Annotated in this window: 53 protein-coding genes and 1 pseudogene (1 of these 54 cut by a window edge); 32 read left to right on the forward strand and 22 right to left on the reverse strand. The window is 70.0% G+C overall.

The genetic code is table 11. The features are described from left to right. Nucleotides 1-108 precede the first annotated feature (108 nt). The 5 genes from mtrA to hpf all read left to right on the forward strand — a co-directional run bounded on the left by mtrA (nt 109) and on the right by hpf (nt 5,739). Nucleotides 109-789 carry an MtrAB system response regulator MtrA gene (gene mtrA, locus BGN98_RS09235; RefSeq protein WP_039414314.1) on the forward strand — a complete coding sequence of 227 codons (681 nt, stop codon included), beginning with the start codon at nt 109-111 and terminating at the stop codon, nt 787-789. Nucleotides 790-799: 10 nt separating this feature from the next. Further along, complete coding sequence (gene mtrB, locus BGN98_RS09240) at nt 800-2,470, forward strand: MtrAB system histidine kinase MtrB (RefSeq protein ID WP_288121026.1); 1,671 nt, start codon at nt 800-802, stop codon at nt 2,468-2,470. Next, nucleotides 2,467-4,161: an LpqB family beta-propeller domain-containing protein gene (locus BGN98_RS09245; RefSeq protein ID WP_288121028.1), complete on the forward strand. Its 1,695-nt coding sequence runs from the start codon at nt 2,467-2,469 to the stop codon at nt 4,159-4,161. Before mtrB ends, BGN98_RS09245 begins: the two co-directional genes overlap by 4 nt. A gap of 96 nt (nt 4,162-4,257) precedes the next feature. Continuing rightward, complete coding sequence (locus BGN98_RS09250) at nt 4,258-4,926, forward strand: ComF family protein (protein ID WP_288121030.1); 669 nt, start codon at nt 4,258-4,260, stop codon at nt 4,924-4,926. Between the two features lie 150 nt (nt 4,927-5,076). Further along, nucleotides 5,077-5,739, forward strand: coding sequence for a ribosome hibernation-promoting factor, HPF/YfiA family (gene hpf / locus BGN98_RS09255; RefSeq protein WP_005048298.1), 663 nt, complete (start codon nt 5,077-5,079; stop codon nt 5,737-5,739). Nucleotides 5,740-5,873: 134 nt separating this feature from the next. Here the strand turns inward: hpf and BGN98_RS09260 are convergent, their stop codons facing one another. Then, entirely contained in the window at nt 5,874-7,205 is a 1,332-nt protein-coding gene (locus tag BGN98_RS09260) for a hypothetical protein (protein ID WP_288121032.1), read from the reverse strand. Between the two features lie 143 nt (nt 7,206-7,348). Here BGN98_RS09260 and secA point away from each other — a divergent pair, with 143 nt between their 5' ends. After that, complete coding sequence (secA, locus tag BGN98_RS09265; RefSeq protein ID WP_288121033.1) at nt 7,349-10,141, forward strand: preprotein translocase subunit SecA; 2,793 nt, start codon at nt 7,349-7,351, stop codon at nt 10,139-10,141. A 70-nt stretch (nt 10,142-10,211) separates the two neighbouring features. Then, a complete protein-coding gene (locus BGN98_RS09270; protein WP_288121035.1) occupies nt 10,212-11,435 on the forward strand; it encodes a pyridoxal phosphate-dependent aminotransferase in 1,224 nt (407 codons plus the stop codon). A gap of 36 nt (nt 11,436-11,471) precedes the next feature. Here BGN98_RS09270 and BGN98_RS09275 read toward each other — a convergent pair whose 3' ends face one another. After that, nucleotides 11,472-11,948 carry an Rv3235 family protein gene (locus BGN98_RS09275; RefSeq protein ID WP_288121037.1) on the reverse strand — a complete coding sequence of 159 codons (477 nt, stop codon included), beginning with the start codon at nt 11,946-11,948 and terminating at the stop codon, nt 11,472-11,474. A 152-nt stretch (nt 11,949-12,100) separates the two neighbouring features. Between BGN98_RS09275 and BGN98_RS09280 the strand changes: the two genes are divergently transcribed. After that, nucleotides 12,101-12,703, forward strand: a complete 603-nt coding sequence (locus tag BGN98_RS09280; protein WP_036285779.1) for a hypothetical protein — start codon at nt 12,101-12,103, stop codon at nt 12,701-12,703. 23 nt (nt 12,704-12,726) lie between these two features. Here the strand turns inward: BGN98_RS09280 and BGN98_RS09285 are convergent, their stop codons facing one another. Beyond that, nucleotides 12,727-13,008 carry a helix-turn-helix domain-containing protein gene (locus BGN98_RS09285; RefSeq protein WP_288121039.1) on the reverse strand — a complete coding sequence of 94 codons (282 nt, stop codon included), beginning with the start codon at nt 13,006-13,008 and terminating at the stop codon, nt 12,727-12,729. A 98-nt stretch (nt 13,009-13,106) separates the two neighbouring features. On the opposite strand from BGN98_RS09285, the gene BGN98_RS09290 reads away from it, so the two are divergent. From BGN98_RS09290 to BGN98_RS09300, 3 genes are read left to right on the forward strand one after another with little or no spacing between them, the layout of a single operon-like run. After that, nucleotides 13,107-13,736, forward strand: a complete 630-nt coding sequence (locus tag BGN98_RS09290; protein WP_288121041.1) for a hypothetical protein — start codon at nt 13,107-13,109, stop codon at nt 13,734-13,736. Further along, nucleotides 13,733-15,022, forward strand: coding sequence for a CpaE/TadZ family protein (locus tag BGN98_RS09295; RefSeq protein ID WP_288121043.1), 1,290 nt, complete (start codon nt 13,733-13,735; stop codon nt 15,020-15,022). The genes BGN98_RS09290 and BGN98_RS09295 overlap by 4 nt, the downstream gene beginning before the upstream one ends. 48 nt (nt 15,023-15,070) lie before the next feature. Further along, a complete protein-coding gene (locus BGN98_RS09300; protein WP_036285785.1) occupies nt 15,071-16,564 on the forward strand; it encodes a sensor histidine kinase in 1,494 nt (497 codons plus the stop codon). Between the two features lie 61 nt (nt 16,565-16,625). On the opposite strand, the gene BGN98_RS09305 is transcribed toward BGN98_RS09300, so the two are convergent. Then, nucleotides 16,626-16,874 (reverse strand): WhiB family transcriptional regulator, encoded by a 249-nt coding sequence (locus BGN98_RS09305; RefSeq protein WP_005048317.1) that lies wholly within the window; start codon nt 16,872-16,874, stop codon nt 16,626-16,628. 213 nt (nt 16,875-17,087) lie between these two features. Here BGN98_RS09305 and BGN98_RS09310 point away from each other — a divergent pair, with 213 nt between their 5' ends. Beyond that, on the forward strand, nt 17,088-17,480 hold the full coding sequence (locus BGN98_RS09310; RefSeq protein ID WP_061683365.1) for a hypothetical protein: 393 nt from the start codon (nt 17,088-17,090) through the stop codon (nt 17,478-17,480). A 15-nt stretch (nt 17,481-17,495) separates the two neighbouring features. Here the strand turns inward: BGN98_RS09310 and bcp are convergent, their stop codons facing one another. From bcp to aroA, 3 genes are read right to left on the reverse strand one after another with little or no spacing between them, the layout of a single operon-like run. Beyond that, the gene (bcp, locus tag BGN98_RS09315) at nt 17,496-17,963 is read right to left on the reverse strand and encodes a thioredoxin-dependent thiol peroxidase (protein ID WP_061683364.1); all 468 of its coding nucleotides are present in this window, start codon (nt 17,961-17,963) and stop codon (nt 17,496-17,498) included. Nucleotides 17,964-17,978: 15 nt separating this feature from the next. Further along, on the reverse strand, nt 17,979-19,019 hold the full coding sequence (gene rsgA, locus BGN98_RS09320) for a ribosome small subunit-dependent GTPase A (protein ID WP_061683363.1): 1,041 nt from the start codon (nt 19,017-19,019) through the stop codon (nt 17,979-17,981). 22 nt (nt 19,020-19,041) lie between these two features. Further along, entirely contained in the window at nt 19,042-20,376 is a 1,335-nt protein-coding gene (gene aroA / locus BGN98_RS09325; RefSeq protein WP_061683362.1) for a 3-phosphoshikimate 1-carboxyvinyltransferase, read from the reverse strand. Nucleotides 20,377-20,471: 95 nt separating this feature from the next. On the opposite strand from aroA, the gene BGN98_RS09330 reads away from it, so the two are divergent. Together BGN98_RS09330 and BGN98_RS09335 are read left to right on the forward strand one after the other, a co-directional pair. Further along, on the forward strand, nt 20,472-21,200 hold the full coding sequence (locus BGN98_RS09330; protein ID WP_061683361.1) for a sigma-70 family RNA polymerase sigma factor: 729 nt from the start codon (nt 20,472-20,474) through the stop codon (nt 21,198-21,200). Further along, nucleotides 21,197-21,442: a zf-HC2 domain-containing protein gene (locus BGN98_RS09335; protein WP_036317410.1), complete on the forward strand. Its 246-nt coding sequence runs from the start codon at nt 21,197-21,199 to the stop codon at nt 21,440-21,442. Before BGN98_RS09330 ends, BGN98_RS09335 begins: the two co-directional genes overlap by 4 nt. Before the next feature lie 201 nt (nt 21,443-21,643). Here the strand turns inward: BGN98_RS09335 and BGN98_RS09340 are convergent. Then, nucleotides 21,644-22,393, reverse strand: a pseudogene (locus BGN98_RS09340) (diacylglycerol kinase family protein); the annotation flags it as partial. Nucleotides 22,394-22,521: 128 nt separating this feature from the next. Between BGN98_RS09340 and BGN98_RS09345 the strand changes: the two are divergent. The 4 genes from BGN98_RS09345 to BGN98_RS09355 are packed head-to-tail and all read left to right on the forward strand — an operon-like array spanning nt 22,522 to nt 24,686. Continuing rightward, a complete protein-coding gene (locus tag BGN98_RS09345) occupies nt 22,522-23,067 on the forward strand; it encodes a DUF3060 domain-containing protein (protein WP_288121051.1) in 546 nt (181 codons plus the stop codon). Nucleotides 23,068-23,083: 16 nt separating this feature from the next. Continuing rightward, nucleotides 23,084-23,599: a response regulator transcription factor gene (locus tag BGN98_RS09350; protein ID WP_353681706.1), complete on the forward strand. Its 516-nt coding sequence runs from the start codon at nt 23,084-23,086 to the stop codon at nt 23,597-23,599. Beyond that, on the forward strand, nt 23,575-23,802 hold the full coding sequence (locus BGN98_RS14765; protein WP_353681707.1) for a winged helix-turn-helix domain-containing protein: 228 nt from the start codon (nt 23,575-23,577) through the stop codon (nt 23,800-23,802). The genes BGN98_RS09350 and BGN98_RS14765 overlap by 25 nt, the downstream gene beginning before the upstream one ends. Then, on the forward strand, nt 23,799-24,686 hold the full coding sequence (locus BGN98_RS09355; protein WP_288121053.1) for a sensor histidine kinase: 888 nt from the start codon (nt 23,799-23,801) through the stop codon (nt 24,684-24,686). The genes BGN98_RS14765 and BGN98_RS09355 overlap by 4 nt, the downstream gene beginning before the upstream one ends. Nucleotides 24,687-24,698: 12 nt before the next feature. On the opposite strand, the gene BGN98_RS09360 is transcribed toward BGN98_RS09355, so the two are convergent. Continuing rightward, complete coding sequence (locus BGN98_RS09360; RefSeq protein ID WP_288121114.1) at nt 24,699-28,409, reverse strand: multifunctional oxoglutarate decarboxylase/oxoglutarate dehydrogenase thiamine pyrophosphate-binding subunit/dihydrolipoyllysine-residue succinyltransferase subunit; 3,711 nt, start codon at nt 28,407-28,409, stop codon at nt 24,699-24,701. A 122-nt stretch (nt 28,410-28,531) separates the two neighbouring features. Here BGN98_RS09360 and guaB1 point away from each other — a divergent pair, with 122 nt between their 5' ends. Further along, nucleotides 28,532-29,989 (forward strand): GMP reductase, encoded by a 1,458-nt coding sequence (guaB1, locus tag BGN98_RS09365; protein ID WP_288121055.1) that lies wholly within the window; start codon nt 28,532-28,534, stop codon nt 29,987-29,989. Nucleotides 29,990-30,081: 92 nt separating this feature from the next. Here guaB1 and BGN98_RS09370 read toward each other — a convergent pair whose 3' ends face one another. After that, nucleotides 30,082-31,056 (reverse strand): hypothetical protein, encoded by a 975-nt coding sequence (locus BGN98_RS09370; RefSeq protein WP_288121056.1) that lies wholly within the window; start codon nt 31,054-31,056, stop codon nt 30,082-30,084. 308 nt (nt 31,057-31,364) lie between these two features. Between BGN98_RS09370 and BGN98_RS09375 the strand changes: the two genes are divergently transcribed. Next, on the forward strand, nt 31,365-32,720 hold the full coding sequence (locus BGN98_RS09375; RefSeq protein ID WP_288121058.1) for a hemolysin family protein: 1,356 nt from the start codon (nt 31,365-31,367) through the stop codon (nt 32,718-32,720). Then, complete coding sequence (locus BGN98_RS09380) at nt 32,717-33,772, forward strand: hemolysin family protein (protein WP_061683357.1); 1,056 nt, start codon at nt 32,717-32,719, stop codon at nt 33,770-33,772. Before BGN98_RS09375 ends, BGN98_RS09380 begins: the two co-directional genes overlap by 4 nt. Nucleotides 33,773-33,824: 52 nt before the next feature. On the opposite strand, the gene BGN98_RS09385 is transcribed toward BGN98_RS09380, so the two are convergent. Further along, a complete protein-coding gene (locus tag BGN98_RS09385) occupies nt 33,825-34,910 on the reverse strand; it encodes an NADH:flavin oxidoreductase/NADH oxidase (RefSeq protein ID WP_288121060.1) in 1,086 nt (361 codons plus the stop codon). Between the two features lie 97 nt (nt 34,911-35,007). On the opposite strand from BGN98_RS09385, the gene BGN98_RS09390 reads away from it, so the two are divergent. From BGN98_RS09390 to BGN98_RS09405, 4 genes are all read left to right on the forward strand, one after another. Next, nucleotides 35,008-35,838 (forward strand): ADP-dependent NAD(P)H-hydrate dehydratase, encoded by an 831-nt coding sequence (locus tag BGN98_RS09390; RefSeq protein ID WP_288121062.1) that lies wholly within the window; start codon nt 35,008-35,010, stop codon nt 35,836-35,838. 23 nt (nt 35,839-35,861) lie between these two features. Beyond that, nucleotides 35,862-37,109 carry a glycosyltransferase 87 family protein gene (locus BGN98_RS09395; protein WP_288121064.1) on the forward strand — a complete coding sequence of 416 codons (1,248 nt, stop codon included), beginning with the start codon at nt 35,862-35,864 and terminating at the stop codon, nt 37,107-37,109. 43 nt (nt 37,110-37,152) lie between these two features. Continuing rightward, a complete protein-coding gene (locus BGN98_RS09400; protein ID WP_288121066.1) occupies nt 37,153-37,485 on the forward strand; it encodes a thiamine-binding protein in 333 nt (110 codons plus the stop codon). 72 nt (nt 37,486-37,557) lie between these two features. Then, nucleotides 37,558-38,751, forward strand: a complete 1,194-nt coding sequence (locus tag BGN98_RS09405) for an MFS transporter (protein WP_288121116.1) — start codon at nt 37,558-37,560, stop codon at nt 38,749-38,751. Between the two features lie 8 nt (nt 38,752-38,759). Here BGN98_RS09405 and metX read toward each other — a convergent pair whose 3' ends face one another. After that, nucleotides 38,760-39,962: a homoserine O-acetyltransferase MetX gene (metX, locus tag BGN98_RS09410; RefSeq protein ID WP_036285807.1), complete on the reverse strand. Its 1,203-nt coding sequence runs from the start codon at nt 39,960-39,962 to the stop codon at nt 38,760-38,762. A 173-nt stretch (nt 39,963-40,135) separates the two neighbouring features. Continuing rightward, the gene (locus BGN98_RS09415) at nt 40,136-41,458 is read right to left on the reverse strand and encodes a bifunctional o-acetylhomoserine/o-acetylserine sulfhydrylase (RefSeq protein ID WP_036285912.1); all 1,323 of its coding nucleotides are present in this window, start codon (nt 41,456-41,458) and stop codon (nt 40,136-40,138) included. 162 nt (nt 41,459-41,620) lie between these two features. On the opposite strand from BGN98_RS09415, the gene BGN98_RS09420 reads away from it, so the two are divergent. Continuing rightward, the gene (locus tag BGN98_RS09420; protein WP_288121070.1) at nt 41,621-42,424 is read left to right on the forward strand and encodes an SDR family oxidoreductase; all 804 of its coding nucleotides are present in this window, start codon (nt 41,621-41,623) and stop codon (nt 42,422-42,424) included. 23 nt (nt 42,425-42,447) lie between these two features. Here BGN98_RS09420 and BGN98_RS09425 read toward each other — a convergent pair whose 3' ends face one another. Beyond that, nucleotides 42,448-43,950: an MFS transporter gene (locus BGN98_RS09425; protein WP_288121072.1), complete on the reverse strand. Its 1,503-nt coding sequence runs from the start codon at nt 43,948-43,950 to the stop codon at nt 42,448-42,450. Nucleotides 43,951-44,010: 60 nt separating this feature from the next. Between BGN98_RS09425 and BGN98_RS09430 the strand changes: the two genes are divergently transcribed. The 3 genes from BGN98_RS09430 to BGN98_RS09440 are packed head-to-tail and all read left to right on the forward strand — an operon-like array spanning nt 44,011 to nt 45,835. Further along, nucleotides 44,011-44,511: a phosphoribosyltransferase gene (locus BGN98_RS09430; RefSeq protein ID WP_016463342.1), complete on the forward strand. Its 501-nt coding sequence runs from the start codon at nt 44,011-44,013 to the stop codon at nt 44,509-44,511. Then, nucleotides 44,511-45,200: a uracil-DNA glycosylase gene (locus BGN98_RS09435; protein ID WP_288121075.1), complete on the forward strand. Its 690-nt coding sequence runs from the start codon at nt 44,511-44,513 to the stop codon at nt 45,198-45,200. Before BGN98_RS09430 ends, BGN98_RS09435 begins: the two co-directional genes overlap by 1 nt. Nucleotides 45,201-45,205: 5 nt before the next feature. Then, nucleotides 45,206-45,835, forward strand: coding sequence for a GNAT family N-acetyltransferase (locus BGN98_RS09440; RefSeq protein ID WP_036320838.1), 630 nt, complete (start codon nt 45,206-45,208; stop codon nt 45,833-45,835). Here BGN98_RS09440 and BGN98_RS09445 read toward each other — a convergent pair. The 8 genes from BGN98_RS09445 to BGN98_RS09480 all read right to left on the reverse strand — a co-directional run bounded on the left by BGN98_RS09445 (nt 45,824) and on the right by BGN98_RS09480 (nt 53,329). Then, nucleotides 45,824-46,126 (reverse strand): protealysin inhibitor emfourin, encoded by a 303-nt coding sequence (locus tag BGN98_RS09445; protein ID WP_288121118.1) that lies wholly within the window; start codon nt 46,124-46,126, stop codon nt 45,824-45,826. The two genes, BGN98_RS09440 and BGN98_RS09445, sit on opposite strands and share 12 nt — an antisense overlap. Nucleotides 46,127-46,154: 28 nt before the next feature. Continuing rightward, the gene (locus BGN98_RS09450; RefSeq protein ID WP_288121077.1) at nt 46,155-47,255 is read right to left on the reverse strand and encodes a M4 family metallopeptidase; all 1,101 of its coding nucleotides are present in this window, start codon (nt 47,253-47,255) and stop codon (nt 46,155-46,157) included. Between the two features lie 63 nt (nt 47,256-47,318). Further along, nucleotides 47,319-48,122 (reverse strand): ABC transporter ATP-binding protein, encoded by an 804-nt coding sequence (locus BGN98_RS09455; protein WP_288121079.1) that lies wholly within the window; start codon nt 48,120-48,122, stop codon nt 47,319-47,321. Next, entirely contained in the window at nt 48,119-48,907 is a 789-nt protein-coding gene (locus BGN98_RS09460; RefSeq protein WP_288121081.1) for an ATP-binding cassette domain-containing protein, read from the reverse strand. Before BGN98_RS09460 ends, BGN98_RS09455 begins: the two co-directional genes overlap by 4 nt. Further along, nucleotides 48,904-49,782 (reverse strand): ABC transporter permease, encoded by an 879-nt coding sequence (locus BGN98_RS09465; RefSeq protein ID WP_288121083.1) that lies wholly within the window; start codon nt 49,780-49,782, stop codon nt 48,904-48,906. Before BGN98_RS09465 ends, BGN98_RS09460 begins: the two co-directional genes overlap by 4 nt. Next, on the reverse strand, nt 49,779-50,729 hold the full coding sequence (locus BGN98_RS09470) for an ABC transporter permease (RefSeq protein ID WP_288121085.1): 951 nt from the start codon (nt 50,727-50,729) through the stop codon (nt 49,779-49,781). Before BGN98_RS09470 ends, BGN98_RS09465 begins: the two co-directional genes overlap by 4 nt. Continuing rightward, entirely contained in the window at nt 50,726-52,234 is a 1,509-nt protein-coding gene (locus BGN98_RS09475; protein ID WP_288121087.1) for an ABC transporter substrate-binding protein, read from the reverse strand. The genes BGN98_RS09470 and BGN98_RS09475 overlap by 4 nt, the downstream gene beginning before the upstream one ends. Nucleotides 52,235-52,387: 153 nt before the next feature. Next, on the reverse strand, nt 52,388-53,329 hold the full coding sequence (locus tag BGN98_RS09480) for an alpha/beta fold hydrolase (protein WP_288121089.1): 942 nt from the start codon (nt 53,327-53,329) through the stop codon (nt 52,388-52,390). Nucleotides 53,330-53,392: 63 nt separating this feature from the next. On the opposite strand from BGN98_RS09480, the gene BGN98_RS09485 reads away from it, so the two are divergent. The 3 genes in view from BGN98_RS09485 to BGN98_RS09495 are tightly spaced (at most 35 nt apart) and all read left to right on the forward strand, a layout consistent with a single transcriptional unit that may run on beyond the window. Beyond that, entirely contained in the window at nt 53,393-53,887 is a 495-nt protein-coding gene (locus BGN98_RS09485; protein ID WP_288121091.1) for a carboxymuconolactone decarboxylase family protein, read from the forward strand. After that, nucleotides 53,884-54,594: a tyrosine-protein phosphatase gene (locus BGN98_RS09490; RefSeq protein ID WP_005048393.1), complete on the forward strand. Its 711-nt coding sequence runs from the start codon at nt 53,884-53,886 to the stop codon at nt 54,592-54,594. Before BGN98_RS09485 ends, BGN98_RS09490 begins: the two co-directional genes overlap by 4 nt. A gap of 35 nt (nt 54,595-54,629) precedes the next feature. After that, nucleotides 54,630-55,068, forward strand: partial view of an SIP domain-containing protein gene (locus BGN98_RS09495; RefSeq protein WP_016463335.1) — the 5' portion only. Its footprint extends 53 nt past the window's final position; 439 of the gene's 492 nt are visible here — the first part of the coding sequence; the start codon lies at nt 54,630-54,632; its stop codon lies beyond the right edge, outside the window.

Genomic DNA, 55,068 nt, shown 5'->3' on the forward strand with positions numbered 1-55,068 from the left:
CCGTCGTCCTGCGCGGCACGCGGTCTCAACCCAGACACGTCGGATACTGTGTTGTTGCGCCCTGCCGCGCCGCGGCATCCGGCCCACCCGAAGGACGAATCAGGCCATATGACTTCCCGCATCCTCGTTGTCGACGACGACATCGCGCTCGCCGAGATGATCGGTATCGTGCTGCGCACCGAGGGCTTCGAACCGCTGTTCTGCGCCGACGGCACCGCCGCCGTCGAGATGTGGCGGGAGGAGCGGCCCGACCTCGTGCTCCTGGATCTGATGCTGCCGGGGATGGACGGCATCGAGATCTGCACGCGCATCCGTTCCGAATCGGGCGTTCCGATCATCATGCTCACCGCACGCACCGACACCGCCGACGTCGTTCGCGGGCTCGAGTCCGGCGCGGACGACTACATCGTCAAGCCCTTCAACCCGAAGGAGCTCGTCGCGCGGATCCGCACGCGGCTGCGACCCGCCGCTGAGGCGACGGGCGGTGATCTTCGCATCGGCGACGTCGTCGTCGATGTCGCCGCCCACGAAGTGCGCCGGGGGAGCGAGGTCATCGCGCTCACCCCGCTGGAGTTCGAGCTGCTGGTGGCCCTCGCCTCGAAGCCGCAGCAGGTGTTCTCGCGCGAAATGCTGCTCGAGCAGGTCTGGGGCTATCACTACAAGGCCGATACTCGTCTCGTGAACGTGCACGTGCAGCGGCTGCGCGCGAAGGTCGAGATCGATCCCGACAACCCGCGGATCGTCATGACGGTGCGCGGCGTCGGCTATCGCGCCGGCGCGGTGGTGTGATCGGCCGCTCATGACGCCGCAGACGGCGACCGTGCCGACGCTGACCGGCTGGCGCGATTGGCTCAGCTGGCCGCGCCGTGTGGCATATGCGTGGGCCCGGTCGCTGAGGTTTCGCACGCTCGTCATCACGATCGGTGCGACGGCTCTGGCCATCCTCATCGCGTTCGTCGCGATGGCGCTCGCGATCCAGAACGACCTCTTCGAGTCCCGCGTCCAGCAGGTGCAGGAGGCCGTGCAGCGCGCTACGCAGTCCACCCAGCAGACGCTCAACGCCGCGCAGATCGACGGCGACGGTGCCGCTTTGCAGTCGCTGTGGAACAATGCGACCGATTCGATCGCGCGGCAGGCCGGGACCGACATGATCGCCGCGTTCCGCATCTCGGATGAGCCGTCGACGATCGCGCCGCAGGACTTCCAGCGCGGAGGGCTGACCGCGGGGTTGATCACGCCCGGGCTGCGCGGCGCCGTTCAGGGCGACAGCCAGAAGCGCTGGTGGCAGTCCGTCGGCCTGCCGGCCGCCGACGGCGGCACGGTGCCCGGGATCGTCGTCGGTCAGCAGCTCGAGTTTCCCGAGGTCGGCGCCTACGAGTTCTACTTCGCCTACGACCTCGCCCCGGAGCAGCAGACCCTGCAGTTCGTCCAGATCACCCTGTGGCTCGTGGGCGCCGGGCTCGTGCTGCTGATCGCGGCGATCTCCTCCTTCGTGCTGCGCTCGGTGACCGTTCCGATCGCCGAGGCCGCCGAAACCAGCGCGACCCTCGCCGCCGGCGATCTCGCTGTGCGGCTGCCGGTGCGAGGGGAGGACGAGTTCGCGATCCTCGGCCGCTCGTTCAACGCGATGGCCGACAGCATCGAAGCCCAGATCAAGGAGCTCGCCGAGCTCTCGCTCGTGCAGCAGCGCTTCGTCTCCGACGTCTCCCACGAGCTGCGCACACCACTGACGACCATCCGCCTGGCCAGCGACATGCTCAACGACCAGCGCGACTCCTTCGATCCGACGACCGCCCGCGCCGCGGAGCTGCTGCATGCACAGGTGCAGCGCTTCGAGACGCTCCTGACCGATCTGCTGGAGATCAGCCGCTACGACGCAGGCTCGGTGCAACTGGAGTACGAGCCGACCAGCCTCGCGCATCTCGCCGAGGACGTCATCGCCTCGATGCAGCAGCTGGCCGATCAGCATGGGACGGACGTGCGCCTGGTCGCCCCCGGAGGCTACTCTCCGGTCGACATGGATCCCCGCCGTGTCCGGAGGATCGTGCGCAACCTGCTCGGCAACGCCATCGAGCACGGCGAGGGTCGTCCCATCGTCGTCACCGTGGACAGCAACCAGCGGGCGGTCGCGATCGGCGTCCGTGACTACGGACTCGGCATGAGCGCCGCCGACGCCGAGCGCGTGTTCGACCGCTTCTGGCGCGCCGACCCGTCGCGCAAGCGCACGATCGGCGGCACGGGACTGGGGCTGTCGATCGCGCTCGGTGACGCGAAGCTGCACGGCGGCACCCTGGCCGTCTGGTCGGATCTCGGCCGCGGCACGAACTTCGTGCTGACGCTGCCGCGGCAGGGCCAGCCCATCGACGGCTCGTCACCTGTTCCCCTCGACCCGGGCGAGGACGGCGTCTCGCTCGACGACCTCGGCTTGACACAGCCGATCACCGTGTTCGACAAAGGGGGACGATCATGAGTGTTCGGCGTCTGCGCCGGGCGGGCATCACCGTGCTCGCGGGAGCGCTCATGGTGGTGCTCGCCGCGTGCGCGGGTCTGCCGACCTCCGGACCGGTCAACCCGGGCGTGCGGATCGTGGACGACGGGACCTCCGGCGACATCGCGTTCATCCCGAAGGGGCCGGTGAAGGACGCCACCCCCCAGCAGATCGTGGAGGGGTTCATCGCGGCCGGCACCGGCCCCACCAACAACTGGGAGACGGCGCAGCAGTTCCTCGCTCCCAGCTACAAGGGCACCTGGAAGCCGCAGGCCGGCGTCACGATCTACGCCTCCGGGCAGCGCACCCTGCAGCAGAGCCCATCCGGCGACATCGTGCTGACGGTCTCGCCGGTGGCGACGGTGGATGCCACGGGGGAGATGAGCCCGGCATCCGACAACGGCCCCATTCCCCTGACCTTCAAGCTCGCTCAGCAGGACGACGGGCAGTGGCGGATCACCCAGGCACCCGACGGGATCGTGCTCGACAAGGCCCAGTTCCTGGCCGTGTTCGGGAACTATTCGCTGATGTACTTCGATCCGACGTGGACCTACCTGGTGCCCGACGTGCGGTGGTTCCCTCGGTACTACGCCGCCACCAACATCGCTCAGGGCCTCGTCGACGGTGCGCCCGCGCCCTGGCTGCGCGGGGCGGTGGTGAGCGCGTTCACGGATGGTGCACGGCTCGAGTTGACATCCGTTCCGCGTCAGTCCAACGTCGCGCAGGTGACCCTGCAGGACGGCGCCCGCTCGCTCGACCAGACCGCGCTGAACCGCATGCAGACCCAGCTCGAGGCGAGCCTGGACGTCCCCGGGATCACGAGCGTGGACATGCTGCTTCCCGGGGGCCAGCAGCTGACGGCCCAGCGTGTGGACGTGCGTTCCACCGCGGTGGCGGCCAATCCCTTGGTTCGCACCGATGACGCCTTCGGTTTCGTATCGGGCACGACCATCTCGCCGATCGCGGGGCTCTCCGACGCGCTGATGCAGATCTCGGCGACCGACATCGAGGTCAATGCCGATCGCACCGCCGCCGCTGTCCGCGACGTGTCGGGAGCGGTTCTCGAGGTCCCCGCCGACGGCCCCATCCGCCGCCTCGACACGCGTCCGGATCTCGTCGCTCCCTCCATCGATCCCGCGGGATACGTGTGGTCGGTGCCGTCGGACGCGCCCGGATCGGTGATCGCGTACGCACCGGGCGGCACCGCCGTTCCGATGTCCGGGGGATGGGCGGGCGCCTCCGCGGTCATCGCGCAGCGCGTCTCGCGCGACGGGACGAGGCTCGTCGCCGTGGTGCGCGACGGTGACCGCTACGCCGTATGGGGGGCGGGGATCCAGCGGGACCGCACCGGGGCGCCCACCGCGCTCGCGTCTCCCGTGAAGAAGCTCGCGACGCTGTCGGATGCCGCAACGGATCTCACCTGGCTCGATGCGAGCACCCTCGGCGTGCTCGCCGGCACCGGGCAGGACCAGTACGTCGAGGCGGTGCACGTGGGCGGCTTCCCGGACGCGCCGATCCGTACGCCCGGGGACACCTCGACGCTCTCGGGGCAGACGTCGAACGCGAGCGTGAGTGACACCGACGGCGAGCTCTATGCGCAGCGGGGTGCCAACTGGCAGCAGCTGATGGGGGGCGTCCGGGTACTGGCGGTGCAGCAGGGGATGCCGCGCTGAGGCGGATCCTCCTCCCCGCGTCGCGCTGCGAGAGCGCTCCTCCACAGATGCGCATCGGGGTCCCCGCACGTGACGTGCATTCGACACGGTGGCATCATGCTCGATCCGGCTTGGCTCCGCGCACCCGTCTGGCGCCGCGTGGGCGACGCTGCGGCCGGGGCGCTCTCGCTGGTACTGCCCGTGTGGTGCGCGGGCTGCGATGAGCCAGACGTCGGTCTCTGCGTGCGCTGCCGTGAACTCCTTCTGCCACGGGTGCGCGTACGTTCGCTGCTGCCGGGCCTCGCGGTCTGCTCCGCACTGGATTTCTCCGGCGTGCCGGCGCGCGTTCTGCGCGCGTTCAAAGAGGACGGGCGCACGGGGCTGGCCCGACTGCTCGGCGGCGCCCTGGCCGCGGCCGTGGCGCGCGTCGAAGGCGGCGGCGCCGACGTGGCGATCGTGCCCGTGCCCTCGTCGCGACGTGCGCTTCGCCGGCGCGGATACGAGACCGGCGCCCTGCTGGCGCGGCGGGGCGGTCTGCAGCCGCTGCGGGCGCTGAGCTCGCGCGGCGCAGTCGCCGACCAGCGTGGTCTCGGCCGCGAGGCGCGCGCGCAGAACGTCGCGGGAACCCTCCGGGCGCGCGGTGTCGCGGGGCTGTCCGTCATCGTCGTCGACGACGTGCTGACCACCGGCGCGACGCTGCGCGAAGCCGCGCGAGCCCTGACGGCCGGCGGTGCGCACGTGATCGGGGCAGCGACCGTCGCCGCGACCGCGCGACACGCCCCGTGAGCGCGGATCCATTGCGGATCCTCAGGGGATCGGTCCGTTACTCCCGGGATTGGCGCGTGACAGCGCCGCCGCACCCCGATAGCGTGGGAGAGACCAAGGCGAACTCAGGGTCCGCCCTTGACCGGCCGGACCCGGAACAAGGAGGTCAGGATGGAAACCAGCATCGTCGGCGTGGGTGTGAGCATCTCGGATCGTTTTCGCACCGTCACCGAAGAGAAGTCCGTCCGCATCGGAACGCTGTCCCCCCGAGCGCAGCGTCTCGACGTCAAGGTCACCCACCGGGCGTATCACAACGGAAGCCGCGAAGAAGAGACGGTCGAGCTGACCGTCACCGGCAAGGGCCCGCTGGTGCGTGCGGAGGCCACCGACAGCGACAAGTTCACGGCGCTCGACATGGCGGTCGACAAGCTCGCCGAGCAGCTGCGTCGTGCCAAGGACAAGCGCGTGGACGCCCGAAACCACCCGCGCGGCGCCAAGCTCGACAAGGGCAGCGGTGCGCTGTCGGGCATCGATGTGCAGCCGGCATCCGTGGAGACGCTGCGTGCTGTCGCGACCGGCGAGATCCCGATCGCCGTCGGCGACGAGGGCGAGGACGACTACACCCCGGTCGTGATCCGCACCAAGAACTTCGACGCCGAGTGGATGACGGTCGAAGAAGCCGTCGACCGCATGGAGCTGGTCGGACACGACTTCTTCCTCTTCATCGACGCCCGCACCGACCACCCGAGCGTCGTCTATCGCCGCAAGGGCTGGGACTACGGCGTGATCTCGCTCACCGCCAGTGCCCCGCCGGCCGCGGAGCTCGCGTCCTGACCGACCCGACCGGCCCCCGGAATCGGGGCGAGTGAACAGAATCGGATGCCGCCGCGCGCGGCATCCGATTCTGTTTCTGCGATCCGATTCTGTTTCTCCGATCCGGGTCGGCACGTGCGCCGGACAGGGCGAACTCAGTCGAAGATGCCGTCCAGGATGCTGCCGATCACCAGGCCGCCGAGGATGCCGCCGACCATGTCGCCGCCGCTTCCGCCGCGCCGGCCGCCTCCCCATCCGCCGCCATCGCCCCAGCCGCCGTCATTCGGGCGGGAGGAATCGATGTCGCGCTGCGCGAGCTGCAGCGCCTCCGCTGCCAGCTGTCCGCACCGGCGCGCGTCGGAGAGGGCCTGTTCACGATCGTCCTCGCCGATGGGCTGTGCGCTCAGTGCCGCCAGGTCCAGACGGATCCGCTCTGCTTCGGCCAAACGGGTGCGGGCATCGGCGCCGATCCACCCTCGATGGCCGGAGATGACGCTGCGGGCGACGCCGAGCTGGCGGTCCGCGTCGTCGATCGCGTGCCGCACGTGCGTCTCCGGGGGAGCGGGGTTGGCCAGCCGGGCGCGGGCCTTCGCGACCGCGGCATCCAGGGCGGCGTTCGCCTCGCGCAGACGCGTGAGCTCGCCGAAGGGGTCGGGCAGCCCGCCGGCCGGGGTGAGGGCCATCAGCTCCTTCTCCAGCGTCGCCATCGCCGTCGCCACGGCGGGCAGGTGCGCGAGCTCACGAGCGGCCACGAGGTCGCCGCGCGAATCCTCCACGATGGCGTCAAGCGTGGATTCGGCACGCAACGCCTCCACTTCGAAGGCGTCCACGGCATCCAACAGGGTGGTCGCGCGGCGCACCGCCTCCATCGCCGTCTCCAGCGCGAGGTTCGCCTGCTCCCGCTGACCACTCTCGCGTCGTGCCGTGGAGACATCGGCGCCGTGCGTGGCGAAGGCGAAGAGCTGGGCAGCTTCGGTGGCGTTCTTCTCGATGCGTCGCACGGCGGCAGGCGCGTACCGGGCGTGCACGCGCGCGAGAGTCGCCTCGGCGCGTTCGAGTCGCTGTGTGCCCCGCTCGACGTCGGCGCGGATGCCGGCGATGATCTCCGGAGCGCGGCGGGCGCGCTCGACGGGCTCGGCGAGAGCTTGGAGGCGATCGTCGAGGAGCTCCTGTGCCCAGTCGCACAGCTGGATGATGCGCGCGTTGCGCGTGCGCAGCTCCTCGGGGGTGTCCGGGATGTGGTCGTGGTTGAGCTGGTTCAGCTGGAACGCCTCGCCCATGTGGCTGCGCACCGCGTTCAGCGCCTCGCGGAGGCTCTGGGTGGGCTCGGTGCCCAACTCGATCTCGGCGAAGACGAGTTCGTCCTCCGTAGTGCGCAGGCGCTCGTCGATCTCGACGAGCGCCGCGTCCGCCCGGCGGCCGAGCTCCGCGTCCTCGGCAGCCCGCTGCTCGCGTTCCTGCTTGCGTGCGCCCCAGAATCCGGCCATGTCACGATCCTATGCGCGTGTTTTCGAGGTCTCGCGCAGGTAAGCAAAGTCACAGCCAGGTAACATGGCCCCGTATGCCGTGCCCTCGTGCGCGGTCGAGGCGACGTCGCACGTCGCCCGCACCCGATAGATGGAGATGCTCCGTGGCCAACCCTCTCGAGAAACTGCTCCGCGCCGGCGAAGGACGCATCCTGCGGCGGCTTCAGCAGGTCGTGAAGGCGGTCGGCGCCCTGGAGGAGGACTATGCGCAGCTGACCGACGAGGAGCTGCGCGGCGAGACCGCCGAGCTGCGCGCCCGCCACGAGGCGGGGGAGAGCCTCGACAAGCTGATGCCGGAGGCCTTCGCAGCCGTGCGCGAAGCCGCCAAGCGCACCCTCGGCCAGCGTCCCTACGACGTCCAGATCATGGGTGGTGCGGCGCTGCATCTCGGCAACATCGCGGAGATGAAGACCGGTGAGGGAAAGACGCTCACCGCGACCTTCGCCGTCTACCTCAACGCGATCGCCGGCCAGGGCGTGCACGTCATCACCGTGAACGACTTCCTCGCGTCGTATCAGGCCGAGCTCATGGGTCGCGTCTACCGTGCCCTCGGCATGACCACCGGCACCATCGTCGCCGGACAGACCCCCGAGGTGCGCCGCGAGCAGTACAACGCCGACATCACCTACGGCACGAACAACGAGTTCGGCTTCGACTACCTGCGCGACAACATGGCCTGGCAGAAGCAGGACCTCGTCCAGCGCGGTCACTTCTTCGCGATCGTCGACGAGGTCGACTCGATCCTCATCGATGAGGCGCGCACGCCGCTCATCATCTCGGGCCCGTCCTCGGGCGAGGCCAACCGCTGGTTCGTCGAGTTCGCGAAGATCGCGAAGACGCTCGAGGCCGGGGTGGACTACGAGGTCGATGAGAAGAAGCGCACCATCGGTGTGCTCGAGCCCGGCATCGAGAAGGTCGAGGACTACCTCGGCATCGACAACCTGTACGAGTCGGCGAACACCCCGCTGATCTCCTTCCTGAACAACTCGATCAAGGCCCTGGCGCTGTTCAAGCGCGACACCGACTACGTGGTGATGAACGACGAAGTCATGATCGTCGACGAGCACACCGGCCGCATCCTGGTCGGGCGTCGCTACAACGAGGGCATCCACCAGGCCATCGAGGCCAAGGAGGGCGTGCCGGTCAAGGCGGAGAACCAGACACTCGCCACGGTCACGCTGCAGAACTACTTCCGCCTCTACGACAAGCTCGCCGGCATGACCGGTACCGCTGAGACCGAAGCGGCCGAGTTCATGTCCACCTACAAGCTCGGCGTCGTTCCGATCCCGACGAACAAGCCGATGATCCGCAAGGACCAGCCCGACCTCGTCTACAAGAACGAGCAGGCGAAGTTCGCGCAGGTGGTCGAGGACATCGCACGCCGTCATGAGACCGGGCAGCCGGTCCTCGTCGGCACCGTCAGCGTCGAGAAGAGCGAGTACCTCTCGCGACTGCTCGCCAAGAAGGGCATCAAGCACGAGGTGCTCAACGCCAAGAACCACGCGCGTGAGGCTGAGATCGTCGCTCGTGCCGGCCGGCTCGGCGCCGTCACCGTGGCCACCAACATGGCCGGTCGTGGCACCGACATCATGCTCGGCGGAAACGCCGAGTTCCTGGCGGTGCAGGAGCTCAAGGCGAAGGGGCTCGACCCGGTCGAGACGCCCGATGAGTACGATGCCGCCTGGACCGAGACCTACGCCGCGATGCGCGACACGGTGGCCGAGGAGGCGACCAAGGTCGTCGAGGCCGGCGGACTGTACGTCCTCGGAACCGAACGCCACGAGTCCCGTCGCATCGACAATCAGCTGCGCGGCCGCTCGGGCCGTCAGGGCGACCCGGGCGAGAGCCGCTTCTATCTGTCGCTGACCGACGACCTCATGCGACTGTTCCAGTCCGGCGCGGCCGAGGCGATCCTCGCCCGCACGAACTTCCCGGATGACGTCGCCATCGAGTCGACCATGGTCTCGCGTGCGATCAAGAGCGCACAGTCGCAGGTCGAGGCCCGCAACGCCGAGATCCGCAAGAACGTGCTCAAGTACGACGACGTCCTCAACCGCCAGCGCGAAGCGATCTACGCCGATCGTCGTCAGATGCTCGAGGGGGACGATCTGTCCGACCGCGTGCAGCACTTCATCGAGGACGCCATCGGGGCGATCATCGACGACCATACCGGCACGGGTCACAACGAGAGCTGGGACTTCGACGCGCTGTGGACCGAGTTGAAGACGCTGTACCCGGTGTCGGTGACGATCGACGAGGTCGTCGCCGAAAGCGGCAACAAGGGGCGCGTCACGCCGGAGGTGCTCAAGCGCGAGATCCTCTCGGACGCGAAGATCGCGTACGCGGCGCGTGAGGAGAAGCTCGGCGAGCCCGCCATGCGCGAGCTCGAGCGTCGCGTCGTGCTCCAGGTGCTCGATCGGCGCTGGCGTGATCACCTCTACGAGATGGACTACCTCAAGGACGGCATCGGCCTGCGTGCCATGGCGCAGCGCGACCCGCTGATCGAGTATCAGCGCGAGGGCTACGAGATGTTCCAGACCATGATGGGCCAGATCAAGGAGGAGTCGGTCGGATTCCTCTACAACCTCGAGGTCGAGGTGCGCCAGAGCGGCGAGGAGGTCGAGGCCAAGGGCTTGCGGGTCGCGCCGTCGGTGGAGAATCAGAAGCTGCAGTACACCGCTGCCAACGATGCGGGCGAGGTGGAGGTCCGCAACGACCGCGGGCAGGTCCAGCAGGCGGCGACGAGCAAGCTCCGCCAGCAGAGTGCGAGCTCCGAGCCTGCCGCGCCCGCCGCCGAGGCTCCGCGCGGGGCGTTCGGACAGCGCACGGATGCCGCGGCATCCGCACCGGCTGCGAACAACCGCGCCGAGCGCCGCGCCGCCGGCAAGAAGAAGTAGTCGACGGCTCGGGTCGCCCCGGTCCACGGGGCGGCGATTGGCCTCGTCGGGACGGCGATATCCTGATCCGATGAGCCCTCGCATCCTCGACCAGTCATCCAAGCTCAAGGACGTCCTCTACGAGATCCGTGGAGCCGCCCTCGTCGAGGCTGACCGACTCGAGGCCGACGGCCACCGCATCCTCAAGCTCAACACGGGCAACCCCGCCGTCTTCGGTTTCGAGGCTCCGTACCAGATCGTGCGCGACATGATCGAAGCGGTGCCGCACGCACACGGCTACAGCGACAGCCGCGGCATCATGTCGGCGCGGCGTGCCGTCGTGTCGCGCTACGAGCAGGTCCCCGGGTTCCCGGCGTTCGATCCGGACGACGTGTACCTCGGCAACGGGGTGTCCGAGCTCATCACCATGACCATGCAGGCGCTGCTGGACAGCGGCGACGAGGTCCTCATCCCCGCTCCGGACTATCCGCTGTGGACGGCCATGACGAGCCTGGCCGGGGGAACCCCCGTGCACTACCGCTGCGACAACGAGAGCGGCTGGCAGCCCGACCTCGATGACATCCGGTCGAAGGTGACGCCCGCCACGAAGGCGATCGTCATCATCAACCCGAACAACCCCACCGGAGCGGTGTACTCCCGTGAGGTGCTCGAGGGCATCGTCGAGATCGCTCGAGAGCATTCGCTGCTGCTGCTCAGCGACGAGATCTACGACCGCATCCTGTTCGACGATGCCGTGCACATCCCGCTCGCGACGCTCGCGCCGGATCTGCTGTGCCTGACCTTCAACGGCCTGTCGAAGACCTATCGCGTGGCGGGGTACCGCTCGGGCTGGATGGTCATCACCGGTCCGAAGAAGCATGCCGCCGGGTTCCTGGAAGGCATTCAACTGCTCGCCTCGACACGACTGTGCCCCAACGTTCCTGCTCAACACGCGGTGCAGGCGGCTCTGTCCGGGGTGCAGTCGATCGACGCGCTGATCGCTCCCACCGGACGGCTCCATGAGCAGCGGGATGCCGCCTTCGAGGCTCTCACCGCGATTCCCGGGGTGCAGTGCCACAAGCCGCGCGGCGCCCTCTACGCGTTCCCCCGACTCGATCCTGAGATCTACGAGATCCACGACGATGCCAAGTTCGTCTACGACTTCCTCGTCGCCGAGCACGTGCTGCTCGTGCAGGGCACGGGCTTCAACTGGCCGACGCCGGATCACTTCCGGATCGTGACGCTGCCGGAGGCGCGCGTGCTCACCGAGGCGATCGAACGGCTCGGCAACTTCCTCTCGTCGTACCGGCAGTAAGGCGGGTCGGTCACGCCGGCCGCGTCCCCGGGAGGCTCAGAGAAGTGCGAGGGACGTGGCGCGCCAGCGACCGTCCCAGCCCTCCAAGCGGAGGGCGACGGCGCGGGTGCGCGCCGGTCCCGCCACGATGACGACGCCCTCGATGACGCCGTCGGCGGGGGAGGAATGACGTGTCGAGAGGATATGGTGCACGGGCCGGGCCGGCGCGACGCCTCGGGCGCTGCGTGCGCGAGCCGACAGATTGGCTCGTGTGATCAGAGCGCGAAACGCGTCCTCGCCGAACCAGCGTGCGAGTTGATCGACTTCGCGCACGCCGGCGAGCGCTTCGAGGACGCCGATGGTCAGGTTCTTCAGCAGCGGCTCGGGAGCGGGCAGCGCATCCGTGCCGGTGCGCTGGGGTGCGAAGTACTCCGCGACCTCCAATGCGGATCCGCGGCGTGGTGTCGACACGCTCCGCCGCGCGGTCGCGCTGCGCGGTGGAGTGCCGGCAGCGTCGGGGGATGCGGTGGCCATGCTCCGTCCTCCTCTCTCGTCGTCCGCCTGGTCGGGCGTCTGACGAGTACAACACAGCCCACGCACAGGGTGGATGAGAATCCTCCAACCTGTGGAGAGGCTCCTGTGGACAGAATCGGCGGTCGGCAGCATCCCTCCTCTAGGGTCACCGCGTGCGCTGGGACCGCTTCTTCGAGGATCTGGAAGACCAACTCGACTCCGAGTGGGAGGCTGAGCGCGCCGCCCTGGACACCGAAGCGGAGCGCCTGCGTCTGGCGCGCATCCCCGTCCGCGATCGGCTCGTGGTGCTCGCGGAGACCGCCGATGTCGCCGTCGGCCTCGAGCTCACGGACGGCACGACGCTGTCGGGGACCGTCACGCGCGTCGGATCGGACTGGGTCGCCGTCACCGTGGAGGGCGGATCGACGGGCACGGTCTGGATCGTGCCACTGGCCGCCGTGGCGACCATGGCGCTCGCAACGCAGCAGCTTCTCGGCAGTGTGCGCGCCGCTCATCCCGGCGGCGCACTCGCGCAGCGCATGTCCCTGGGTTTCGTCGTGCGCGATCTCGTTCGCCGGCGCATCCCGGTGACGGTGCATCTCGTGACGGGGCGCGCACTGTCGGGAACGATCGACCGCGCCGGCGCCGATCATCTCGACCTCGCACTGCACGAGATCGGTGGGGTGCGCCGCGCCGACCAGGTGCGCGGCTTCCGGATCGTCCCATTCGTGGCGGTGTCCGCGATGCGGATGGATGCGCTCGTCGACCTCGTCTGACGCAGTCGGAGGGCGCGCGGCGATCAGTCCGGGTTGCGCACCGCGCCTCGACCCCACAACTCCGGAAAGCTCGCCGCATTCGACTCACGCCACAGCGCCATCCGCCGCGCGTCCTCCGCTTGATCGTCGAGGTAGACAGCGACGCTGCCGGCATCGATGCGCCAGCGCGCCGGCGAGCCCGCCTTCATGCCGCGAAGACGGCCGTCGATCACGAGAGCGACCACCTCGTCGACGGCGATCTGCAGCATCTCCGCCACTTGGGCAGGTGTCAGCAGGCGCGCGCCGGCTTTGGGTGATTCGGGCATGAGGCCATTATGCGGCCCGCCAGGCGAGGCCTCACGGGTCCACGCCGCGCTGTGGATAACCAGCCCGCGCCGGCGGGACGCTGCGTCACCATATCGACATGAGCGACTCCGTCACGGCCCGACCTCGCCCTCGCGCTTTCTGGGCAGACCTGCGATTCCTCCTCGGGATCGCACTGATCGTCGTCTCGGTGGCCGGCGTCTGGTTCGTGGTCGCCGCAGCGCGCCAGACGGCGCCCGTGTTCGCCGCAGCCACGACGCTGCTCCCGGGCGAGGCCGTCGAATCCGCCGACCTGCGCGTGGTCGATGTCGCGCTCGGGCCCGTGCACGACTCCTACGCGACGCCGACGACGCTTCGGCCGGGAGCCGTCGCGACCCGCGTCGTGCGCGCCGGCGAGCTCGTGCCGAACGATGCGCTCGGTGACGCGGCCGGCGTGCGCAGCACCACGGTCGTCATCACGAGCGCGAGCGAGGTGCCCGCCACCGTCGGCACGGGATCATCCGTCGATGTCTGGGCTGCGGCCCCGCGGGAGCGCGGTGCGTACGACACGCCGCGCATCCTGGTCGGCTCCGCGACGGTCGCGTCGGTCGATCGCGACCGGTCGATGATGGGCGCGACCGCCGTCGCGGTCGAGATCGTGATCGACCGCGACGACGTCGCCACCACTCTCGCCGCGATCGCCGACGGGTCCAGTCTGTCGATCGTCCCGAGCGGCGGAGCGGGCTCATGAGCGTGCGTGTGGTGCTGGCGTCCGATCGGCTGGATACCCCCGTCGTCGTCGACGCTCTCCGCGACGACGGTGCCGAGGTTCTCCTCGTGGTGGCGGCGGATGCTCCGGCGGATGCCGCCGCCGACGCCGTCACGGGCCGCGCCGCGGCCGAACTGCTCGGCGCGCTCGCCGCTGCCGACGTGCTTGCCATCGACGCCGGCCGAGACGCGCTGACTCCTCAGCTGGTGGCGGTGTGCGATCGCTTCGGAGTGCGCATCGTCGCGGTGTGCGACGGCGCGGCAGATCGCCGACTCGCCGAGATGTTCGGCATCGCCACGTGCGCGCCGGACGATGTCCGCACGGCGGTGCTGCACGCGGTGACCGCGCCGCCGACGGCGCCCCCGCGCGGTCGCATCATCGCGGTCTGGGGCCCCGCGGGCGCTCCGGGACGCACCACCATGGCCATCGAGATCGCCGCGGAGCTCGCCCGGGATGGGCGCCGTGTCGGCCTCGTCGACGCGGACACGCATGCCCCATCGGTCGCGATGCTGACCGGGCTCGCCGACGAGGGGCCGGGCTTCGCTGCGGCGTGTCGAGCGGCGGAGCGCGGGACGTTGAGCGCCGCCGAGCTCGAACGGATCGCCCTGCCCCTCGGTGATGTCGCGGTCCTGGCGGGGATCAACCGGCCGGGGCGCTGGCCGGAGCTGTCCTCGGCGCGGGTCGGCGATGCTCTCGAGCAGTGTCGCACGTGGGTCGAGGATCTCATCGTCGACGTCGCGGCGCCGCTGGAGCGCGACGAGGAGATCGTGAGCGATGTGGAGGGTCCGCGTCGCAACGCGGCCACGCTCGCGGTCCTGGCCGCAGCCGACATCGTCGTCGCGGTCGTCTCCGCAGACCCCGTCGGCGTTGCACGCTTCGTCCGTGCGCATGCCGATCTGCGCGCCGCGGCCGGCGCCGCGCCCATTCACGTCCTGGTCAACAAGACGCGGACCTCGACGCTCGGGATCGACGCGCGGTCGCAGGTGCGCCGCACGCTCGATCGCTACGTCGGCGTCGCCGCGTGCTGGTTCGTCCCGTGGGATCCGAAGGCTGCCGACGCCGCGGTCCTGCAGGCGCAGCCGGTGGGTCGTGTGGCGCCACGCTCCTCGCTGTCTGGGGCCGTTCGTCGTTTCGTCGGCGAGGCGATCGAGCCGCCTCCGGCGCGCGCAGCGGTGCGTCGATCGCGTGTGGCACCCGGCGCCGATACCGAGGGCCGCCGCGGGGACGCTCGCCTCCGGACGCGACGCACTCTTCGCGGCGTGGCCTGAGGCGGCTCGGCCGCGTCACCGATGAACGATCTCGCCTAGGCTGGGTGCGTGTCGACGCTCAGCGATCTCGTCTATGCCCAGGGCCGATCCACGGGGGCTGACATCGAGTGGCTGCACCGCCTCGCCGGCGACGGCCAGCTCCTCGCCGACCTGGCCTTCGCCGACATCGTGATCTGGGTACCGACGGTGGACGACTCGTTCATCGCCGTCGCCCACACCCGGCCGAGCGGTGCGGCGACCCTGTTCTACCGGGACATCGTGGGCGACATGGTGCGCCCGCAGTGGCGCACGCAGGTTCGTGACGCGTTCACGCGGGTCGAGATCGTCGATTCGGCATCCCCGGACTGGTTCGAAGAGACCCCCACGCGTGTGCGCGCGGTGCCGATCGTGCGCGCGGCCGGCGCCGGTGAGCAGTCGCCCGTGGTGGTGGGCGTGCTCACGCGGCACACCAACCTCGGCGAGGCGCGCACCCCGTCACGCCAGCAGATCACTTTCAACGACTGCGCCGACGACCTCTTCGGCATGATCGCGAGCGCCGACTTCCCCGACCTCGCCGCACCGACTTCTCCACGACGGGGTGCCCCGCGCGCCTCCGACGGTCTGATCCGCATCGATGTCGACGGCACGACCACGTTTGCCAGCCCCAACGCCCTCTCCGCGTTCAACCGCCTCGGCTTCGACGACGAGCTCGAAGGGGAGTCCCTGCTCGAAGTGGCCACCGGCATCCTGCCGAAAGGGCGCGACTTCGATGAGTCGTTGCCGATCGTCATGGCCGGTCGTGCACCGTGGCGGGCCGACCTGGAGGCGCGCGGGGTCACGGTGTCACTTCGCACCATCCCGCTCAAGGACCACGGCACCCGGATCGGCGCCATCGTGCTGTGCCGGGACGTCACGGAGATCCGCCACCAGGAGCAGGAGCTGATCACCAAGGATGCGACGATCCGGGAGATCCACCATCGCGTCAAGAACAACCTGCAGACGGTCGCGTCGCTGCTGCGCATCCAGTCGCGGCGCACGCACTCGGATGAGGCGCGCGACGCCTTGACGCATGCCATGCGCCGGGTCGCGGCGATCGCCGTGGTCCACGACACGCTGTCGGAGGGGCTCGCTCAGAACGTCGACTTCGACGACGTCTTCGATCGGGTGCTCAAGCTCGTCGCGGAAGTCGCCGCGTCGCCCAACACCCGCGCGCGTACGCGGAAGACCGGCACGTTCGGCACGCTGCCCAGCGAGTACGCCACGCCTCTCGCTCTTGCTCTCACAGAGCTCGTCACCAACGCCGTCGAGCACGGTCTGGTCGACCAGGAGGGCGAGGTCGAGATCATCGCGGAGCGCACCGAGGATCGACTCGGCGTGAAGGTGCGTGACACCGGCGTCGGCCTGCCGGAAGGGCAAGTCGGTCGGGGACTGGGCACGCAGATCGTCCGCACTCTCATTCAGGGCGAACTCAGCGGCACGATCGACTGGCACACGCTCGTCGGCTCGGGCACCGAGGTGACCATCGAGATCCCGATGCGCTACCTGGGGCGCACCCAGAGCTGAGCTCCAGCAACACCGGCGAGATCATCGTCGACGGTGCGAGCGGGAGCGGGCGGGCGCCGCCTCAGCTTGCGCGGCGGGCGCGGGCAGCGCGGCGCTTCAGAGCACGGCGCTCGTCCTCGGACAGCCCGCCCCACACGCCCGAGTCCTGACCGGTCTCGAGGGCGTACTGCAGGCAGACCTCCGTGACGGTGCAGCGCGCGCACACGGACTTGGCTTTCTCGATCTGATCGACAGCAGGCCCGGTGTTCCCTACGGGGAAGAACAGCTCGGGGTCGACGGTCAGGCAGGCGGCTTTGTCGCGCCAATCCATAGGGGGTGCTCCTTGATGCGGGATGAGAAGTCGGGTGGGTGTGACGTCGGGCGTCGATTACCCTGATGGTGTGCGAGCAGACGCTCGCCCCACGCCACTGTGGGAGCACACGGATAAATCAATGCTCCCATGGTCATTCAGATGAATCAAGGGTGAACTCGGCATTTCCCCCGGCGTGTGCTGTGTACTGCCTGTATCGGAGGGCCTGCCCGCATGATGACGACGCCAGCAGAGCGGACCGGTTCGGCCATTCTGGCGCTGGAGGCGCTCGCCGTCCTCCTCGTGACCGGCTGGGAGATCGTTGCCCTGGTCACCGGCGACACCGACGACGCGGTCAGCTCGATCGCGCTCATCGTCCTCACGGCGATCGGGGCGGTGGCCCTCGCCGCCTTCGCGCTCGCCGTCTGGCGGGGTCATTCCTGGGGGCGGTCCGGGGGGATCGTCAGTCAGCTCCTGATCCTCGCGGTGGCGCTCGGCGCCATCACGGGCCCGACTCCGTCCGTCTCCACGGCGCTGGTCACAGCGATTCCCGCCGTCATCGGATTGGTCGCCCTCTTTCTCGCGGCCCGGACAGCCGCCGCGCGGCGCGGCGACGATCGCAGCTGAGGCGGACGCGACGGGTCAGCCGACGCCGAGCAGGGAGCGCACGCGGGCGACGTGCCCGGTGGCCTTGACGTTGTACAGAGCGTGCGTGACGAGACCCTCGGCATCCACGACGATCGTCGAGCGGATGACGCCCTCCACCGTCTTGCCGTAGTTCATCTTCTCGCCCCACGCGCCGTAGGCGTCGTGCACGGCGTGATCGGGGTCGCTGAGCAGCGGGTAGGTGAGACCGTCGCGCTCGCGGAACCGGCGCAGGGTCGCGGTGTCGTCGCGCGAGACGCCCATCACCGCGTAGCCCGCCGCCTGCAGCGGTGCCAAGCTGTCGCGGAAGTCGCACGCTTCCGTCGTGCACCCGGGCGTCATGGCGGCGGGGTAGAAGAACAGGATGATCGGGGTGCCGCGCAGATCGTGAAGGCTGACCGGTGCGTCGTCCTGATCGACGAGCGTGAAGTCGGGGGCGGCGGTACCGGGTTCGAGGAGTGCCATAGCCACAGCCTACGATCAGGCGAACGTGGAGAGCAGACGCTGCAGCGAATCCAGGCGCGCCGCTCCGCGCTCTCCGAGGCGTCCCTCGGCCACCGCCTCGATCAGCGCGCAATCGGGCGCGTCCGGAAGGTGCGTGCAGCCGCGAGGGCACTCCTCGGCGACGACGGCGAGATCCGTGAAGGCGCGGAGGATGTTCGCGGGGTCGACGTGTCCGAGCCCGAACGATCGCACGCCGGGGGTGTCGATCACCCAGCCGCGCCCCTCTGCCGTCACGTAGCGCAGCGACACCGTCGAACTCGACGTGTGGCGGCCACGGCCGGTCACCTCGTTCACGTGGCCCGTTGCGCGATCGGCCGTGGGGACGAGGGCGTTGACCAGCGTCGACTTGCCGACACCGGAGTGGCCGACGAAGACGGTCGAGTGGCCGATCAGGCGTCGCCCGATCTCCTCGACGGGCATCTGGCCGCGGCCGCTCGTGAAAATCTCCAGATCGTCCACGCCCTCGAAGTGCGCAACGAAGGAGGCGGGATCGGCCAGGTCGGTCTTGGTCACGACCAGGAGCGGATGGATGCCGGCGTCCAGAGCCGCGATAAGGTAGCGATCGACCAGCCGAGGCCGCGGCTCGGGATCGGCGGCGGCGACGACGACGAGCATCTGGTCGGCGTTGGCGACCACGACCCTCTCCACCTGGTCGGTGTCGTCGGCGCTGCGCCGCAGGAGCGATGTGCGCTCCTCGAGCCCGACGATGCGCGTCAGAGTGCCCTCATCGCCGCTGGTGTCGCCCACAACGCGCGCACGGTCGCCGGTGACGATCGGCTGCTTGCGCAGTTCGCGCGCCCGGGCGGCGAGAGCGGTGTGCTCGTCGGGACCGTCTTCGTCGATCAACACGGTGTAGCGGCCCCGGTCGACGCCGAGCACCCGACCGATCACCGCATCAGCGTGGGCGGGGCGCCGTTTCGTGCGCGGGCGATTCGCCTTCGGATTGGGGCGTACCCGGATGTCGGTCTCGTCGAACTCGAGTTCGTCGTCATCGTCGTCGAGATCGAGCCAGCTCATTGCACGCCTCGCACCGGCCGGCTCAATCGTTCGCAGACCCGGACAGCATCCCGCTCCACAGGGCGGGAAACTCCGGCATGGTCTTCGCCGTGGTCTCGATGTGGTCGACCTCGACGCCGGGCACGCGCAAGCCGATGAGGGCGCCGGCGGTCGCGATGCGGTGGTCGTGATGCGCGCGCCAGAGGCCCCCGTGGAGGTCAGCGGGCACGATGCGGATGCCGTCGGGCAGCTCCTCGGCGCGTCCGCCGAGTGCCTCCAGATTGGCGATGAGGGCCTCGATACGGTTCGTCTCGTGGCCGCGGATGTGTCCGATGCCGTGGAGGGTCGTTGGGGCGTCGGCGAAGGCGGCCAGCGCGAACAGAGTCGGCGTCAGCTCGCTCGCCGCGCTCAGGTCGAGGTCGACGCCGGCGATGCGGGGACCGCCGGTCACGGTGAGAGCGCCGCCGCGGCGGGTTGCCCGCCCGCCCAGGAGAGTGAGGATCTCGGGCAGGAGCGCGCCGGGCTGTGTCGAACTCGCGGGCCACCCGGGGATCGTCACCGAGCCCTCCGTCAGCATCGCCGCAGCGAGGAAAGGCGCCGCGTTCGACAGATCCGGCTCGATCGCGGCGTCGCGTCCGCGCAGGGTGCCAGCGGGAACGACCCACTCAGTGGGTGTGGGGTGCTCGACCTGGATGCCGCGACGCGCGAGCGTCTCGATGGTCATGTCGATATGGGGGACCGACGGGAGGCGCTCGCCGGAGTGGATGAGGTGAAGGCCCACGTCGAAGCGGGGCGCGGCCAGGAGCAGTCCGGAGACGAACTGGCTCGAGCCGCTCGCGTCGATCGTGACCTCGCCGCCACGGATGTGCCCGCGCCCGCGGACCGTGAAGGGCAGCGACCAGGTGCCACCGTCGTCGATGTCGGCACCGATCTCGCGTAGCGCCTTGATCATCTCGCCCATCGGGCGGTGCAGGGCGCTCGGGTGTGCCGTGAGGGTGACGTCGCCGTGGGCCAGTCCGGCGAGGGGGGCGATGAAGCGCATGACGGTGCCGGCCTGACCGCAATCGATCTCGACGTCACCGCGGAAGGATGCCGGAGGGGTCACCAGCAGGTCGGGTCCGAACCGACCGGAGCCGGGCACCTCGGAGACCTCCACGCCCAGTGCGCGCAGCGCCGCGATCATGCGTTCCGAGTCCTCGGAGTGCAGGGGTGAGGTGAGCGTGCTGGGGCCGTCGGCCAGTGCGGCGAGGACGAGCTTGCGGTTGGTGAGCGACTTCGAGCCGGGCACCGAGACCGTCGCATGCACGGCCTCGTCCGCACGCGGCGCCGGCCAGGGAGAACCTGCCGGCGGAAGAGGGGAATACCCGGTGACTGTCATCGGGTTCTACCCTAACGAACCCGTCCGACAGTGCCGCCTTCGGCGCGACGGGTGCAGCCTGCCGAACGGTGGACGCCGACGAAGAGAGGAGCCCCGTGACCGCGACACTCGCACCCCTGGTGCCGGACATCGCCGACGTAGACTGGGCCCTGATGGAAGAGCACGCGGCCCTCGAGTCGCCGACCCCCGAAACCCCGGCCACAGACCTCGTCCCGGCGGACGAGGTCGACAGCGCCGCGGACGCCCGTGCGCAGTTCGAGCAGCAGGCGCTGCCGTTCATGGATCAGCTGTACGCCGCGGGCATGCGGATGACGCGCAACCCGGCGGATGCGGCCGATCTGGTGCAGGAGACGTTCGTCAAGGCCTTCGCATCCTGGTCCTCTTTCACGCAGGGCACGAACCTCAAGGCGTGGCTGTACCGCATCCTGACGAACACGTACATCAACACGTACCGCAAGAAGCAGCGCGAGCCCTATCAGGGCACGATCGACGATCTCGAGGACTGGCAGCTCGGCGGCGCGGAGTCCACGACAGCCACCAGGAGCCGCTCGGCGGAGGCGGAGGCGATCGACCACATGCCGGCATCCGCGGTCAAGGACGCGCTGCAGTCGATTCCGGAGGATTTCCGTCTCGCGGTGTACCTCGCCGACGTCGAGGGCTTCGCGTATCAGGAGATCGCGGACATCATGAAAACCCCCATCGGCACGGTCATGAGCCGCCTGCATCGTGGCAGGCGCATGCTGCGTGACCTCCTCGCCGACTACGCGCGCGAGCGCGGCATGGACGTGCCGGTGCCCGCGACTTCATCAGGGAGCAAGAAATGAGTGACTGCGGCTGCGACAAAGCACGCAAGGACCTGGAAGAGTACCTCCGCAACGAGGTCTGCAAGACCGAGCACGCCGACATCCGCGCGCACCTGGAGAACTGTCCGTCCTGCCGCGACGAGGCGCTGGTGGCCACGACGCTGACCGCCGTCGTCGCACGAGCCTGCAAGGAGACGGCTCCCGAGGAGCTGCGCGACCAGGTCTTGGCCCGCTTGCGCGCGGAGCAGGCGAGCCACCACTGACCGCAACCGTCGGATCGGTCCGTGACCCGGCCCGGAAACGGGATCAGCGCGCCGCCGGCGCGAAGACGCGGAGCGCACCGGGAACGACGTCGATCTCCAGTGGCAGCATCCCCACCGCATCGCCGTCGCGTAGGCGGTGGTCGCGGGGGCGGACAGTCCCACCCGCCGCACGCGTGCGGTGACGACCTCGTCCAGGCCGGCATGCGTGCCGCGGTAGACGCGGGGCAGCAGCCGGAGCAGGCGCGTCCGTCCGAGCGGGCGCACGAGCGTGACGTCGAGCAGGCCGTCGGCGAGGTCGGCATCCGGACAGATGGGGATGCCGCCGCCATAGGTCGGGCCGTTGCCCACCGTCGCCATGAGCAGGTCCTCGCCGCGGCGTTCGATCGTGCCGTCGTCGTGCTCGAGCTCCACCTCGAAGGCGACGCAGCGCAGTCGCAGGAACTCGATGAGGATCGCGAGGTCGTAGCGGACGTGGCCGCGGGGCCAGCGCATGCGGTTGGCGCGGTCGTTCACCCGCGAGTCGAATCCGCTCGCCAGCACGGTCGCGTACAACGACGTCGAGCCGTCCGCGCGACGCACGCGCGCGAGATCGATCGTGCGTGTGGACCCCGCCGCGACGGCTTCGGCGGCTCCGCGCGCGTCGCGCTCGCGCAGCCCGAGGGCGGTCGCCACGTCGTTACCGGTGCCCGTCGGTACGATGCCGAGGGGGATGCCGGTTCCCGCCAGCTCCTGCGCGGCGAGATTGACCGTGCCGTCACCGCCCGCGACGAGCACGGCATCGGCACCCGCCTGGAGGGCGAGGCGCAGCAGGTCGGTGGACTCGACGGCGCTGCCGCCCGCGATCAACGTCGTGCGGATGCCGTGGGCGCGCAGGCGCGCGGCGACGTCCTCCGCGGCGTGGCTGCGTGCGGAGGCACGGGCTGTCGGATTGACGAGGAGTGCGACGTCCATGTCGTCCTGTCGGAAGGTCGGCCGGTGCGAGCTCGGCGGCGTGCGGGTGTTCGCCTCATCATGCCCTGTCGCAAGATCGCGACACGGTCGCGACGCGGCTGCGACATCCGATTCGTAACGTTGTCTGCATGAACACGCTACGCCGCCCTCTCGCTCTGTCCTTCGCGCTCCTGATCGCGGGCTGCGCACTCGCCGGCTGCAGTGTCCGGGTGTCCGACGCCGGCGCCGCGACCTCGACGGCCGCCGATGCGGCCGCATCCCCCTCTCCGACGGCAGCGGCGCCCTCGCCGTCGCCGAGCGACAGCGCGAACGTGGGCGGTGTCGTCGATGACGAGCGCATGGCGAAGCTGCAGCGCAGTCGCTGGAGCGACAAGGTCACCCAGCACGTGGCGTGCGTGGACGGCGTGTACACGGTCGACCGCAACGCCGACGCACTGGTCGTGGAGGTGACAGGCGACTGCCGGGAGGTCACGATCCTGGCCTCGGCGGCGACCGTCCTGCTGCCCGCCGTCGACGAGCTCAGCGTTCAGGGCGACGGGAACATCGTCATCGCCACCGCGGCCCGCGAGATCGTGCTGGACGCGGGCGCGGACGCGAACCTCGTCGGCTGGGAGAGCGGCACGGCTGTCGTCAAGGATGCCGGCACCCTCAACGGCACGACGCCGATCTCCTGATCGGTACGATCCGTTCATGACCTCCGCGCCGCCGCGTCTGCTCCTCGTCGACGATGAGAGCTCGATCACCGACGGCCTCGCCCCGTTCCTGACGCGCAGCGGGTTCGAGGTGCGCGTTGCGGCGAACGGTCAGCAGGCGTGGGACGTCGTCACGCAGTGGGTACCCGACATCATCGTCAGCGATGTCATGATGCCGGTGCTGGACGGTCGGGAGTTCGTCCGCCGGCTGCGCGCGGCCGGAGACAGCACGCCGGCGATCCTGCTCACGCGAGTCGGAGAGTCGGGCGAGCGTTCGGCTGCGCTCGAAAAAGGCGCCGACGACTACCTCAACAAGCCGTTCGACCCGCAGGAGCTCGTCGCCCGCGCACGCGCGGTGCTGCGCCGCGTCGCTGCGGGAGCCGCCCCGTTGGTGACGTCGCAGACGCTCGTCACCGGCGGCCTGCGACTGGATCGCCCCGGACGTCGCGTCTGGCGTGGCGATGCCGAGGTCTCGCTGACGCCGAAGGCGTGTTCCAACTGCTGGAGTACCTGATGGCGCGCCCCGGCGAGGTGCATACCCGCGAGCGACTGCTGTCGGCGCTGTGGGGCTTCGACTTCGCTTCGCACACGCGAGCGGTCGACCACCGTGTCGCGGAGCTGCGGTCTGCTCTCGGCGACGACGCGACGGACCCGCGCTACGTCGAGACCGTTGCGGGTGTCGGCTATCGGTTCCGTGCCGAGGTGCGCCGCGCATGAACACTCGCGTCGGGGTGCTGGTTCTCGCCGCTGCCGCTGTCGTCTCAGCCGGTGCCGCCGTCGCCGGCGTCATCGGAGGAGACCGGCGATCGATCGTGGTCGAGGCCGGCGTTCCGGCCGTAGGCGTGGGCGCCGCGGTCCTGTTCGCCGCGGCGGCCGCGGCTCTCGCACTCGCGGCTCACCGCCGGAGTCGTCTCCTCGAGACGACACGGCGCACCACGCGCGACACGGCGGCCTCGGAGCACCGACGCTTTCTCGCTCGACTCGACCACGAGTTGAAGAATCCCGTGACGGCGATCCGCGTCGCCGTCGCCGCGAGCGAGGCCGATACGCCCCAGCTCGCGACCATCGATGCCCAGACGGCCCGGCTCTCGCGGCTGGTCGCCGACCTTCGCAAACTCTCCGAACTGCAGACGTCCGAGGTCGAGCGCTCGCGCGTGTCGGTCGCCGCGCTGGTGACGGACGTCGTCGACGCGGTCCGCGACGCTCACGGGCGCGAGGTGGCGGTGACCCTGCCGGCGGCGCCCTGGCCGCTGCCGGACGTGGTGGGCGATCCCGACCTGTTGTTCGTGGCTCTGTTCAACGTGGTGGCGAACGCGGCCAAGTACTCCGAGCCGAGCGATGTGATCGAGATCCGCGGCGACGAGAAGCACGGTGCCGTCGTCCTCGACGTCGCCGACACCGGCCGCGGCATCCCCGCCGACGAGATCGATGCGGTCTTCGACGAGTTGGCTCGGGGCCGCAACGCGCGTGATCGCGCAGGCAGCGGTTTGGGCCTGGCACTGGTGCGCACCATCGTCGACAGACACGGCGGCGAGGTCACGATCGCCTCCCGCGAGGGCGACGGCACGCGTGTGCGCCTGGCGCTGCCCGCCGCCGGCTGAGCGGCAGTCAGGTCAGACGGTGAGAGCCTTCTCGAGGATCGCGGCCTGCTCGCGCGCGTGCACCTTCGGTGAGCCGGTCGCGGTGGAGGCGGCGGCGGCGCGGGACACGCGGCGGATCGTGCGTCCGTGCAGGTGCTTGACGACCTCGAGCGCGATGAACGGCCAGGCGCCCTGGTTCTCGGGCTCGTCCTGCACCCAGACCAGCTGGGCGTTCGGGTAGCGGTCGATCACGGCGTTCAGCTGATCGATCGGAGCCGGGTACAGCTGCTCGAGACGGACGAGAGCGACCTGCGGGTTCGGCTTCTTGTCGAGCTCGGCCTTGAGGTCCCAGTGGATCTTGCCCGAGTGCAGCAGCACCTTGGTGACCGCCGACGGGTCGAGGTTGCGATCGTCGTCGAGCACGGGCTCGAACCGTCCGGTGGTGAAGGCCTCGACGGGACTCGTCGCTCCGCGAAGGCGCAGCATCGCCTTGGGGGTGAACACGATCAGGGGACGACGGGGACGGGCGTACGCCTGGCGCCGCAGCAGGTGGAAGTACGACGCCGGGGTCGAGGGTCGCGCAACGGTCATGTTCTCCTGCGCGCACATCTGCAGGTAGCGCTCGATGCGGGCGGAGGAGTGGTCGGGACCCTGACCCTCGTAGCCGTGGGGGAGCAGCAGCACGACGCTCGACTGCTGGCCCCATTTCTGGTCGGCCGCGGAGATGTACTCGTCGATGACCGACTGGGCGCCGTTCGCGAAATCGCCGAACTGCGCCTCCCACAGGGTGAGGGTGTCGGGACGCTCGACGGAGTACCCGTACTCGAACGCCATCGCCGCATACTCGCTGAGAAGGGAGTCGTAGACGTAGATCCGGCCCTGGCTCTCGGACAGGTTCGCCAGCGGCAGCCACTCCTGGCCGTTCGCCCGGTCGTGGAGCACGGCGTGGCGCTGGACGAACGTTCCGCGGCGGGCATCCTGGCCTGCCAGTCGCACGTTCGTGCCTTCCATCAGCACCGACCCGAAGGCCAGCAGTTCGCCGAAGCCCCAGTCGATCTGCCCGTTGCGGCTCATGTCGAGGCGCTTCTCGAGCAGCTGCTGCAGCTTGTTGTGCACCGTGAAGCCGTCGGGCTTGTTGACGAACGCGTCGCCGATCTGGTGTACGACCTCGGTCGAGACGCCGGTCGTCTCGGGCTCACCGACGGCCTGCTCCACGCCGCCCGTGACGGCGGGGGAGACGATGCCGGTGGCACCGGTCTCGGCGGCGTGGGTCTCGGCGAACGCGATCTCGAGGCGGTTCTGGAAGTCCTGCTTCGCCTTGTCGTACTCCTCCTCGGTGATGTCGCCACGACCGACGAGCGACTCCGTGTAGAGCCGGCGCACCGAGCGCTTCGCCTCGATGAGGTTGGTCATCAGCGGCTGCGTCATCGACGGGTCGTCGCCCTCGTTGTGGCCGCGGCGGCGGTAGCAGACGAGGTCGATGACGACATCGCGGTTGAACTCCTGGCGGTACGCGACGGCGAGCTCGGCGACGCGCACGACGGCTTCGGGGTCGTCGCCGTTGACGTGGAAGATCGGCGCCTGGATGGTCTTGGCGACGTCGGTGGCGTAGACCGAAGTGCGGCCGTCCTGCGGGAGCGTCGTGAAGCCGACCTGGTTGTTCACGACGACGTGCACCGTGCCGCCGGTGCGGTACCCGCGCAGCTGCGACATCTGCAGCGTCTCGACGACGACGCCCTGGCCCGCGAAGGCCGCGTCCCCGTGCACGAGGATCGGAAGCCACGAGAACGTGCCGATCGGCATGCGGTCCTGCTTGGCGCGGACGACGCCCTCCAGCACGCCGTCGACCGTTTCGAGGTGCGACGGGTTGGCGGCCAGGTATACCGGCAGCTCCTCCCCGGCATCCGACACGAACGTGCCCTGCGTACCGAGGTGGTACTTGACGTCACCGGAGCCGCTCTTCGAGCCGATCGCGACGGAGCCCTCGAACTCGCGGAAGATCTGGCTGTAGGTCTTTCCGGCGATGTTGGTCAGGACGTTCAGGCGCCCACGGTGCGCCATACCGATGGCGGCGCCGTCGAGACCCGCGCCCGCTGCCCCCTGCAGGATCTGATCCAGCAGCGGGATGAGCGACTCGCCGCCCTCGAGGCTGAAGCGTTTCTGGCCGACGTACTTCGTCTGCAGGAACGTCTCGAAGGCCTCGGCCTGGTTGAGCTTGTCGAGGATGCGCAGCTGCTCGTCATGGCTGGGCTTCTGGTACTTGACCTCGACGTTGTCCTGGAACCACTTGCGCTGGGCCGGGTCCTGGATGTGCATGTACTCGACGCCGATCGTGCGGCAGTAGGAGTCGCGGAGCACGCCGAGGATGTCGCGGAGCTTCATGAGCCTTCTGCCGCCGAAACCTCCCGTGACGAACTCTCGGTCGAGGTCCCAGAAGGTGAGGCCGTGGTTTTCGATCTCGAGGTCGGGGTGCGTGCGCTGCACGTACTCGAGGGGATCCGTGTCGGCCATGAGGTGGCCGCGGACGCGGTAGGAGTTGATGAGCTCCTGCACGCGGGCGGTCTTGTCGACGCGCTCGGCGATGTCGACGTTGATGTCGCCGGCCCAGTGGATCGGGGCGTAGGGAATGCGCAGGGCCGCGAAGATGCCCTCGTAGAAGCCGCGCTGACCGGTGAGCAGCTCGTGCACGATCTTCAGGAACTCGCCCGAGCCCGCGCCCTGGATGACGCGGTGGTCGTACGTGCTGGTCAGCGTGATCGTCTTGCCGATGCCGAGCTCGACGAGGGTCTTCTCGCTCGAGCCCTGGAACTCGGCGGGGTACTCGAGGGCGCCCGCGCCGACGATGCAGCCCTGTCCCTTCATGAGGCGCGGCACGGAGTGGACCGTGCCGATTCCGCCGGGATTGGTCAGCGAGATCGTGGTGCCCTGGAAGTCGGCCGCCGTCAGCTTGTTGCCGCGGGCGCGCTTGACGAGATCCTCGTAGGCAGCGAGGTACTCGCCGAAGGTGAGCGATTCGGCCTGCTTGATCGAGGGGACCATCAGCGCGCGCGAGCCGTCGGGCTTGGGCAGATCGATCGCGATGCCGAGGTTGATGTGCGCCGGCGCGACGACGGAGGGCTTGCCGTCGATCTCGGCGTAGGACACGTTCTGGCTGGGGAAGGCCTTGAGGGCTTGGATCAGGGCCCAGCCGATGAGGTGCGTGAAGCTCACCTTGCCGCCGCGGGTGCGCGACATGTGGTTGTTGATCACGATGCGGTTGTCGATCATGAGCTTCGCCGGCACGGTGCGCACGCTCGTCGCGGTGGGCACGGTCAGCGACTCGTCCATGTTCGCGGCAAGAGTCTTCGGCATGCCGCGCAGCGGTGTGACGACGTCCTCGCGGGCGGCGGGAGCCGGCGTCGGCTCGGTGCTGGGTGCCTGCGCCGGCACAGGCTGCGGGGAGGCGGGGCGGGCCGTCGTGCGGGCGACCGGCTGGGCGCCGACGACCGGGATCGGTGCCGTCATCGGGCGCGGCTCGGCGGCCGCCGCCGGCGACGCGGCGGGAGCGGGCGCGGCGGCCGGAGCGGTGGGAGTGGGGGCAGCATCCTTCTGAGTCTTCTCGTACGCCTCAAGCACAGGCCACCACGCCCGGTCGACCGAGTCGCGATCCTTCGCGAACTGGTCGTACATCTCGGCGACGAGCCATTCGTTGGCCCCGAATTCGCCGTCGCTCGAAGTTCCCACGCCGGTCACCTGACTGGACACGGTTGCGCCTGCTTTCATCGATGAACTTCAGATCGTGCGAGGCCCGCTGCCGTGTATGGCGCGGCCCACACGCACACGTTCATCAAGGGTATCCCAGGTTTTCTGTCGGTACCGTGGGAGTCATGCAGTTCTCCGGCGCACAGCCCACCGTCGACCTCACGTACTCGGACGTCTTCCTCGTGCCGCGACGATCCGGTGTGACCAGCCGCCTGGACGTCGATCTGTCGCCCCGCGACGGGACCTCGGCGACGATCCCGCTCGTCGCCTCCAACATGAACTCCGTCACCGGACCGCGTCTGGCCGCCGCCCTCGCCCGACGCGGAGGGCTCGGTGTGCTGCCGCAGGACATGCCGCTGCAGGAGATCGACACGGCGATCCGCTGGGTCAAGGACCAGCCCGTGCGGTGGGACACCCCGCTCGTGCTCGGCGCCGACGCGACCGTCTCGCAGGCGGCGGCGCTGCTGCCCGCGACCGAGGGCCACGGCATCGTCGTCGTCTCCGGAGACCTCACGCAGGTGCACGTCGACGACATCCTGGGCGTCGTCCCGGCGACGCGGCTGGGCACGGCCCTGCCCGACGCCCGCCTGGGTGACCTCACCCGCGGTCGCGGTGTCTCGATCGACGCCGACGACGTCACCGACGCCCGCCACGCCTTCGATCTGCTCGTCGCGGCGGATGCCGAGACCGTGTGCGTCCTGCACCACGGCTACCTCGTCGGCACCCTGTCGCAGCGCACCGCGCTGCGCTCGACGCTCTACCGGCCCGCGGTCGACGCGCACGGTCGGCTGATCGTCGCGGCTGCGGTCGGCATCAACGGCGACGTCGCCGCGAAGGCGAAGGCGCTCGCCGCCGCCGGGGTTGACGTGCTCGTCGTCGACACCGCGCACGGCCACCAGGAGGGCATGCTGCGCGCCCTGCAGACCGTGTCGGGGCTCGGCCTCGGCATCCCCATCGCGGCCGGCAACATCGTGACGGCGGAAGGCGTGCACGACCTCGTCGGAGCCGGCGCGTCGATCCTGAAGGTCGGGGTGGGGCCCGGCGCGATGTGCACCACCCGCATGATGACGGCCGTCGGCCGCCCCCAGTTCTCCGCGGTGCTGGAGACCGCGCAGGCCGCCGCCGAGCTCGGGGCTCACGTCTGGGCCGACGGCGGCGTCCGCTATCCGCGCGATGTCGCGCTCGCCCTGGCGGCGGGGGCGGCATCGGTCATGATCGGCTCGTGGTTCGCCGGCACCATCGAAGCGCCCGGGCAGCTGCAGGTCGATGAGGGGGGCCGCGTCTACAAGGAGTCGTGGGGCATGGCGTCCACGAAGGCGGTCCAGGGGCGGTTCGGTCGGCTGGACGCCTACGAGCGTGCGCGCAAGGAGCTGTTCGCCGAGGGGATCTCGTCGTCGAAGATCTACCTCGATCCGCTGCGGCCGTCGGTCGAGGACCTCGTCGACATGATCACCTCGGGCGTGCGCTCGTCGTTCACCTACGCGGGGGCGTCGACCGTCCCCGAATTCCATGAGCGTGCCACGGTGGGACTGCAATCCGCAGCCGGCTACGAAGAGGGCAAGGCCCTGCCTGTCAGCTGGTGACAGCCCGCGGCCACTCCCGCTCGCGCGGCCGAAATCGGCTCGCGCTGCGTTGATTTGAGGAGCGGATGCCGGTATCGGCAGCGCGAGCGCGGTCAGCGCAACACCGGATCGCGGGAATGGGGCCGCGGCTTGGTGCTGCGCAGGCCGTCGGCGGTGAGGATGTCGTAGACGCGTTGCGGGCGGTCGGCGTCGGTGGCTTGGAGGCGCGAGAACCCGCGCACCTCGCGGCGGATCTCGTTCTCACGGTTCTTCTCGTCGATGACGATGGCCGCAGGCGTCCGCCCCGCCGTGTACTCGGGACTGAGATACTTCCCGCGCCCGTCGATCTCGAGCCAGTGATCGGCATCCGGGAAGTACAGATCGCCGTACACCAGCCGGCCGCTGCGCAGCACCCGCCGCTCCTGCAACCGCGTCGGCGGAAACCCGAGCGCCGCCACCAGCAGCCGCACGTGGGTCTCACGGACATTTGCCGACAGCGGCGCCGACGATGCGAGCGCACGGCGCGCACGAGCATCGCCCCGCACGGGCCTCTCGTCGTCGAGGAGCGCTTCGATCTCGGCCGCCGTCGTGAGCGCTCCTCCGGCGCGTCCGGTCCAGAACGCCTGATCGATCGCCGTCACTGCGCGCAGGAACGGCAGCAGACGGGCGATATCCAGCGCGGTCTGGGCGGGAGTGGTGATCCGGTGGCGCCCGAACGGCACCGACATCCGTCCATCGCGCCCGAGCGCTCGCCGAGTGATCGCTCCTCCAGAGCGACCGCCCGTGGCGCGGTCGACCGTCACCTCGACCCGCGTCGGCCAGGCGCCGAGCACATCGATGCCCCACACGGCCGCCGCCGCGAAATGCGAGACGAGCGCGGGAGCGCGTACCCGCGCCATCACCTCCTGGACCCGAAGGCAGTGCTGCGCCACGGGGGCCAGCTGCCGCCAGTCGGCGCCCATGACGAAAGCCCCCGGCGCGACGCGCACCCAGGTGCCGTCCGCCAGCATCCGCCGTGCGCGCCGATCGTCCAGCGGTTCGCGCAGTTCACGTCGGCGCAGAACCGCGATGCCCACAGAAGCCGTCATGTGTCGACCCTCGCAGGCGCCGACGCCCCGGCATCCACGCCGACCGGCCCCGTGGACACCCGCGCCCGCAGCCCTGCCGGGGGAGGAGGCTGTGTGCTCCCTCTCGCGCGGTCGAAATCGGCTCGCGTGGCGTCGATTTCGGGCGCCGATGCCGATCTCGGCAGCGGCTGCCCGGTGGATGCCGAGTGGCGGCATCCAGCGCCGACACGGGCCGGGTGCCGTAAACTTCTTCGCACCATGGACGACCCTCCCAGTTGCAGACGATCGCCCCACCGACCCTCCCCGAGCATGATCGGGGGTGACGTGTGATGGAACTCGTCATGCTGGGCGTGGGGCTCCTGCTCACCATCGGAACCGGACTTTTCGTCGCGAGCGAATTCGCCCTCGTCAACCTCGATCGCGCGGATCTCGAGGCGCGTCAGGCGGCCGGGGAATCGCGGTTGTCGCTGACCATCAGCGCGTTGCGGATCACCTCGACGCACCTGTCCAGCGCGCAGCTCGGCATCACGCTGACCACCCTGCTCACCGGTTACACGATGGAACCGGCCCTCACCACCCTGCTCAGCCCCGTGCTGACGGCGTGGGGCGTTCCCGACGCGGTGGTTCGCGTCGTCGCCACGACCGTCGCGATCGCCGTCGCCACGACGTTCTCCATGATCCTGGGTGAGCTCGTGCCGAAGAACTTCGCGCTGGCCATCCCGCGTCAGACCGCGAAACTCGTCATGCCGTTCCAGGTCGCGTTCACCACGGTGTTCCGTCCTGCGATCACCGTCCTGAACGGCTCGGCCAACGGCATCCTGCGGGGGATGGGGATCGAACCCAAGGAGGAGCTTTCCGGAGCCCGCACGGCAGAAGAGCTCTCCAGCCTGGTGCGACGCTCGGCCAGTGCCGGTGTGCTGGAGGAGGACACCGCCTCGCTGCTGGATCGCACGCTCACCTTCGCGCGGCTGACGACCGCGGATGTCATGACGCCGCGTCCCAGCATCCATGCGGTCGCCGCCGGCGACAGTGTCGAGGACGTCATCCAGCTGGCCCGCCGCACGGGCCACAGTCGCTTCCCGGTGTTCGACGAGTCGATGGACGACATCACCGGCATCGTCCACCTCAAACAGGCCGTCAGCGTGCCGCGCGAGCGTCGCGGCGACGTTCCTGCGGCCGCCATCGCGGAAGAGCCGCTGCGAGTGCCCGAAGCCGTCCACCTCGACGCCGTGATGTCGGAGCTGCGCTCGCGCGGCTACCAGATGGCCGTCGTCGTCGACGAGTACGGGGGCACCGCCGGCGTGGTGACGCTGGAGGACCTCGTCGAGGAGATCGTCGGCGAGGTGCTCGACGAGCACGACCGCTCGCGCGCGGGCGTCGTGCGGGTCGCCGGCGCCGTGACGTTCCCGGCGGAGCTGCGTCCCGACGAGGTCCTCGATCGCACCGGCATCCGAGTGCCCGAGGGCGACGTGTACGACACCGTCGGCGGCTTCTTCATGTCGATGCTGGAGCGCATTCCCGTCGTCGGGGACCGCATCGATCTCGAGGACGGGACGCTGGAGGTGCAGCGGATGGACGGCCGGCGCGTCGACCGCGTCAAATTCACGCCGCACCCGCTGCCCCACGCGGCGCTCGACGGCGCCGATGCGTCCGACGCGGCGAACGAGGCAGGTGAGGGTCGATGAGCGACTGGGCCGGAATCGCGTGGCTGGTGGTGCTGCTCGCGTTCAACGCGTTCTTCGTCGGCGCCGAGTTTGCCGTCATCTCCGCCCGCCGCTCGCAGATCGAGCCGCTCGCCGAGAAGGGCTCCAAGACCGCGGTGACCGCGTTGTACGCGATGGAACACGCCACGCTCATGCTCGCCACGAGTCAGCTCGGCATCACCATCTGCTCGCTGCTGATCCTGAACGTGTCGGAGCCGGCGATCCATCACCTGCTCGAAGTGCCCCTGGGGCTGACGGGCTGGAACGAGGCGGTCATCGGCGGCGTCGCGTTCGCCATCGCCCTGGTCCTCGTGTCGTACCTGCACGTGGTGTTCGGCGAGATGGTGCCGAAGAACCTCGCGTTCTCGCTCCCCGACCGGGCCGTGCTCATGCTGGCGACACCGCTGGTGTGGACCTCGAAGCTCTTCTACCCGATCATCGTCGCCCTCAACTGGCTGGCCAACCACATCGTGCGCCTGTTCCGGGTCGAGCCGAAGAACGAGGCGGCGTCGACGTTCACCCTCGACGAGGTGGCCACGATCGTGAACCAGTCACGGATCGAGGGCGTGCTCGACGACGCTTCCGGCGCCGTGACGGCCGCGTTGGAGTTCACCGACAAGAAGGCGCGGGACGTCGCCGTACCCCTGTCGGAGCTCGTGACGCTTCCCGAGACGACGACGCCCGACGAGATCGAGCGCGCCGTCGCCAAGCACGGCTTCTCGCGCTACGTGATCGTGGATGCCGAGGGCATCCCTCTCGGCTACGTCCATCTCAAGGATGTGCTCCGCGCGGCTGAGGGCGCCGGCGCCGATGAGAAGGTCGCCGTGCCGATCAAGCCGAAGCGCATCCACCACATGGTTCCGGTCGCCGAGACGACCGACCTGGAGGATGCGCTGGCCCTCATGCGCCGCACCAGCCGTCACCTCGCGCAGGTGCGCAACGCTCGGGGCGAGACGACGGCGGTGCTCTTCCTCGAGGACATCATCGAGGAGCTCGTCGGCGAGGTACACGACGCGACACGCCGGGGCTACTGAGCCCGTTGCCGCCGCAGGGCCAGGTGTGTGGACCCGGCCCTGCGGCGCTCGCTCACCGAACGGGAGCGATACGGGGGCGTCCGCGCTCGTACTGCGGGGGCCACAGCGCGGCGTCGGCGCCGCCGAGCTCGACCTCGGCACGCAGCGCGAAGTGCGGGTCACGCAGCCATTCGCGACCGGCCAGGATCACGTCGGCGGCTCCGGACGCCAGGATCTCCTCCGCCTGCACACCCGAGGTGATCTCCCCCACGGCGCCGACCGCGACGTCGGCGACGCGGCGCACCTCGGCGGCGAGCGGCACCTGGTAGCCGGGGCCGGTCGTGATGCGCTGGTGGGCGACGAGACCGCCGCTGGAGATGTCGAAGAAATCGACGCCGCGCGCGGCCGCCCATCCGGCGACGGTCGCCGTCTGCGCGGCATCCCAGCCGCCGTCGGCCCAGTCGGATGCCGAGAAGCGCACGAGAGTCGCGGCATCCGGGGCGGCGCTGCGGACGGCGTCGACGACCTCGAGCAGCAGCCGGGCGCGGTTCTCCAGGCTGCCGCCGTACTCGTCCTCGCGCGCGTTCGACAGCGGCGAGAGGAACTGGTGGAGCAGATAGCCGTGCGCGGCGTGGACTTCCAGCACCTCGAAGCCGGCGGCGACCGCCCGCACCGCGGCGGCGGCGAACGCCACGACGATGCGGCGGATGCCCGCGGCATCCAAGGCCTCCGGCGCCTCGAATCCGTCGTAGGCGATGGCGGAGGGGGCGAGCGTGGTCCACCCGCCGTCGGCGGCGGGGACGCTGCCGCGGCGCCCGGAGAACGGTGAGAAGGTCGAGGCCTTGCGTCCGGCGTGGGCCAGCTGCACGCCGGGAAGAGCTCCGCGGGCGCGGATCGCGGCAACGATGGGCGCCCACGCGTCGCGCTGTTCGTCGTTCCAGAGGCCCACGTCCTCGGGGGAGATGCGTCCCTCCGGGCTCACCGCGGTCGCCTCGGCGATGACGACACCGGCGCCGCCGGACGCGAACTGGGCGAGGTGAACGTGATGCCAGTCGTTGGGCACGCCGTCGGTCGCCGAATACTGACACATCGGCGCGACCCAGAGGCGGTTGCGGACGGTGCGTCCGGCCAGTTCGTACGGGGTGAACAGCAGGCTCATGATGGCTCTCCGCGGGCTCGATGCGGGTGGGCGTTTCGACTCGGCGCTGTGCGCCTCGCTCAACGACCGGGGGACGGGGACGGGTAGGGTGGCGCGCATGAGCACACCCTCGCCGTGGACGGCACCCGAGACGGCCACCTTCCTCAGGGTGCCAACGGCGAGCGACGACAAGTATTCCCGAGGCGTCGTGGGCATGCGCACCGGATCGGAGGAGTTTCCCGGCGCGGCTGTTCTGGGCGTCGAGGCCGCGTGGCGGACGGGGACGGGAATGGTGCGCTACCTCGGTCCGCGTCGGGCCACCGACCTCGTGCTCCAGCGTCGCCCGGAGACGGTGACGGCCGACGGGCGGGTGCAGGCGTGGGTGGTCGGTTCGGGGACGTCCCCCACCGCTCGCACCCCTGCCGAGACCGCGGCGGTCCGGACGATCCTCTCCGGGGACGTGCCGGTCGTCGTCGATGCCGGCGCGCTCGATCTCGTCGTCGCGGCATCCGCCGTCACGGGCGATCCCGCGCCGCTGGTGCTGACGCCCCACGATCGCGAGCACGCCGCATTGCGCGATCGGCTGGGGCTGGCCTCGGCCATCGGTCGGGAACAGGCCGCCCTCGAGACGGCCGCTGTCACCGGCGCCGTCCTGCTGCTGAAGGGTTCGACGACGCTGATCGCGACGCCCGAGGGCACGGTGCGCTCGGTGACATCGGGCGTCGCATGGCTGGCGACGGCCGGCACCGGCGACGTGCTCGCCGGCATTCTGGGAGCGCTCGTGGCAGGGGCTCCGGATCGTGTCGCGGATGCCGCCGCGTGCGCGGCCTGGCTGCACGGCAGCGCCGGAGCTGCCGCCTCCGCCCGACACGGCGGAGGGCCGCTGGTCGCTCTCGACGTCGCCCGTGCGGTGTCGAGCATCGTGGGCGAGCTCGTCTCGGAACGCTGAGGTCGCCTCCCTAGGATGGGGGGATGATGAGGCGGAGCGTGCTGTGGGCCGCCTTCGCGATCGTTCACGTCGGTGTCGCCTGGCTCGGCTTCGTCCTGCCCAACGAGCCCATGGGAGACGTCTACCGCGTCTACGAGCCGTGGTCGACGAGCGCGCTGCAGGGGCACGGCATCGTCGGCATCGACCAGTCGTGGGTGTATCCGCAGCTCGCGCTGTTGCCCATGCTGCTGGCGCACGCGTTCGCGTGGATCGCCGGGTACACCGTCGGCTGGGCGATCGTCGTCATCGCCGCGGATGCCGTCGCATTCGCCATCCTCATCGGGCGCGCCCGCTCGGTGGGACGCGTGACGGCGGGATGGTTCTGGCTCGCCTACGTGGCGCTTCTCGGTCCGGTCGGGTTGTACCGGCTCGACGGGTTCACCGTGGCGCTGGCCGTGCTCGGCTGCCTGTGGCTCGTCGGACGTCCGTGGGCGGCGTCGGTGCTGCTGTCGGTCGCGACATGGATGAAGGTGTGGCCGGCCGCGGTGCTGGCCGCTGCGGTCGTCACGCTGCGTCGCCGCGGCGCGCTCGTGGGAGGTGCGGTGGTGGTGAGCGCGGCGACGCTGCTCGTGATCGCCGCTCTCGGGGGTGGGGCGCACGCTTTCGGCTTCATCGGCGACCAGACGACGCGGGGACTCCAGGTGGAGGCGCCGGTCAGCATGCCCTACCTCTGGGGCGCTCTGCTCGGCATCCCGGGGTTCTGGGTGTACTACGACCAGCATCTGCTGACGTTCCAGGTCACCGGCACTCAGATCGATCCCGTGATCGCCGCGATGACTCCCGCGCTCGTCGTGGCGATGCTCGTGGTCGCGGGTCTCGGGGTGTGGGCCGTGACGCGCGGCGTGCGGTACGCGACGCTGTTCCCGACGCTCTCGCTCGCCTTCGTTCTCGGGTTCATCGTCTTCAACAAGGTGGGCTCGCCGCAGTACCTCTGCTGGCTGGTGCCGTCGGTGGTGCTCGGGCTCGTCATCGATCGCCGCCGCTGGATGGCCCCGGCGTCGACGGCGCTGTTCGCCGCGCTGCTCACGCAGCTCGTCTACCCCCTGACCTACAACGGCGTCCTCTACCCGCAGCTCGTGCCCGTGAGCCTTCTGACTCTTCGCAACCTCGTTCTCTGCGCGATGTTCGTGTGGATGATCGTGCGCCTCGTCTCCGTTGCCCGCCATGCCCCCGCCTCGACCCTTTCGACGCGGGCGCTCCCCGAGAACGCCACGACGGGGCTCGTTCCCTGATCCCGTTCCCGCCGACCCGAACCCGCCGACCCGAAGGAGCCCCATGCTCGTCGCTTTCTCCGTCGCCCCGAGCGGCACCTCCACTCCCGCCGGGGCCGCCGCCGACGGCTCTGTGCACGACGCGGTCGCCGCGGCCGTGAAGGTCGTCCGTGACTCGGGACTACCGCACCGCACGACCTCGATGTTCACCGAGATCGAGGGGGAGTGGGACGAGGTCTTCGCGGTCGTGAAGGCCGCGACCGATGCCGTCATGCCCTTCGGCTCACGCGTCTCGCTGGTGCTCAAGGCCGACATCCGCCCCGGCCGCGTTGGAGAGCTCGACGGCAAGATCGAGCGGTTGGAAACCGCGATCGCGGCGTTGGAGGTCGACGGGTAGGCCGCCCGGGACGCCGCCGGCGCCCGGTAGCATGGCCGGGTGATCTCCTCGACCCCGTCGAGGGGTGCGGCGATGTGGGCGCTCCTCTCCCTCGCCATCGGCTCGTTCGGCATCGGCATGACCGAGTTCGTCGTCATGGGCTTGCTCCCGAACATCTCCGCCGACCTGCTGCCGACGACGTGGGCCTCCTCTCCCGAGGATGCCGTCGCGCAGGCGGGGTGGCTCATCACCCTGTACGCGCTCGGCGTCGTCATCGGCGCCCCCACGATCGCGGGAATCGTCGCGAAGTATCCGCGCCATCGCGTGATGCTGGCTCTGGCGGCGGCTCTGACGCTCGGCAACACGCTGACGCTGCTGGCACCGACGTTCGAGCTGGTCGCGGCATCCCGCGTGCTGGCGGGCCTGCCGCACGGCGCGTACTTCGGCATCGGGGCGCTCGTCGCCGCGGACGTCATGGGGCCGGGTAACCGGGCCAAGGGTGTCGCGTTCGTGCTCACGGGGCTCACGGTGGCCAACGTGGTGGGCGTGCCGTTGGGCACCTTCCTCGGGCAGCGCTTCGGGTGGCGGATCGCATTCCTCGTCGTCGCCCTCATCTTCGCCCTCGCCGCAGTGATGATCGCGCTGACCGTGCCGGCCCATGCGGGCGATCCCGGACGGACGCTCCGCGCGGAGCTGCGCGCGCTGCGGATCGGCCAGGTGTGGCTGACCCTGGGGGTCGGCGCGATCGGATTCGGCGGGTTCTTCGCGGCCTACAGCTACGTCGCGTCGATCGTCACCGAGGTCGCGGGAGCTCCCGCGGCCGTGGTGCCGGTGATCCTCATCGTCATGGGCATCGGCATGACGATCGGGAATCTCGTCGGCGGCCACCTTGCTGATCGCGACCTGAAACGCACGATGCTGGCGGGCCTCGGCGCTCTCATCGTGGTGCAGGTGCTCCTCGCCCTCACGGCGGGCGCGCTGATCGCGCTCGGCCTGTTCATCTTCTTGGTCGGCTTCGTGTCCTCGGTGCTGAGCCCGTCGATCCAGACGCGGCTCATGGACGTCGCCGGCGACAACCAGTCGATCGCCGCGGCGCTGAACCACTCCGCGCTGAACATCGGCAACGCCACCGGGGCGTTTCTCGGCGGCGTCGTGATCGCGGCCGGCTTCGGCTTCGTCGCACCGGTCTGGGTGGGAGCGCTGCTCGCGGCATCCGGCCTCGTGCTCGCCCTCGTGAGCTTCGGGATCGAGGCGCGCTCCGCACGAACCGCCGCCGCGGTGGCCTGACGCCGGGATCAGGCCTGCAGCAACCGCCGCAGGTGCGCTCCGACGGCGGTCGTCTCGATGAGGAAGCCGTCGTGACCGAAGTCGCTCGACAGCACGATGGCGCCGTCGTCGATCGTCGAGCGGATGCCGCGCGCGATGCGGTGCTGTCCATCGATCGGGAACAGGCGGTCGCTATCGGTGCCGAGCACGAGCGTCGTCGCGGTGACACGCGCGAGGGCATCCTCGACCCCGCCACGGTCGCGTCCCACGTCGTGGGAGTTCATGGCCTCGACCAGCGTGATGTAGGTGTTCGCGTCGAAGCGGCGCGTGAACTTGTTGCCGTGGAAGTCGAGATAGCTTTCCACGGCGAAGCGGCCCCCGTGACCGAGCGGGCTCTTTCCCGACTGCCACGATCGCTGGAAGCGCTGGTTGAGTTCGGTGGGGCTCCGGTAGTTCAGCAGGGCCATGCGGCGGGCGAGCGCGAGGCCGCGGTGCGGTCCCTCGCCGTCGGGAGCGTCGTAGTACTCACCGTCGGCGAAGCGCGGATCGATCTGGATGGCTTCCAGCTGCACGCCGTTGAGCGCGATCTGGTCGGCCGTCGTCGTCGGCGGAGAGGAGAGTACGGCGAGCCGCGCGACGCGCTCGGGCTGGCCCACACCCCACTCGAGCGCGTGCATGCCGCCCATCGAGCCGCCGACGACCGCGGCCCACACATCGATGCCGAGCGCATCCGCAAGGCGCACCTGGGCGGCGACCTGGTCGCGGACGGTCAGGTACGGAAAGCGTCCCGCCCATTCGTACCCGTCGGGGGCGATCGATGACGGCCCCGTCGAGCCCTGGCATCCACCGAGCATGTTCGGGGCGACGACGAACCAGCGGTCGGTGTCGATGGGGGCGCCCGGGCCCACGATGTCGTCCCACCAGCCCGCGGTGGGATGACCGGGTCCCGCGGCGCCGCGCACGTGACTGTCGCCGGTGAGGGCATGCAGCACGAGCACCGCGTTGTCACGGGCGGGCGACAGCTCGCCCCAGGTCTCGTAGGCCAGGCGGATGCCGGGAAGCTCCCGACCGCCCTCGGTCGTGAAGGCGCCGAACGCGGCGAAGCGGCGGTCGCCGGCGGGATCGCCGTCGCGCCAGGCGCCCGTCGCCGGGGGGCGGCCGCGCAGCAGGCGCGCGTCGGCCTCCGTGATCGGTGCACTCGGCACCGTGTCTTCGGAGGTCTGCCAGTCCATGACGTCCATTCTCCCGGGTCTCGGATATCGCAAACGGACTGTTACGACCACCACCTCCGCAGAAACGCACGAACTCCGCAGCGGGAAGCGTTTCCGGCTGCGGAGTTCGCGGCATCCTGCGGAGTTCGTGCACCCGTCGGGGACGGGTATGCTGCTCCGCGGCGGGGCAGGGCTCAGGCGCGGGCAGCCTCGGAGACCTTGCGCGCGGCGGCGAGGGCCTGCTCGAGGTCGGCCTTGAGATCCTCGACGTTCTCCAGACCCACCGACAGGCGGACCAGGCCCGGGGTCACACCGGCCGTGAGCTGCTGCTCCGGCGTCAGCTGCGAGTGCGTCGTGGATGCCGGGTGGATGACGAGCGAGCGGACATCGCCGATGTTGGCGAGGTGGCTGAAGAGCTCGAGCGCGTTCACGAACTCGCGACCGGCCTGGACGCCGCCCTTGAGCTCGAACGACAGCACCGCGCCCACGCCCTTCGGGGCGTAGCGGTTCGCGGCCGCGTACCAGGGCGAGGTCGGCAGGCCGGAGTAGTTGACCGAGGCGATGTCGTCGTGGTTCTCCAGCCACTCGGCGATCTCCTGCGCGTTCTGCACGTGACGCTCGATGCGCAGCGACAGGGTCTCGATGCCCTGGATGAGCAGCCAGGCGCTCTGCGGCGAGATGGCGGCGCCGAGGTCGCGCAGCAGCTGCACGCGTGCCTTGATGACGTACGCCAGGCCGTCGCCGACAGCCTGCGTGTAGACCGCGCCGTGGTAGGAGGGGTCGGGGGTGGTCAGGCCCGGGAAGCGGTCGGCGTGCTCGGACCACGGGAACGTGCCGCCGTCGACGATGGCGCCGCCGATGACGGTGCCGTGGCCGCCGAGGAACTTGGTGGCCGAGTGCACGACGATGTCGGCGCCGTGCTCGAACGGGCGGATGAGGTAGGGCGTTGCGATCGTGTTGTCGACGATGAGCGGCACACCGGCCTCGTGGGCGACGTCGGCGACGGTGCGGATGTCGAGCACGTTGATCTGTGGGTTGCCGATCGTCTCGGCGAAGAACAGCTTCGTGTTGGGGCGGACCGCGCGGCGCCATTCCTCCGGGTCGTCCTGGTTCTCGACGAACGTGACCTCGATGCCGAGCTTGCCCAGCGTGTACTTGAAGAGATTGTAGGTGCCGCCGTAGATCGAGCTCGACGACACGAAGTGGTCACCGGCCTCCGCGATGTTGAGGATCGCGAATGTCTCCGCTGCCTGGCCCGACGCGACGAGGAGGGCGCCGGTGCCCCCCTCGAGGGCCGCGATGCGCTGTTCGACGACGTCCTGCGTGGGGTTCTGGATGCGGGTGTAGATGTTGCCGAACTCCGCCAGAGCGAACAGGTTCGCGGCGTGGTCGGCGTTGTCGAACACGTAGGAGGTGGTCTGGTAGATCGGCGTGGCTCGCGCCTTGGTCACGGGGTCGGGCTGCGCGCCCGCGTGGATCTGCGTGGTCTCGAAGCGCCAGTTCTCGGATGCGGACATGTCGGGCTCCATCGGGTGAATCGGAAGTGGTGGGGAGCCGGGGTCGGATGCCGCGGCCATCACTGACAGTAGAGTTCGCGCCCGTTGTCAACAACGGTCGGGAAATGTGACGTAATGAACGCACTCGCCTCGGCATCCGATGCCGTGACGTAGCGTGGGGGCATGACTTCGCCGCAGGAGAGTTCTCAGGACCACCGTCGTCGCGCCGTGGTGACGGGAGCGAGCTCCGGCATCGGTGCGGCGACCGTCCGCGCCCTGCGGGCGTCGGGCTGGGACGTGGTGGGTGTGGCTCGCCGCGCGGAGCGGCTGGTCGCGCTGGATCGCGAAACCGGGTCGGCATCGTTCGCCGCCGACCTGTCGAACGAGGCCGACGTGGCGGCGCTGGCCGAGCACCTGGCACGCACCGGGGCGGTGCACGCCCTCGTGCACGTCGCCGGCGGCGCGCGGGGCACCGACCGGGTCGAAGACGGCGACCCGGCGGACTGGCGCTGGATGTTCGAGGCGAACGTGCTCTCGGCGCAGCTGATCACGGCGGCCCTGCTGCCGTTGCTGCGGGCAGGGATCGACGACGGCGGTCACGCCGACACGCTGTATGTCACCTCGACCGCGGCGCAGACGGCGTATCCCGGAGGAGCCGGTTACAACGCGGCGAAGGCGGGCGAGGCGATGCTCGTGCACGCCCTGCGTCTGGAGCTGAACGGGGAGCCGATCCGCGTGACCGAGGTCGCGCCGGGCATGGTCTACACCGAGGAGTTCACCCTCAACCGACTGGGCGGCGACCGCGCCACGGCCGAGAAGGTCTACGAGGGCGTCGAGCACCCGCTCACCGCGGACGATGTCGCGGATGTCATCGTGTACGCCCTTCAAGCTCCCGGCCACGTCAACCTGGACCTCGTGACGATGCGCCCGGTCGCCCAGTCCGCGCAGCACCTGCTCGCGCGCGGTCGCCTCCGCCCGCGCGCCTGACCCCGCGGAAGAGGCCCGCGGCGTCAGGATGCGGGGGCGTCGGCGAACGCGACCTTCGGAACGAACACGAGCAGCAGGGCGGCGAGGAATCCGCCGCCGGCGCAGATCGCCCACACCGTCAGGTAGCCACCGAGGGAAGCCGCGGTCTGGCTGGCCACGGCGCCGGCGCCGGCCGCGAGCACCACGCCGAACACGGCTGAGGAGAACGACCCGCCGATCGTCTTGGTCGTGTTGGTCAGTGCCGTCGCGATGCCGGTCTGCCCGCGCGGGGCGGCGGCGGCCGCGGCGGCGGGAAGCGCACCGACCAGCGCGCCGCAGCCGAGCCCGGCGATCGAGAGGTTGAGCAGCACCTGCCACAGCTCCACGTGGAACGGCAGGAAGAGCAGATAGCCGATACCCACGAGCAGGGATGCCGCGATCAGTACGACCCGTGGGCTCGCCCGCCGCGAGGTCACGGCGAACAGCACGGCGCCCACGATGAGTGAAACGAGGTAGACCCCGATGATGTTCGAGCGCTCCGTGGCATCCAACCCGAGCCCGTAGCCGAGGGAGGGATCGGTGCCGGCGTACGTCGACAACGGTCCCTGCGCGCCGAGCAGGCTGATCCCGGTGAGGAAGGCCGTCGCCTGCACCGGCCACATCTCGGGTCGGCGCAGCACCCGGATGTCCACCGCCGGGTCGTCCTGGCGCAGTTCGAAGCGCACGAACCACACGAACACCGCGACCCCGGCCAGCAGCAGGGCAATGACCCAGATCCAGGCGGCGGCGCCGAGCGCCAGCTCACCGATCATCCGCATCCAGGCCAGACCGCCCGTCACGAGCAGCAGTGCCCACGCGAGGAGCACGAAACCCCTCGTGTCGAGGCGTCGTCCACCCTCCGGGGCGGATTCGGGAACACCGATCCAGATGACGAGTGCGACGAGCGTCACGGCGATCGCCGGTACGATGAGCGTCGCGGTGAGGTTCTGGCCGCTTGCGGCGAAGATCCGTCCGGCGGCGAGAGCGCCGACGATCGCGCCGACCTCCAGCCCGACGACCAGCAGACCCGCCGCGCGGCGGGTCGTCGACACTCCGCGCTGCTGCACCCGGCCGCGCTCGAAGATGAGGGCGATCTCCAACGGCAGCCAGACGACGTAGAAGCCCTGCAACGCCCAGGCGATCAGAAAGCTCCAGAACGAGGTCGCGAACGCCAGCCACCACGTCGCCCCGGCCGTGAGGACCGCGGCGATGAGCAGGATGCGCTTGTGGCCGTACATGTCGCCGAGTTTCGCGAGCACCGGGACGACGAGCGCCGACAGCAGCAGCTGCGCCGCCTCGAACCAGTTGACATCCGAGTCGTGGATGCCGAGGGAGACGACGATGTCGCTGAACAGCGGCACGTAGTACCCCTGCAGGATGCCGCTGACGATCTCGACCAGGATGAACCATCCGATGAGGCCGGCGGTGATGCCGAGGCCCCGGGGAAGGCGGGCCGAGCGGGTGCGGGGGCTCTTCGCCGTCGAGGAGCCTGCGGAGGAGGAGGTCACGGCGTTCACTCTAGCCACGCGTGTGTGTCGCGCACCGCAGCGGCGCCTAGGCTGAATGCCGTGACGAGCGAGCGCGAAGTACTGACATGGGACGGTTTCGGCGAGGCGACCCGGGCGCTGTCCCGATCGATCGTGGCGGACGGGTTCGTTCCCGACGTCGTGGTGGCGATCGCCCGCGGGGGTCTGCTGCCCGCCGGCGCGATCGCCTACGGTCTGGGCGTCAAGAGCTGCGGTGCCCTGAACGTGGAGTTCTACACCGGCATCGGCACCGTGCTGGAGGCTCCGGCGCTCCTGCCCCCCGACCTCGACCTCGGCTACCTTCCCGGCAAGCGCGTCCTGCTCGTCGACGACGTCGCCGACAGCGGTCGCACACTCGCCCTCGCGGTGAAGATGCTGCGCGACGCCGATGCCGACGTGCGATCAGTGTGCATCTACACGAAGCCCGGCAGTGTCGCCCAGCCCGACTTCTCCTGGCGCGAGACCGACCGTTGGATCGATTTCCCCTGGTCGGCCGCCGGTTCTGTGATCGAGGAGGATGCGGGCGCGGAGGCGAGCGCTTGATGGCGATGGCCCTCGATGAGCTGGCCGATGCCGGACTCATCGACGCGGATTGGGCGCACGCGCTCGCTCCGGTGGCGCCCGACATCGCGGCGCTCGGCGAACGACTGCGCGCCGAGACCGCGGCAGGGCGGCCGTATCTCCCCGCGGGCGACAAGGTGCTCCGCGCCTTCGCGAGACCGCTCGCGGACGTCAAGGTCCTCATCGTCGGGCAGGACCCCTACCCGACCCCGGGCCACCCGATCGGGCTCTCGTTCGCCGTGGACGCGCACGTGAGGCCCCTGCCGCGAAGCCTCGCCAACATCTACCAGGAGCTGGAAACCGACCTCGGCATCGCACGGGCACCGCACGGCGACCTCTCCGCATGGAGCGATCAGGGCGTCATGCTGCTCAACCGCGTGCTGACAGTGGCCCCCGGAGCTCCCGCATCGCATCGCGGGTGGGGATGGGAGAAGGTCACCGAACACGCCATCCGCACCCTCGTCGCCCGCGACCGACCGCTCGTCGCGGTGCTCTGGGGGCGGGATACCGCGAACCTGCGGCCCCTTCTCGCGGGGACCCCGACCGTGGAGTCCGCCCACCCTTCGCCGCTGTCGGCCAGTCGGGGCTTCTTCGGCTCGCGTCCCTTCTCGCGTGTCAATGAGCTGCTCGTCCAGCAGGGTGCGACGCCGGTCGACTGGCGTTTAGGCTGAGCCACATGCTGGAGGAGGAGTACGACAAGAGTCGGCGGCGGCTGCCCGTGCACCTGCGCCGCAGCGAGCAGGAGCGCCCCTTCTCCTACGAGATCCGGCCCGTGCGGGACGGCGATATTCCGGACATCCGCGAGATCTACAACTACTACGTCACCAACTCGGTGGTGACCTTCGACGAGAAGAAGTGGTCGCTCGCCCAGTGGCGCGAGAAGCTCGAGCATCTCTCCAAGCTCGGCATGCCGTTCCTCGTGGCGCAGTCGCCCAGCGGGCAGATCCTCGGCTATGCACTCGTGCAGCCGATGTCGGCCAAGTCGGCGTACCGCTACAGCGTGGAGAACTCGATCTACCTCGGCCAGGCGGCGACGGGAAAGGGCCTCGGCCGCGCGCTCCTGGAGGCGCTGATCGCAGCCAGCGAAGCGGCCGGCATCCATCAGATGGTCGCGGTGATCAGCGACAAGGGGGCCGAGTCCTCCATCGCCCTGCACGAGAAGCTCGGCTTCGTCGAGGTCGGACGCATGGGACGCGTCGGCTTCAAGTTCGGCCGCTGGCTCGGCACGATCTACCTGCAGAAGCAGCTGTCGCCGGTGAAGAAAAAGCGCTCGCTGTTCTCGCGCTCGGAGCGCTCAGAGGGGTGAGGGCGCGGCGTCGCGGACCGCGTCGATCAAGATGCGCCAGGCGCCCTCGGCGTCCGCCTCGCTGACGATCGCACGGTGGGAACGACCGTCGACGTGAGCTTCGATGGTCCAGGTGAATCGGTCGGCGCCCGGCGCGGTGGGGGCAGCGGCCGAGCCCGGGAGAGGCTCGCCCCTGTCCTCGGCATCCCAGGGGCAACGTTCCACGAGCTGCTTCCAGCGCGCACTCTCGTGGGGAGGTGCCGAGAGGTGCCAGCGGCGCGTGAATCCCGCGACGCCGCCGGAGCGGACCATGCTCACGGTCAGGGCGTGCGCATCGGCGTCATTCGCGGTCTCCGGCAGATCGCGCGGATCGGGATGGTTCGTCACGGGCGGTCACACCGACGGCGTTCCACGCGGTGCGGACGGCGTCGGCTTCCTCCGATCTCTCACCGTACTCCCGCTGCGCGACCGCCGTGGTCGCCGCCGCGAACGCCGAGAAATCCGCCGTCGGCGGCACGGCGCCCTGCGTCACGGTGAGGTACCAGATGCGGCCCGCTCGTTCCCACGCGTGACCGCCGAGCGCGGTGGCGACGAGGTGGAAAGCCTTGTTCGGGATGCCGGAGTTGATGTGCACGCCGCCGTTGTCCTCGCTCGTGCGGACGTAGTCGCGCATGTGGGCGGGCTGAGGGTCTTTGCCGAGAACGTCGTCGTGGTAGGCCGTTCCGGGTGCCTTCATCGAGCGCAGCGCCACGCCCTGAACGGCGTCGGTGAAGATGCCGGCCCCGATCAGCCACGACGCCTCCGCGGCGCTCTCGCCGGCGCGATGCTGCTCTGTCAGCGCGCCGAAGACGTCGGCTACGGACTCGTTGAGCGCTCCCGACTGTCCCTGGTACTCGAGACCGCCGCCGTGTTCGATCACGCCGTGGCCGAGCTCGTGCCCGATGACGCTGATCGAAGAGGTGAAGCCCCGGAACACCTCGCCGTCGCCGTCGCCGAAGACCATCCGCTCGCCGTTCCAGAACGCGTTGTCATAGCGGTCGCCGTAGTGCACGCTCGCCGCGAGGGTTCCGCCGGCGCCGTCGATCGAGCGGCGTGCGAACGCGTCCCAGAACAGCTCGAAGCTCGCGCCCAGCCCCTCGAAGGCCTCGTTCACGGCGACGTCGGCGACGGCCGGGTCGTCTTCGCCGCGCACGCGCATGCCGGGAAGCGTTTCGCGGTGCTGCGCGTCGGAGATGACGCGGTCGGGCGCCGGCTCTCCCTGCAAGATGAGGGCGTCGCCGTCGGCCGACAGATCGAGCCGTGCCCGACCACGCGCGGGCGCCGGGTGGGAGGGCCGTGCGATCGCCAGGGTCGCGCGGGCGGCCTCTGCCGCGTTCGCGAGGTGCGGGGCGTCGGTGGCGGCCAGGCGAGACAGCAGGTACGGCGGAACGATGGCGAACATGGCGTCACCCTACGCCCGGCATCCGACGTGCGCGCCTGTCCGATGCCCTCGCCCGCGCAGCGATCAGTCCCGCGGTGGGTCGATCACCGGGATGGAGGCGAGCAGCCGACGCGTGTAGGCGACCTGCGGCGCGAGCAGGACCTTCTCCGTCGGGCCCTCCTCGACGATGCGGCCGTCCTTCATGACGATCACCTCGTCGCAGAGGTTCTGCACGACGCCGATGTCGTGCGACACCATCACGAGGGTGAGCTGTTCGCGCTGGCGCAGCTCGCGCAGCAGTTCCAGGATCTGCGCGCGTACGGTGACATCGAGCGCCGAGAGCGGCTCGTCGCCGACGAGGATGCGCGGGCGGTGCACGATCGCGCGCGCCAGGGCGATGCGCTGGCGCTGCCCGCCCGAGAACTCGTGCGGGTAGCGGTCGGCCATCGCCGCCTCGAGGCCGACCGCCTTGAGCACCTCGCGCACGCGCGCACGACGATCGCCCGGGATCTCCAGCGCCCAGAGCGGCTCGCCGATGATCCTTCCGACGCTCATCCGGGGATCCAGCGACGCGTACGGATCCTGGAACACGATGCCGGTCTCGCGTCGCAGCCAGTGCAGCGAGCGCGCAGAGGCCCTCGCATCCACCGTGCGTCCGGCCACCGTCACCGTGCCGGTCGTGGGCGCGTCCAGCCCCAGCAGCACACGCACGAGCGTGGACTTGCCCGAGCCCGACTCGCCGATGATGCCGACGGCGGAGCCCTCGAAGACGTCGATGTCGGCGTCCTCGAGCGCCGTGGTCCATCGTGTCCGCTCGAACAGTCCGGTTCCGCGTTGGCGGAAGCGACGGCTGACGGCCCGCGCGCTCAGCAGGGCGTCCGCACTCATGCCGCACCCCCCGGTCGCCACAGCGTCGCGGTGGCGTCGCGCAGCAGGCCTTGCGTCACCGGGGATGCCGGTGCCGTGAGCAGTCGTGAGAGCGGCCCGTGCTCGACCACGCGCCCGTCTTCGAGCACGACGGCGTGCGTGGCGATCTGGGAGAGCACCGCCAGGTCGTGCGTGATGAACACCAGCGACATGCCGTCCCTCGCGACGAGGCCGGCGAGCAGCTCGAGCACCTCCGCCTGGATCGTGACGTCGAGCGCCGTCGTCGGCTCGTCCGCGATCAGCAGGCGAGGACGGCAGGCGAGGGCCATGGCGATGGCCACCCTCTGGCGCTGACCGCCGGAGAGCTGGTGCGGGTAGCGACGGACGATCTGGGCGGGGTCGGGAAGCCGAACCCGCTCGGCCTCTGCGATGGCGCGGGCCGCGGCATCCCTGCGCCCGAGGCCCTCGTGGATGCGCACGGACTCGGCGATCTGGCGGCCGACGGTGCGGATCGGATTGAGGGCGGTGCGCGGCTCCTGGAAGACGATGCCGATCTCATCGCCGCGCAGTCGGGCGAGCTCGCGGTCCGGCAGACCGATCAGCTCGCGCTCGTTCCATCGGATGCTGCCCGTGGCCGTGGCGGCGTCCGGCAGCAGGCCGAGGATCGCGAGGGCGGTGAGGGACTTGCCCGACCCCGACTCTCCGATCAGGCCCACGCGCGCGCCGTCGGGGACGTCGAAGGAGATGTCGTCCACGACGCGGCGACCGTCGATCTCGATCGACAGATTGCGCACCACCAGGCTCACGAGATCACCGCCGTCGTGTGGGTCTGCGCCGCCGTGCGCCGACGCGTGAGGGTGGGGTCGGTCGCCTCGCGCAGTGCGTCCCCGAGGAGGTTGAGCCCCAGCACCGTGATCGTGATCGCCAGTCCCGGCCAGACGACGCTCAACGGGTGCACCGAGATGTACTGCTGCAGGTCTTTCAGCAGCAGCCCCCAGCTGGGTTCGGTGAGGGGGGCGCCGAACCCGAGGTAGCTGAGCCCGGCTTCGGCGAGGACGGCGACGGCCATGCCCCACGACAGCTGCACGATCAAGACCGGGGCGATGTTGGGCAACAGGTGCCGGTACAGGTTCTGGAAGGGAGTGAGACCGGCGGCTCGACCGGCGAGAACGAAGTCGCTGTGCAGCACGCGGCGGAGTTCCGGGCGCGTGACGCGCGCGATGTTGACGCCGAAGCCGATGCCGACCGAGACGATCACCACCCACAGCGAGCCACCCCACACGGACGAGATCATCATGGCGATCAGAAGAACGGGGAACGCGATGAGGATGTCGACGAGCACGGCGACGCTCTCGCGCAGCCACCGCGCGGTGAGTGCGCCGAGGGCGGCGAGGGCGACACCGATCACCGTCGCCACGAGACCGGCGCCGAGCGCCACCCAGACCGTCGTGCGAGCGCCGGCCATCAGCAGGCTCAGGATGTCGCGGCCCGCGCCGTCCGTGCCGAGCAGATGCGGCCACCCCGGCAGAGCCCACCGGCCGTCGACGTCGACCGCCTGCGGATCGAACGGCAACCAGAACCGTGCGACGAGTGCGACGACGCCGATCGTCAGCACGACGAGGAGACCGAAGCGTCCCGTCGACAGCGCCCACAGTCGACGCAGCCAGGCGAACCTGCTCATTCCGCCTCCCGCTGCCGAGGGTCGATCAGCCGGTGGACGAGGTCGACGGCGAAGCCGACGACGAGCACGAACCCGGTGAGCGCGAGCAGTTCGCCCTGAACCTTGAGCAGGTCACGCTTGCCGACGTCCTCCACGAGCATGCGTCCGATGCCGGGCAGGCTGAACAGCTGCTCGATGACGACGGCGCCGACGATGATGCCGGCCACCTGCAGCCCCAGAACCGTGATGATCGACAGACCCACCGTGGGCAGTCCGTGCCGGATGAGGGCCTGCGTGCGGGTGAGGCCCTTCGCCGCCGCGGTGCGGACGAAGTCCTCTCCCGTCGCCTGGAGGGTCGCCGAACGGACGAACCGCATGAGCATCGCGCCCTCGACGACGCCGATCGTGATCGCCGGCAGCAGCAGAGCACGGATCGCGGATGCCGGGTCGCTCCACCCCGCGCGGGGAAAGCCCTGGGCGGGCAGCCACCCGAGCCAGACAGCGAACACGAGCACCAGCATCATGCCAGCCCACACCACCGGGACGGCGGCCACGGCCTGGGCGCCGACGGAGAGGGCGGTGCCGTCGGGACGGCCGCGGCGAACGGCGGAGAGCACTCCGAACGGCAGTGCGATCAGCAGGGCGACGGTCATCGCCATCAGTCCGAGCGGAATCGTCACCTGCGCCTTCTCGGCGAGCTGCCCCGCCACGGGGGCGCCCGTCAGCAGCGACTGGCCGAGATCTCCGCGGAAGACACCGCCGATCCACGACAGGTACTGCACCGCAAGGGGCTCTCCGAGCCCGAGGCGCTCACGGATCGCGGCGACCTGCGCCGGGCCCGCATCGATCCCGGCGATGAGCTGAGCGACGTCGCCGGGAAGGACCCGGAGCGTCAGGAAGATCAGCGCACTGGCGACGAACAGGCCGAGCAGCAGCAGGGCCAGTCGCGTCAGCGCGTAACGGATCACCCCTTGCTCTTGGCCAGCTCGGCGAGGTTGATGCGCTCGTTGACGTTGACGGAAGGGAAGCCGCTCACGTTCGTGCCCACCGCGACGATGGACGCACCGTTGTACAGCCAGTCGGCGGCCTGATCGTCCGCGACGATCTTCGCGGCCTGCTTCAGCAGGTCGGCGGAGGTCTGCTCGTCGGTCGCGCTGAGTGACTGCTGGTAGAGCTTCTGCACCTCCGGGTTGTTGTAGGTGAAGTAGTAGTTGGGGTTCGCCCAGTTCTCGAAGTCACGGGCCTCGGTGTGCAGCACGAAACTGAGGTCGTAGTTCTTGTTGATGTAGACGTCGTTGAGCCACGTCGGGAACTCGACGGCCTTCACCTTCAGGGTGATGCCCACGTCGTTGAGGTTCGACACGAGGATCTGAGACACGGTCGTGCCGTAGAACGACGGGATCGTGAGCGTCAGCGTGAGGTCCGACACCCCGGCGTCGGCCAGGAGCTTCTTCGCGGCCGCCGGGTCGAACGGGGCGGTGGACGACAGATCCGCGTAGCCGGGGTCGAGCTCGGGAATCGGACCGTACAGCGTCTGGCCGGCCCCGAGAGCCTTGACGATCGCGTTGTGGTCGATGGCCTGACGGATCGCCTGGCGCACCCGCTTGTCGGACAGGGGCGCCTTCGTCGAGTTCATCGCGAGCGTGCCCTTGTCGGTGGACTTGCCGAGCACGAGTGTGAAGTCACCGTTCGCCTCGATCTGGTCCTTGAGGTTGGCGTCGAAGCCCGTGACCACGTCGAGCTCGTGTGCGAGGGCACCGTTGAGGGCAGCCTGGTTGTCGGGGATGTAGCTGAACACCACCTCCTTGACCTTGGCCTTGTCGCCCCAGAAGGCGTCGTTGCGGTCGAAGGTGATCGAGTCGCCCTGCTTCCAGCTGGTCAGCTTGTACGGCCCGGTGCCGTTCGCCTTCGTCTTGCGATCGGTGGTGTCGTCCTTCTTGAGGACGAGACCTGCCCGGCCGGTGAGGTTCCACAGCAGGCTGGAGTCGGGCTGGCTCAGCGTGAGCACGACGTCCTTGCCGTTCGCGACGATGCTCTGTACGCGTGCGAGGCGGTCGGAGTCGCTGTACGACGCGGTGGACTTGACCTGTTCCAGCGACCAGACGACGTCATCGACGGTGAGCGGGGAGCCATCGTGGAAGGTGACGCCGTCGCGGAGCGTGAACGTGTAGGTGAGGCCGTCGGACGAGATCTTGTAGTCGCTGGCCAGCTCCGGCTCGATCTTCTGATCGGGCGTGCGCGAGACGAGGCCCTGGTAGACGTTGTCGATCAGGATCTGGTCCAGGGCGGCGCCGGCGGTCTCACGGATGTCGAGGTTGCTCGGCTCGGAGACGAGGCGCACGGTCACGACGGCGTCGGGGTCGGGCGTGACCGCGGTGGGGGAGGCGTCGGGTGCGGATCCGCCGGAGCAGGCGCTCAGCAGCAGGGCCCCGGCGGCGAGAAGCGCGGCGGCGACGGTGGTGCGGCGAAGCATGTGAGAGGTGTCCTTTCGGCAGCGCGGGCGTGCGCGTGTGCTGTGCGCAGCGGCCCGCGGACTCGGGTGCGCGTTACAGCCTAGGCTTTGCGGCGGTCGGTGCGGTCATCGGTCTTCGCTGGGGTGACACCGAGCGTCATGCGACCGGTCGACTCAGCCGCGCGCGACCTGTGCGATGAGGCGGGCCAGTTCCACCGGCTGCTCCTCCTGCACGTTGTGGCCCGAGTCGACCTCGACGACGGATGCCGTCGGGAGGCGGTGCTGGAAGTCGTCGGCATCCGCGGGCGTCACGAACCCGCGACATCCGCGCACGAGCGTGATCGGAGCGGCAGCGGCGGCGAGGTCGTCCCACCCCGCGGCGGTCAGCGCGCCGCGGATCGCGTGACGTTGCGCCTCTGCGCTCGCCGCGGCATCCGCGTCACCGGCCAGCGCGTTCGCGAGGTGCGCGAAATGGTGCTTCCATTCGACGCGGCCGTCCGCGCGCACGCGCGAGTTGAGGGTGACACCGCGCGTCGCAGCCCCACGGGATCCGCCGAGGCCGAACGAGAGCGCCCGTTCGACGAGCTCGTCGCGGCTGGCCCAGTCGGTGGGGCCGGCGAAGAAAGCGGCGATCTGTGCGGCATCGCCGTCCGGGTCGATGCCGGGGGTGATGTCGACGACGATCAGCTCGCGCACCAGCTCCGGGTGCGCAGCGGCAAGCGCGGCTGCTGTCAGGCCCCCGAGCGATTGGCCGACGAGCACCTGCGGCGTGGCCGCGGTCCACGCGGCGACAGCGGGCGCGATGTCGGCCGCGAGGACGCCTCCGGTGTACGCGGCATCCGCCCGCCATGACGAGTCGCCGTGACCCGGCAGGTCGACGGCGAGGGCGGGGATGCCGAGGGCGAGCACCGTCGTGTCCCACGTGTGCGCGTTGAGGCCGGCGCCGTGCAGGAGCGTCACCTGCGGGGGAGTGAAGGCGGCCGTGACGGGATCCCCGTACTGCAGCGCGCTGACGACACGACCGTCGTCGAGGCGGTGGGTGAGGCGGCGGACGGGCGGCACGGCATCGATGCCGAGCTCGGCGGACTGATCGGCCAGGAAGGAGAACTCATCCATTCGGACATTGTGCCGCGATCCGCGCTCGCAGCGGTCGTCGTCTACCCGTCCTAGGCTGATCGCATGAGCACCGAGCGTCGCGTCCACCTGTCCCGGTCGGCCCGTCCCGCGTATGACGCCCTCGAGGCGTTCTCCCAGACGGTCGGCACGATCGCCGCCGAGGCGGGCATCGATGCGCGGTTGCGTGAGCTTGTGCTCATCCACGCCTCGCAGCTCAACGGCTGCGCGTACTGCGTGCGCGTGCACGTCGACCGCGCGGTCGCGGCGGGTCTCGGCATCGATGAGATCGCCCAGCTCGCCGCCTGGCGGGACTCGGGCGTGTTCTCGGCCCGCGAGCGCGCGGCTCTCGAACTGGCGGAGTGCTACGTCTTCATCCACGAGGAGGGTGTGCCCGACGAGGTCTACGACCGCGTCGGCGGCATCCTCTCGGAGCAGGAGTACGTCGCGATCAGCTGGCTGCTCGTGTCGATCAACGCCTTCAACCGCATCACGATCGCCGGAAAGTACCCGGTCCCGCCGCGCGGGGGCCAGACGGGCGCGGGAGACGATCCGGCATGAGCATCGTCTCCGGCGCCCTGAACTTCCGCGACGTCGGCGGGCTCCCGGCGGGCGGTGGCGTCACGCGTGCGGGTGTGCTGTTCCGTTCCGGCAATCTCGCCGGGCTGGACGAGGCCGGCCGCGAAGATCTCGTCGGTCTCGGAATCCGTCGCGTCGTCGACCTCCGCGCCGACGACGAAGTGGCCGTCGAGCCCAGCCGCGTCGCCGGCCTCGATCTCGAGACGATCCGGATCCCGCTCTTCCTCGGTTCGGTCGCCTCCTTCTTCGTCGAGGACCGCTCGCTCGCCGACGTCTACCGCGGCCTCGTCGACGAGTCGGCCGATCGGATGGTCGAGGTCGTCCGCGCCGTCCTCGAGGGCGCACCGGCGCTCGTGCACTGCACCGTCGGGAAGGACCGCACGGGCGTCGCCGTCGCGCTGCTGTTGGACGCCGTCGGCGTCGAGCATGACGCGATCGTGGCCGATTACGCGCGTACGGAACAGCTGCTCCCGGCGCGGCGCAATGCTCGCGTGCTCGCCTATCTGCGCAGCGTGCACCCCGACGCTCGCCATCTCGAAGACCTCGCGACACGCTCGCCGGCACCCGTCATGCAGGCGCTATTGGAGGATGTGCGCGAGCGCTTCGGGTCGGCGGCGGGCTACCTCGTCGCGCACGGCCTCCGCCGCGACGAGGTGGACGCGCTCGCGACGATCCTCATCGAACGCTGAGGTAAGGCTCGCCTTAATGGGCGTATGATCGAAGGATGACCTCCTCCGCGCTGCGTGCTGTGCACGACGAGTCCGCCTGCAAGGCGTCTCGTCACGCGCGGGTGCAGCAGCTCATCACGGCGGACGAGCATGCGCTGGCCGAGCTGGAGGCGCTCATCGCGACGCTGCCGATCTGCTCGACCGGTCGTGTCTTTATCGAGGTTCCCGACGCCTCGTGGATCACGCCGATCGCGGTTCCGGCGCGGATGGTCGTCACCTGGCTCGACCGCTCACGTCGCAGCGGCCAGCCCGGAACCGGCCGCTCCTGTGCTCCCGGCCAGGCCGTCAGCCGGGCCGTGACGGCGTGGGCCGATGAGATGCTCTGCGCAGACGGCGATGAGTCGACGTGCCAGGACGGCACCCGTATCCACCTTCTCGGCGGATTCCTCGGCACCGCCGACATCTTCGACCACCTCACCGAGCGCCTCGGAATCT

Source organism: Microbacterium sp. 69-7 (genome assembly GCF_001897985.1).
In the GTDB taxonomy this organism is placed as follows: Bacteria; Actinomycetota; Actinomycetes; order Actinomycetales; family Microbacteriaceae; genus Microbacterium; species Microbacterium laevaniformans.

What these genes read in the sequence shown, in the direction of transcription:
- hpf (WP_005048298.1), top strand. Translation starts at nt 5,077, where the DNA reads ATGGAAACCAGCATCGTCGGCGTGGGTGTGAGCATCTCGGATCGTTTT.
- BGN98_RS09245 (WP_288121028.1), top strand. Translation starts at nt 2,467, where the DNA reads ATGAGTGTTCGGCGTCTGCGCCGGGCGGGCATCACCGTGCTCGCGGGA.
- BGN98_RS09440 (WP_036320838.1), top strand. Translation starts at nt 45,206, where the DNA reads ATGCTGGAGGAGGAGTACGACAAGAGTCGGCGGCGGCTGCCCGTGCAC.
- BGN98_RS09450 (WP_288121077.1), bottom strand. Translation starts at nt 47,255, where the DNA reads ATGTTCGCCATCGTTCCGCCGTACCTGCTGTCTCGCCTGGCCGCCACC.
- bcp (WP_061683364.1), bottom strand. Translation starts at nt 17,963, where the DNA reads ATGGCACTCCTCGAACCCGGTACCGCCGCCCCCGACTTCACGCTCGTC.
- BGN98_RS09405 (WP_288121116.1), top strand. Translation starts at nt 37,558, where the DNA reads ATGTGGGCGCTCCTCTCCCTCGCCATCGGCTCGTTCGGCATCGGCATG.
- BGN98_RS09400 (WP_288121066.1), top strand. Translation starts at nt 37,153, where the DNA reads ATGCTCGTCGCTTTCTCCGTCGCCCCGAGCGGCACCTCCACTCCCGCC.
- BGN98_RS09415 (WP_036285912.1), bottom strand. Translation starts at nt 41,458, where the DNA reads ATGTCCGCATCCGAGAACTGGCGCTTCGAGACCACGCAGATCCACGCG.
- mtrB (WP_288121026.1), top strand. Translation starts at nt 800, where the DNA reads ATGACGCCGCAGACGGCGACCGTGCCGACGCTGACCGGCTGGCGCGAT.
- BGN98_RS09290 (WP_288121041.1), top strand. Translation starts at nt 13,107, where the DNA reads ATGAGCGACTCCGTCACGGCCCGACCTCGCCCTCGCGCTTTCTGGGCA.
- BGN98_RS09310 (WP_061683365.1), top strand. Translation starts at nt 17,088, where the DNA reads ATGATGACGACGCCAGCAGAGCGGACCGGTTCGGCCATTCTGGCGCTG.
- BGN98_RS09260 (WP_288121032.1), bottom strand. Translation starts at nt 7,205, where the DNA reads ATGGCCGGATTCTGGGGCGCACGCAAGCAGGAACGCGAGCAGCGGGCT.
- BGN98_RS09385 (WP_288121060.1), bottom strand. Translation starts at nt 34,910, where the DNA reads ATGAGCCTGCTGTTCACCCCGTACGAACTGGCCGGACGCACCGTCCGC.
- BGN98_RS09355 (WP_288121053.1), top strand. Translation starts at nt 23,799, where the DNA reads ATGAACACTCGCGTCGGGGTGCTGGTTCTCGCCGCTGCCGCTGTCGTC.
- aroA (WP_061683362.1), bottom strand. Translation starts at nt 20,376, where the DNA reads ATGACAGTCACCGGGTATTCCCCTCTTCCGCCGGCAGGTTCTCCCTGG.
- BGN98_RS09285 (WP_288121039.1), bottom strand. Translation starts at nt 13,008, where the DNA reads ATGCCCGAATCACCCAAAGCCGGCGCGCGCCTGCTGACACCTGCCCAA.
- BGN98_RS09375 (WP_288121058.1), top strand. Translation starts at nt 31,365, where the DNA reads ATGGAACTCGTCATGCTGGGCGTGGGGCTCCTGCTCACCATCGGAACC.
- BGN98_RS09335 (WP_036317410.1), top strand. Translation starts at nt 21,197, where the DNA reads ATGAGTGACTGCGGCTGCGACAAAGCACGCAAGGACCTGGAAGAGTAC.
- BGN98_RS09350 (WP_353681706.1), top strand. Translation starts at nt 23,084, where the DNA reads ATGACCTCCGCGCCGCCGCGTCTGCTCCTCGTCGACGATGAGAGCTCG.
- BGN98_RS09390 (WP_288121062.1), top strand. Translation starts at nt 35,008, where the DNA reads ATGAGCACACCCTCGCCGTGGACGGCACCCGAGACGGCCACCTTCCTC.
- BGN98_RS09455 (WP_288121079.1), bottom strand. Translation starts at nt 48,122, where the DNA reads ATGAGTGCGGACGCCCTGCTGAGCGCGCGGGCCGTCAGCCGTCGCTTC.
- rsgA (WP_061683363.1), bottom strand. Translation starts at nt 19,019, where the DNA reads ATGAGCTGGCTCGATCTCGACGACGATGACGACGAACTCGAGTTCGAC.
- BGN98_RS09395 (WP_288121064.1), top strand. Translation starts at nt 35,862, where the DNA reads ATGATGAGGCGGAGCGTGCTGTGGGCCGCCTTCGCGATCGTTCACGTC.
- BGN98_RS09305 (WP_005048317.1), bottom strand. Translation starts at nt 16,874, where the DNA reads ATGGATTGGCGCGACAAAGCCGCCTGCCTGACCGTCGACCCCGAGCTG.
- BGN98_RS09295 (WP_288121043.1), top strand. Translation starts at nt 13,733, where the DNA reads ATGAGCGTGCGTGTGGTGCTGGCGTCCGATCGGCTGGATACCCCCGTC.
- BGN98_RS09420 (WP_288121070.1), top strand. Translation starts at nt 41,621, where the DNA reads ATGACTTCGCCGCAGGAGAGTTCTCAGGACCACCGTCGTCGCGCCGTG.
- mtrA (WP_039414314.1), top strand. Translation starts at nt 109, where the DNA reads ATGACTTCCCGCATCCTCGTTGTCGACGACGACATCGCGCTCGCCGAG.
- BGN98_RS09490 (WP_005048393.1), top strand. Translation starts at nt 53,884, where the DNA reads ATGAGCATCGTCTCCGGCGCCCTGAACTTCCGCGACGTCGGCGGGCTC.
- BGN98_RS09480 (WP_288121089.1), bottom strand. Translation starts at nt 53,329, where the DNA reads ATGGATGAGTTCTCCTTCCTGGCCGATCAGTCCGCCGAGCTCGGCATC.
- BGN98_RS09275 (WP_288121037.1), bottom strand. Translation starts at nt 11,948, where the DNA reads ATGGCCACCGCATCCCCCGACGCTGCCGGCACTCCACCGCGCAGCGCG.
- BGN98_RS09435 (WP_288121075.1), top strand. Translation starts at nt 44,511, where the DNA reads ATGGCGATGGCCCTCGATGAGCTGGCCGATGCCGGACTCATCGACGCG.
- BGN98_RS09370 (WP_288121056.1), bottom strand. Translation starts at nt 31,056, where the DNA reads ATGACGGCTTCTGTGGGCATCGCGGTTCTGCGCCGACGTGAACTGCGC.
- BGN98_RS09345 (WP_288121051.1), top strand. Translation starts at nt 22,522, where the DNA reads ATGAACACGCTACGCCGCCCTCTCGCTCTGTCCTTCGCGCTCCTGATC.
- BGN98_RS09380 (WP_061683357.1), top strand. Translation starts at nt 32,717, where the DNA reads ATGAGCGACTGGGCCGGAATCGCGTGGCTGGTGGTGCTGCTCGCGTTC.
- BGN98_RS09250 (WP_288121030.1), top strand. Translation starts at nt 4,258, where the DNA reads ATGCTCGATCCGGCTTGGCTCCGCGCACCCGTCTGGCGCCGCGTGGGC.
- BGN98_RS09445 (WP_288121118.1), bottom strand. Translation starts at nt 46,126, where the DNA reads ATGGTCCGCTCCGGCGGCGTCGCGGGATTCACGCGCCGCTGGCACCTC.
- BGN98_RS09485 (WP_288121091.1), top strand. Translation starts at nt 53,393, where the DNA reads ATGAGCACCGAGCGTCGCGTCCACCTGTCCCGGTCGGCCCGTCCCGCG.
- BGN98_RS09465 (WP_288121083.1), bottom strand. Translation starts at nt 49,782, where the DNA reads ATGAGCAGGTTCGCCTGGCTGCGTCGACTGTGGGCGCTGTCGACGGGA.
- metX (WP_036285807.1), bottom strand. Translation starts at nt 39,962, where the DNA reads ATGGACTGGCAGACCTCCGAAGACACGGTGCCGAGTGCACCGATCACG.
- guaB1 (WP_288121055.1), top strand. Translation starts at nt 28,532, where the DNA reads ATGCAGTTCTCCGGCGCACAGCCCACCGTCGACCTCACGTACTCGGAC.
- BGN98_RS09475 (WP_288121087.1), bottom strand. Translation starts at nt 52,234, where the DNA reads ATGCTTCGCCGCACCACCGTCGCCGCCGCGCTTCTCGCCGCCGGGGCC.
- BGN98_RS09270 (WP_288121035.1), top strand. Translation starts at nt 10,212, where the DNA reads ATGAGCCCTCGCATCCTCGACCAGTCATCCAAGCTCAAGGACGTCCTC.